Raw genomic sequence first — 57,671 nt, forward strand, 5'->3', positions numbered from 1 at the left:
AATCGTCGAAGGACAAGAAGTTATCCGGGTTATTGCAACTCCGGTGCCAAAAGGAAACCAGCTCACCCACAAGTGTTATGTAGAGTGCGGGATGTTGGCCGACGCGGTGAATTTGGGCGGGAATCGTGATTTGGATCGACACTTCAAGTGCCCACTGAACTCAGGCGGCACGAGCGTCTCGCTCCGGATGATGCCGGCAGCGGCTCCCTGTGGAAGAACAGGGACCCGCTGCCTCTCATCAATTGCTCATAAAGCGCCAGACAGCCTCAATTAGCCGCTGATCATCGCGATCGTGGCCTCAGATACCTGCTGGAAGGTGGTGATGGTCTTGGCATTGGCCGAATACGCCTGCTGTGCCTCGATCATCTTGGAGAATTCAGCGGCGACATCCACGTTCGAGGCCTCGACCGAGCCACCCGTTATCGTGCCGCGGCCGCCGGTTCCAGCGACGCCGATCGAAGCAGCTCCCGAGCCCGGAGTTGCCTGGTAATCGTTGCCGCCAACCCGCGCCAGACCTTGGTTATTGGCGAAGGTCGCCAGCGCAATCTGACCGAGCGCGTTGGTTTGGCCATTCGAGTAAGTACCCTCAATGGTGCCATCGGACTGGATCGCGTAGCTCGTCAGGGTTCCGCTGCCCTGTCCATTCTGGGTCGCGGCGGTCGTGTTGGCAAGGTCGGTCTGCGTGATGGTCCCATTGCCATTCTTGTCCGTCAGATCCCAGGTCAAAGTGCTCCCGGCTCCACCGTCAGCGAACTGAGGGACATTGATGGAGATGCTCTGCACGTAGGTTGCTGGCGTCGTTGCAGGAGTGACGGGCTGAAGCTCGAGGTTACCGGAAGAGTCGAAGTTGAAAGTGCCCTGGGCGACAGTCCCATCGGCCACGGCCTCCGCTGCGGTTGTGGGTGTGGAGGGAGTGATGGTGGCCGAAGTGGTTGTATCGGTGACCGTACCGCCCAGCGCGAGAGTTCCACCCGCTCCGCTCGCAGGCCCTGACAGGGTGATCACGCCCCCACTCAAACTGGCTGTGACGCCCTCAGACTGCAACGTCGAGTTTGCATTGATAGCGGCGGCGAACTGCGTGACCGTAAGGCCGGCCGCGGAGACGGTGACGGGCGAACCGGACCCGAGCGCGATCGTCGCACTGCCACCGAGCGTATCCGTAGCAGCGCCGAAGGTATAAGTGGAAGTGGATTGGCTTGCCGGGGTCGCATTATTGGAGGATAGGTCTGCTCCAGGCAATGCTGCGCTGTAGCTCCAGGAGTTCGAAGCCGTCTTGGTATAGGTGACAGTAAGGACATGCTGAGCACCCAAAGAGTCATAAACGGGTGTTGTGCTGGAGAACGTTGATCCAACAGCGGCAGCGGAGTTCAGATTTGCCGTGATCTGAAACTGTGATGTGGCCGTGGCCGGGATGACGGAGCCAAGAGCGACCTTCAGCGGCTGAAGCGCACCCGTTGTCGAAACCACACCATTCGTCGCTCCATACCCAAGCACCTGCTCTCCGGAGGGCGAGGTCAGGAAGCCATCAGCATTCGCGGTGAAGTCTCCAGCCCGCGTGTAGGTCGGAGCTCCATTGGTTCCCTGGACCACGAAGAATCCATTGCCCGAGAGCGCCGCGTTCGACGCGATGCCCGTCGATGAGATCCCGCCGTCGGTAAAGTCCGAGTTGGTCTGCGAGGCGGTCACGCCCAGCCCGGTGCTGATCGGGTCGTTGCTTTGATTCACGAGGCTGCTCTGCGCGAACAGGTCACTGAAGGAGACGGTCTGGTCCTTGAAGCCGACCGTATCCAGGTTGGCGAGGTTGTTTGAGACCGACGTAAGCTGGTCCTGGCTGGCGATAAGACCTGAGAGAGGAACACCGAAGAATGCCATTGTTATTTCGCTCCATTTGCAAAGTTGAGGGTTGAGAGATCTAAAGCCTTGGTGGGATCAAGCGAGTTCTGCGTCGCGTTCTGGATAGCGTTCGTGCTCTGCGTGGAGTTCAACAACTGGTTCCGAGCCTCCACTTGAGCGGCGGAGCCGCTCGCCGTGCTTCCGGTCGCGCTGGTGCTGTCCCCAGTCGCTGCTACGCTCTTTCCTGTGGCCGTGCTCGAAGAGCTGGTCGCGGTCGAAAGCGTCTGGTTGATGCTGATGAGCTGGTCAAGCGAGTTCAGAGAGATCATCTGTCCCACCATCGCCGTCGAATCCACCGGCGCGGTCGGGTCCTGGTTCTGCAACTCCTTGACCAGCAAGTTGAGGAACGTTGAGCTTGTGCTCGAGCCGCCAAGAGCCGAGCTTGAACTGGTCGAAGAGGTTGTGGAACTGGTGGCCTTCGCCGTTGCCTTGTTCGTGGTGGACTGGGCGGTATTGACGATCGACGCCAGACTGATTGGAGATGTAGACATGTTGCCTCCGTAAGAACTGCGTTAGATTCGAATGTCCAGCCGCGACGTGCCTGCGGCCATGGATGTGGATGAAGACGTGAAATTTGAACTTGTCAGGGCGCTGATCGAACCCTGGATGGCGGCCGGCGATGTCCCCGTGCTCCCGCCCTGCGAGCGGCGATCTCCGCTCGACTGGTTGCCGCTAGAATCGCTCGTCGTAGAGTTAGCCCCGGTATCCCGAAGCTCGACCTTGGCCTGCAACCCGTACGCGCTGCCAAGCTTCTCTTCAATCGCAGGCAGATGCATCGCCAGCGCACTTCCGAGCGCAGAGTGCTCCATCGAAATCTGCGCCGAGAGGGTCTGATGGCTGATCGACGTATTGATCGAGATGTTCCCGAACTCAGCCGACTGCATACCAAGCCGCATCTCCGAGCCATGCACCGACTGGATAAGCTGCGCGCTGTTCAAAGCATGGGCCGCCTGCGCGGTCTCGACAGAGGTCGCCGGAGCAGGCAGAGCGGAACCGGCGGTAACGCTGGAATCCTGAGCCGCCGGGAGAGGAGTGCTGGGAGTCGCGGCTGGAGTCGCCTGTCCTGAACTCTGGGCACTTTGTGCGTTCTGTGTCAGCACCGCAGTCTCCAGCGCTCCCTTGACGTTGCCTACAACCTCTTTGGAGACAACCTCGGTTCCAGCAACTCGCGTCGCGATCGTTCCGTTGGTCTCGACCGCCGAGGAGGAGCTATCGTCACTCGTCACGCCGCTACGATTGATCCGCCAGTCAGAGGCTGTGCCCTTACCCTTGGAAGTGCCTGCGATCTGATTCGACGCACCCACCATCCCGCTCTTCCCTGCTGTCGCATTGAACGCCGCGGCGCTGGACGGTACGGTCGCTGCATCAGCGCTCTGTAAAACAACCTGCTGCGGAACCGCCATCGCGATCGTCTCCGCCCGCTGTGTCGCAGCCGTAACGGACGCCTCAGCTGGCTGAGGCGTGCTTACCGAGCTCGAATCGCTCGGAGTCGAAGTTTGAGGCTGGGCACTGGCAGCCCGTGACGCCGCGTTGACCGTATCGCCGCTCTGAATCGGGGCAGCACTCGCCGGCTCTGAGTTAGGCTTCGGAGCTGGCGTGGCAACCGCTGCGTTCACAGGAAGGGCTGAACTCACGTTCGCGCTCGTCTGCTTCACACTGGCGCTGTCATTGGAACCGCTCTTGGGTGTGATCGTGACACTGTTCGTGCTCTGCCTGACAGGGGCGTTGGCTGTCACCGAAGGAGCCACCATCGCTTGAACCGGAATCGATGAAGCCGTCTGTACCTGTGCCGGGATCGAAGAAGTTGCCTGCGCCGATGCCGGGATCGAAGAAGTTGTCTGAACCGGTGCTGGGGTCGAAGAAGTTGTCTGAACCGGTGCCGGGGTCGAAGAAGTTGTCTGCGTTTGCACAGGAGTTGCGACGGTCGCATCGGCCGGCGCAGGAGTCGCAACGGCCGCTTTTTCCTGAAGAGGCGCCACAGAGACTGGCTGCGCATGAGCAGGAATCGCCTGCGGCAACGTCACCATATCCCTCACAGCCGCCACATCGGAGCTGACCGGAACACCAGTCTTCTCGTTGTTAGCCACCGGTGTAACCGTGCTTGCCGGGGTCGCATCGACAAGGTTGTTCTTCGTCGCGCTGGAAACGCTAACCCTTCCGGCGACGGCGTCATCAAAACTTGCGGTGCTGATAGCCGGAGCGGCGGCCTTCGATTCACCGGTAACGACTGCCTTTGCTGGGACGCTCTCAACAGACGCGGTGTGGATCACGGGCGTCGCTGCAGTGGTTATGGGTGTTCCTGTGATTACGGATGTGGGCGTGGCTACGGATGCGGGTGTGGCTACGGGTGTAGGTGTCGTTACGGATGCGGGTGTGGGTATGGATGCGGAGTTGCTCTGCGCTGCGCGGTTGCTCACCGCGCTGCTGGCAGAGTCTGCTACGTTGCTTGATCCCGCGATCTTCGGCAGTGTGACCGGAGCTGCTGGCTTCGTCACGACCACCGAACCCGCTGCGCCGAACAAGGACACTGCCTTGGCGACAGACGACTTCAGGTCGGAGGCTGTAGTCGAGGGATCCACGCTGTCCTTCGCCGAAGAACCACTCTCCTGCGGAACTACAACCTGCGGAATTATCGGGACGACCTGTACTGCTGCACTCACCGGAACACTCTCGCGTACCGAGGGCGTTGCTACAGAAGGATCAACGCTGTTCGATGAAGCATTCTTCTTTTCGCTCTCCGGGCTCGATGTCTTCTTTGTCTCGACATTCTGTGCCTTTACGAGTCTTGCATCCCCATTGCCTGCTGCAGCGGCTACCGTGGCTCCAATTACGGCAGAGAAGCTGCTCTGGAGACTGCCCTCGCTGACGTCGGCCGCACTCTGCTTGCCGGTCGCTTCGGGCACTGCGCTCATCAATTGGCTTAGTATCTTCACGTTTATTGTTATTGCAACGCTATGGCCAAACTAAAAAATCTTGTACCACTTATCTAAGTGCTTGATTTTTTGATGACTTACTATCTATGTCACTTCTATCACTTCATTTATTTCCAGAATATCTAGGCAACGTTGCCTACTTTGCCGGGTAACACTAGGCAAACCTTGCCTACTTGAAAGCCCGGCGCGAAGAAAAGTTATCGTCCATCACGCCTTGTTCCTTCTTCGCCAGCTCTTTGTAGAACAATTCCTTCTGATCGCCGCGCATCTCCGTAAGCACCTCGGCTTTACGGTGCGCGTCCTGGTAGATCTTCATCTGTTGATCGCGCAGCGTCTCCAGCTTCGCAAGCTGTGCGCGGCCGCTCTCTTCGAGACGCTCCACCACACGCACCTGCTCATAGGAATTGAGCAAGTCAACGGCTGAAGTGGATTGTTGAAGTGCTTCTTCGCGCATGCGAAAGAGCCCCTCACGCCGCGCCGCCAGATCAGCGAGCGACTGGCGCGACTGGACAATCTGTCCCTGGATCTGGCCCAGCAAACGCTCTTCACGCTGCTCGGCGATCTCTCTCAGCTTCAGCAAAGTCGCGAGTGAGAATCGAAAGGCCATGTCAGTTCGGGACGCTCATCAGTTGCTGCAGCATCTCCGCAAATCCCGGAGTTTCAGTCGAACTCTGGTTGAGGAAGCGGTTCACCTGCGGCAGCACCTCGACCGCGCGATCAAGCACCGCATCAAACCCCTTCTGGTAGGCACCGATGCGAATAAGATCTTCCGACTTCGCATACGAAGCTAGCAGAACACGCAGAGCGCGGCTCTTCGTCATATGCTCGGGCGATGTAATCGACGGCTGCAGACGGCTCAAACTATCAAGCACCGATATCGGCGGATAGTGGTTCTGCAACGCCAGGTTACGGTCGAGAATGATATGACCATCGAGCAGCGACCGCACCGTATCCACCACCGGGTCCTGTTGATCGTCACCTTCCATCAACACTGTGTAGAAGGCCGTTATGCTTCCCTTGTTGAAGTTTCCCGCCCGCTCTACAAGACGTGCCAGCACATTGATCACCGAGGGCGTATATCCCTTGCTCGTCGGCGGCTCCCCCGCCGCCAGGCCAACCTCGCGTTGCGCCATGGCAAATCGCGTCAACGAATCGACCACCAGCAGCACGTTCTTTCCCTCCGCCGCAAAGTGCTCCGCAATCGCAGTAGCAGCGAGCGCCGCGCGCATCTTCAATAGCGGCGACTGGTCCGATGTCGATACAACCAGAATGGCGCGGCTGCGTCCTTCTTCGCCAATCACTTCGAGAAACTCCTGAACTTCGCGGCCACGTTCGCCGATCAGCGCCATCACCGTCATGTCCGCCTCGGTCCCGCGAGCCATCATCCCCAGTAGAGTGCTCTTACCCACGCCGCTGCCGCCGAAGATGCCCAGCCGTTGACCTCTGCCGCAAGTGATGAAAGCATCGATGGCTCGAACACCGCAACCGAGGGGGCTGCGAATCGGCGTGCGGTCCAACGGCAACGGAGCGCTTCCATCCACCGGCATCGATCGCCGTGCCGTGTAGTTCCCAAGCGAGTCGAGAGGCTCGCCTGTGCCATCAATCACGCGGCCAAGGAGCTCTGGTCCCACCCGGATCGATGGCCGCCCGCCGGTCGCAACAATCTTGTCTCCATAGCGAATCCCTCGCGGCAACTGGAGCGTCATCGTCAACATCACCGGCCCGCGAAAGCCAACGACTTCGCCCGTATAAACACGGCCGTCTAGCGTTGTGATCTCGCACTCGTCGCCGACCGAGCAGAAGGGTCCTTCGGACTCGACAAGATTCCCAACCACCTGCAGCACGCGACCGCTCCAGCGCAGGCTGCCTGTCTGCTCCAGTTGATTGAAGTAGGGCGAAAGGGGTGTCGGCATAGGGTCTAGGGCTTCTGCGCAAGGACGTCGAAGAACCCGCGCTCGACTTCCTTTAGCTGCGCATCAAGGCTGAAGTTCACCGTGCCAAGCTCAGTCTCAAGCACACAGTCCCCGCGCTCTAGGTCGGCATCCTCAACCACTCGTGTCTCGAGGTTGATCGCGAGCGACGCAACATGGGAGCGCCACTGGTTCGCCTGCTCTGGCCGTACACGGATCGTCGCGGTCGAACCTTCCTTAAGCTGACCCAGAGCAAGATGAACGATAGCCGAAAGAAGCATCGGATCGACCTGTGCCTCGCGATGAAGGATCTTCCCCGCGATGGCCAGCGCCAGTTGCACGACCTCGGCTTCAACCCGGGAGAAATAGACCTTTTGAGACTTCTCAAAGTCGGCAATCGCTTTCATCACGCGCTGATGTTCGGCGTCTAACCTCTGGTCGAAATCAAGCTGCATCGCAGCCTGGGCCGCGGCATATCCTGCTGCTCTCTCAGAGGCCAGCCGATCGTTCAGACTCCGCTCAGTGAGACGGACCTCGGGCTCGGTAGATGCTTCCTGTCCTTCAAACTCAGCTGCCTCGGGACTCGGGTCATCCGTCGAACGATAGAGGAAGCTGGACACATTGACCGCAGAGGCTGCCGGAATTACCGGGACCTTAGAGAACATATTCATCTGCTCCCTCGCTCTTCAAAATCATCTTGCCTTCAGCCTCAAGCCTGCGGGCGACAGCGACCACTTCCATCTGCGCCTTAGCTACGTCCTTGCTGCGAACGGGGCCCATCTGGTCGGCCTCTTCCTTCAACATCTCGATCGCGCGAGAGGACATCGTGGAGAAGAAGTGTTCCTTCAGAGTCTCCGAAGCGCTCTTCAATGCCAGGGTCAAGGTCTTCTTATCGACGGCGCCAGTGAGTGACCGCAGTTGAACCTCTGAGACCTCGAGGAAGTCCTCGAAGGTAAACATGAGATCGCGGATGCTCGACGCGAGAGTCGCCTCTTCGCGCTCGATCGCCTCTAGGATCTCTCCGGAGGTCGTCGCATCGATGTTGTTCATCAAGTCCGCGACGCTCTGGAAGCCCGAGTACGTCTTCTTCTTCTGGTCGCCGACGGAACGCAACCGGCGGTTCAATACGATGGCAACCTTCTCCGCCATTGCCGGAGAGAACTGCCGCAGATTCGCCAGACGCCGCACCGACTCCGCGCGTACCGGATGTGGAAGGCACATCAGAAGCGCCGACGCCTGCTTCGTCTCAAGATGGCCGAGGATCAGCGCAATAGTCTGCGGATGCTCGCCTTCAAGGAACCGCGCCAACTGCTTGGGATCGACCCGCTGAAGTGACTCAACGCGTGAAGAACTTGTCTCCTGCGCCCGCACCAGCCGCTGCACCATCGTCTGCGCGCCGTTCTCGCCGAATGCCTTGACCAGCATGCGCGTCGCCACTTCACGGCCACCAGACGAGATATGTTCGGACGCGATGGCCATCTGCTGAAACTCCTGCAGAATTTGCAACGATACCTCTTTCGGTATCGAGCCCAGCCGTGCGATCTCGTGCGTCAGTCCCTGCAGATCCTCCTCAGTGAGGTGGTGGAAGATCGACGCCGCAGCTTCTTCGCTCAACATGGTCATCAGGATGGCCGCCTTACGCGTTCCTGACAGGTTGTGAATGTTGACGTCTGGGCTCACTTGATCTCCTCCCTGAGCCACGCTTGCAGCAGGCGCGCGCTCTTGGCCGGCTCTGCTTCTACCTGCGCCCCAAGCTGTTCACGCAGTTGTCGCGCAGCGCTCACGCTGGTTGGTAGAGCTGGAACGGGTGACTCGGCTGCAGCCAACACAGGCTGCGTTGGCATCTGGACGACTTGTTCAAGAACCTTCTTCTGCATAGGTCGGATCATCAGGACATAGGCCATCAGGAAGAGGATCGCCAGCATCGCGTAGCGGACGATCGAGGAGTAATCCGATAGCCCCTTGCGCGCCTGCTCGAAGACGGTGGCCGGCGTGCGCTCGTCGGGAGCGGCAGAGGCGAAGGAAAGATTCTGTACCGTGATCGCGTCGCCGCGAGCCGTGTCGAGCCCGATCGCATTCGTGGCCAGCGTCTGAATCTGTTCCAGCTCCTGCGGCGTGCGCTTCGTGCGCACTTCAGTCCACTTGCCGTTCTTCTCCAGCTTGCGCGTTACCGCGTCATCCACCAGCAGCGCCGCGGTGATGCGCTTGATTCTGCCCGCCGGCTGCATTGAGTGCCGGCTGATCTTGTTCACGCCGTACGTCGCGCTTTCGGTCTTCGATACCTGGGCGTTGCTGTCGTCTCCGTTCGTCACGGGAACATTGGGCAGCTTCTGCGGAACATTGCTGGTCGTTCCCGGAACGCCACCCACGGCGACCTTACCTCCGCCTGAAGACTCATCCGAGCGCTGAATCTGCAGCGTCGCACTGACACTGGGATCGTACTTCTCCAGGTTCTCTTCCATCGTGCTCGGGTCGTACTCCACATTCACACTTGCGCGAATGTGGTCCGCACCCACAACCGGGCCCAGCGTTGCGATCAGGCGCTGCGACAACTGCCGCTCTGCTCCATCGTCGCCACCCGCGTCTCCGCCAGTATTCAAAGCCAGGTTGGAGTCGGCATCGATGATCGAGACATCGCTCGGCTTCAGACCCTCCACAGCGCCTGAAACCATGCGTTGAATCGACGCGGTCTCGTCATGCGTCAGACCGCCTCTCGCCAGCTTCAGCGTGACCGAGGCCTTGGCTCCGCGCTCCCGGTCCACGAATACCGAATCAGTAGCCATCACCAGGTGGACTCGCGCGCTCTTCACGTTCGCAAGCGTCGTAATGGTGCGTTCCAGTTCGCCTTCGAGCGCCCGCTGATAGTTCACCTTCTCATCAAACTCGGTCTGTCCCCAAGAGACCTTGTCGAAGATCTCAAAGCCCATGCGGCCAGAGTGGGTGGGGCTGCTTGAAGAAATATCCAAACGCGCCGCGTCGAGCTGATCAGAAGGTACACTGATGCTCTTCCCATCCGCGCTCAGTTGATAGGGAATGTTCTTCGACTTCAGCTCGGCTGAAATCGTCTGCGCGTCAGCCGTCTCTAGTCCGCTCATTAGCGGCTTGTAGTCCGGGGTGGACATCAGATTTGCGAACAGCCCCACAAGGCCCACCGTGGCAACGGCCCCCGCGCCCAGCATCAGCCGCTGCTTCGGGGTCCGTGTCATCCAGAACTGCTTAAGCTGGGCGAAAATTTGACTCGTCTCTGCCATATGTTTTCTTAGGTGTCCCGGTTGCTAAAGGCGATCAGCTAAAACTGCATCTTCTCGATGTCCTGGTAGGCGGTCACGATCTTGTTCCGCACCTGCATCATCAGTTGGAAGGCGACATCAGCCTTCTCGACCGACACCATCACCTTGCTCATGTCGGCGTTGCCGCCCTGCAGCAGCGTACCCACTTGGTTGTCTGCAGTGCTTTGAAGATTGCTCACCTGGTTGATCGCGCCCTTCAGCACATCGCCAAAGCTGCCGCTGTCGCTGCTGGAATCGAGGCCACCGGCCAGAGAGTTGAGACTTGAGGGCAACGAGGTCAAAGGACCCACACCCATTGGCATTCCGATGCTCATCTTGATAGCTCCTGAAAATTCAAAACTGCTTCTTCAAACTGGGTTGATTGAAACTAACTCTTGAGAATGTCGATAGACTGTTGGATCATTTGCTTCGCCGCAGCAACCGCGGAAGCGTTCAGTTGGTAAGCACGCGTAGAACCCATGAGGTCCACCATCTCCTGCACCGGGTTGATGGCCGGATAAGCGACGAAGCCGTCCTTATCAGCATCCGGATGACCAGGCTCATAGCGCATGACCGGAGGCGTCGGGTCATCAATTACTTGCGAGACGCGCACCGTTCCACCCGTCTTGGTCAAGCCGCCGGCGCTGGCAAAGGCGGTCTGAAACGAGCTGTTGCCCTGCGAAGCGAAGACAACTTCCTTGCGGCGGAAAGGTCCTCCGTCATCGGTGTGTGTCGTCTCGGCGTTCGCCATGTTCGTGGCGATCACTTCAGAACGCTGGCGCTCCGCCGAAAGCGCGGACGCACTGATCTTCAGCATGTCAAAAGGACCCATCGCTAGTTACCTCCGTTGATGGCTTGCAGGATCTGGTGAAACTGTGACTTCACCATCTGTGTGCCCATCTGAAACTGCAGCTGTGTCTGAGCGAGCAGCGTGCTCTCGCGGTCCAGGTTGACGTTGTTCCCGTCAGGACGCTCGAGCAGGCCACTGACCTCGTTGACTACCGGCGAAAGCTGAAGCCCACTACCATCGCTCGCCTGCGCCAGCGCCTGCTTGAAGTTGATGTCCTTGGTCTTGTAACCAGGGGTATCGACGTTCGCCATGTTCGCTGCGATCGTCTGCTCGCGGTCTGTCGTTACCTCCAGAAACCGTTCGAGCGAAGTGGGAAGAAAACCGGTGTCTGCCATTACGCATATCTCCTTGGGGGAAGTCCATACTCACGAATTCGGTTGCGCATCGTGCGGATGCTGATGCCCAGCATCTCCGCGGCCTGCGTGCGATTACCGCGTGTCATCTCAAGCGTGCTCTCCAGGTGCGCCCGCTCCAGCTCGCGGATCGGAACACCGGGTGTTGCGACAGCCACAGGAGCCGCTGGCGCGATGGCCGAAACCGCCGGCTTCGCGCGCATCTGGAACTCCTGGTCAAACCTCGTCGCATCAAGCACCACGCCGGGATGCAGCGAACACATCCGCCGCATGAAGTTCCCCAGTTCACGAACGTTGCCCGGCCAGTTGTGCGCCTTCAACCGCTCGATGAAATCGGGGCTCAACACCTGAGCCTGGCCACGCATCCGCGCCGCGAACTTCTCCGCGAAGTAGCGGGCGAGCAACTCGATGTCCTCAGGCCGGTCGCGCAGCGGAGGAAGATCCAGCGGGATCACATTCAGGCGATAGTAGAGATCGCTGCGGAACTTGCCTTCATCCACCATCGACGCCAGGTCGACATTCGTCGTCGCAATTACGCGGATATCGACCTTCGTCGACCGCGTCTCGCCCAGCCGCTCGAACTCGCGCTCCTGCAGGGCGCGCAGCAGTTTTGGCTGCAAATTCAGCGGCATCTCGCCAATCTCATCCAGCAGCAGCGTCCCGCCATGCGCCATCTCAAACTTGCCCGCCTTCGCTGTCGTCGCTCCTGTAAACGCGCCGCGAGCGTGACCGAACAACTCGCTCTCCAGCAGATGTTCCGGGACCGCCGCGCAATTCACGGCGACGAACGGCTTCTTACTCCGCGGGCTCGCATCGTGGATGAACCGCGCTAGCAGCTCCTTGCCGGTGCCACTCTCAGCTTCCACAAGCACATCGGTGTCCGTATTCGCCGCCGCCCGCGCTCTCTGCAAAGACCGCAGCAAACGAGGCGAACGTCCTACCATCGCGCAAGCGTCCATCACTTCGCCTTGCACCACCGGGGAACTCTGCTGCATCACGCGTGCGGCTGCCTCTTCAATCTGGTCGAAGGCGATCGGCTTGGTCAGGTAATCAAACGCTCCGTTGCGCATCGCTTCAACCGCATCGGGAACGTTGCCAAACGCTGTCAGCAGGATCACCGCCGTAGATGAGGAAGCAGCACGCGCAGCTCGCATCACCTCAAGCCCGTCGCCATCCGGCATCCGCATGTCGCTCACGACAAGCTGGAACTCTCTGTTCTCCAGCAGCCGCGAAGCCTCGCGCACGCCGCTAGCGGTCTCCACGTCCCAGCCGTTGCGAGAGAAGTTCACCCGCAGCGCGGTACGAATGCCCGCTTCGTCATCCACAATCAGCACCGACGAGGAGTTGTTGATCATAGCGCTGGGATCTCCACAAAAAAGGTCGTTCCAATTCCACGAAGGCTGGTGACCCGGATCGTGCCGCCATGCTGCTTCACGATCTGGCTGCACACCGCAAGTCCAAGCCCCGAAGAGCTCCCGCCGATGCTGAAGCCGGCCGTGAAGATCTCCTGCAGATGTTCAGCAGCGATGCCACATCCGGTGTCGGAGAACTCAATGATGGCGATGTCGCCACTGCCCTTCGCCGGATCGCGATGCCGGCGGACCGTGACCCACACGCTGCCGCCCATCTGCGTATGCCGCAGCGAGTTGCACACCATGTTCAGCACCACCTGCTGCAGCGCGCTCGAGTTGCCGTGTATCCAAAGCCCCGCATCCTCCGCGTCAAACGCCAGCGAGATACCCACCTGCTGCGCAATCGGTCGCGCGAACTCCACGCTGCTGCGGATCGAAGCATTCAAATCCAGCGGCGAAAGTGAAGGGACCTCGCGGCCATGAAAGCTCAACACATTACTTACAGTCGCAGCCAGCGAGCGAATGCCCGCATGCAGGTGCGAGATCCACTCCGAAGCATCTTCCCCGCCCGCCTCAATCAAACCGGTAAACAGTTCAAGGCTCGCCAGCGGATTTCTAATTTCATGAGCGAGCGTCGTCGCTACCTCAGCAAGGGCCGTCGCCTTGCGTGAGCGCTCGCGCTCTTCTTCAGCCTGCTTCTGCAGCGTGACATCGCGAAGAATAAGGATCGCCTGCCGCTGGGCGCGATAGCTTCCTTCGCTGCCGTGAAGCAGATGACGCTCACGAACTGCCAGCCATCTCCTCGAGTTCAACGTCGTCTTGCAGAACTCGCGTTCCTCATCCACGCTCACCTGTTCACTGAGAAATCCGGATAGATCAATCCCTGAGGCGGTCGAGATGGCGTCGAGATGCTTCGGGGTCGTCTGCGGAAGATCGAGCAGTCTCCGGCCTTCAGGATTGATCATCGAGACCGAGCCATCCTCTTCGACCACCAGCACGCCGCACGGCATCGAATCCACGATCTGTTGCAGAGCGCCATGGACGCGTTCATTCTCCGCCAGGCTCGCCTTCAACGCCGAGTTGCGATCGGCCAGCTCGCGGCTCAGGAAGGTCACCTCAAGCTGCAACTGGCCGTAGGAGCTCTCGAGCCGCGCCGACGCCGCGATGAACTTCGTAAATGCCTCTGCCAGCAGACCCGCGTCAGGGTGCGTCGCGAGAGTCGAACTATTTATTGGCAGTAAATGAGAGAGGGTTTCCATCTACAACTATGAAATGCAACCCAAGGGCCAAACCGGGAAACTAGAGAAAAATATCCTTGGCCTTGATCTCATGCGAAGAGCCAGCCATGATACTGGCGCGCTCAATCACGTTCCGAAGCTCACGAACATTGCCCGGCCACTTATGCCGGCACAGCGCATCGATCGCCTCATCGGTCAGCGTGATACCAGGGCAGAACTTCTCCACGAAAAACTGCGCCAGCTTGGGCACGTCGTTGTCGCGATCACGCAGTGGCGCAAGCTTGATCGGAAAGATCGCAAGCCGGTAATAAAGGTCTTCGCGAAATAGCTTCTGCTTCACGAGACCCTGCAAGTCCGCATTGGTCGCCGCAACCACACGCACATCTACGCGCATGTTGTCGTTGCTTCCCAGCCGCTGCACTTCTCCCTGCTCGACAAATCTCAGGATCTTGCTCTGCAGCGTCAGCGGCATGTCGCCAATCTCGTCGAGGAAAAGCGTTCCACCCTGCGCTGCATGAATACGCCCAATCCGCGACTGCATTGCTCCTGTAAATGCGCCCTTGGCATACCCAAAGAGCTCCGACTCAAGCAGCGCTTCAGGAATCGCCGCGCAGTTGACCACAATGAAAGGAGCCTGCCTGCGCGGGCTGATCTGATGGATCGCCTGCGCGATAAGGTCCTTACCGGTCCCGCTCTCGCCTGTGATCAACACCGTCGTCTCACGCGCAGCGACCATATGCGTCATCGCGTAAACCTGCATCATCGCGGGCGACTCGCCCACAACTCCACGCAGCCGCGGCGAATCCTTCGCGTACCGCAGATACTCCACCGGCTTAGCGGCGGCTTCGACATCCGGCGTCTTAGCCTCCGGATTTAGCGCCGCAGCCAGCCGGCTCGCAAACGGGGAACCTGCGCTGTTCGGGAGCACGTGGCACGTCGCCGTGTCCATCATCAGGATCTTGAGTTGGGGAAAGCTCTGCTCGACGATCCCGCAAAACTCTGTAGGTAGCAGGTCCGGAAGCGCCGGATCAAGCAGCAGGACTTCAGACCCTGGCTGCGTGTGCAGAGACTCCAGAGCTTCAGCGCCACTGGTCGCTTCGTGCAGACTCCAGCGCATGGGCGCGAGTCGACCGCGAAGCCGGTCTCGAAAATTTGGGTCGCCGCTAACTAGCAGGACCTGCACGGCGCGGCTATCTGGTTGCCACGTGGGAGTCGAGAGATTGATACGGTTGCTCTCTTCCAGGGTATAGGGCGCGCGTAGGTCTATTTCGCGAGTGCTTACTTCGGCGCCATGCTCTTCTTTGACGGATAGTAAAACCAGTCTATCGAGCGATCGGTATCAATTCCGAATTAAAAATAATGGCTCTAAGTGAGAAAAAATAATCTGGTCGAGAGATAGATCGACAATACAAATCAGGCGTGGGTCTGGTACACGTAGCCCAGACCACGGATGGTGCGTATCATTTTTATATCATAATCGCCGTCCAGCTTATCCCGCAGATACTTCACGTAGACATCGACGATATTGGTGTTTCCCTCCGCGGACATGTTCCACACTTCCTGCGTCAGGCAAGCTCGTGAGAGCGTCTTGCCCTCATGCTGCATCATGTACTCCAGCAGCGTAAACTCGCGCGGCGTCAGGCCGATGACCCGCCCATCGCGCTCGACGGAGCACTGGTCATGGTGCAGCACAATCTGGCTCTTCTTCGGCTCAACCGCCACGGGAGCTGCCTGTGACCGCCGGCGCAAAGCGCGAACGCGGGCCATCATCTCGAGCAACGAAAACGGCTTGGGCAGATAATCATCCGCACCGTGATCGAAGGCATTGACCAGATCCACAGCCCCGGCCTTGCCGCCCAACGCGAGGATGCCGATGTTCGGCCTCTTCGCCCGCAGCTCGCGGAGCATCGCGAAGGCATCCACATCGGTCAGGTCGAGATCGAGGATCACCAGATCGCAGGGCCCCTTTTCCAACTGTTGGAGAGCCGACATACGCTCGTGCGTAACGCCAACCGAGATCGCATCCTCGGAAAGTCCCGTTGCCAGCAACCGCGCCAGCGGCAGGCTGCTCTCGACGATCAGTACGCGATACTTCGCAGCACATGCGCCTTCGGTTTGCTCCTCCGCAAGGCTCGACGTTCTGCTGAATGTCGGCAGAAAACGTGCCAACATCCCGTACTGTTCTGCGATTGCTGCGTGCATGGGGTGCGTCTCCTGGGTGGTCAAAAGCGCCTCCTGTCGGTGGCCTGAACTTCTTATAGCAGTCGCTCGAACCAAACGGAAGAGAACAACATGACACTTTGGTGTCACTACCCATGCTACGAAACTGTGTCACGATAATGAGGCAGCAATTGGCCAGCAGTACCCGCCCTGCATCCAAGCCTTTAGGATTACGTCTTGACTATCAATCGGATTCGAAGCTTCCTCTATCGCTATCCCCGCTTCAACGTCGACTGCCGCATGGACTTCATCCGTGAGGACTCGATCGTTCTCGGCACCTGCTTTGATCTCAGCCAGTCCGGTCTCCGCGGCACCTTCGTCCAGACGGTCGCGCCAGGGGCAAAAGGAATCGTCACTCTCTACCTCGGAGAACGCCGCCTCGAAGTCCAGGCGACGGTCTCTTCAATTCGCGACGATGAGACGCGCATGCGCTTTCAGTTTGACTCCGAAAAGGAACGCGTCGCCCTGCGCGACATCCTGAACGATCTGGCCCCCCCTGTTCGCAAGTAGCTCTTCGTTACTTGTGCGAGAACAACCCCTTCGCCTTAGCCAGCAATCCTCCATCGGTCTTCTGCGGCGCGGCGGGCTCCGCCGCACTCGGCTTGGCCGCTGCAGCCGGAGCGGCAGTTGCCGCAGCAGATTTCGGATCTGCAACTTTCTCCTTATCGGCGGCCTTATCCCCAGCCTTCGGCAAGTTCTGCACCAGCAAAGAGACCCTGCGATTCGCCGCATCGAACGGCTTGTCCGGAACATGCAGCTTCTGATCGGCGAACCCACGTACCTGTGAAACCTGGTCGTCGCGAATTCCATTCTCCTGCATCACACGGCGAGCAGTATTGGCACGGTCCGCTGAAAGCTCCCAGTTCCCGTAAGACTTCCCATTCGCATACGGCTGAGCATCGGTGTAGCCCTCAATGGAGAGCTTATTCGGCAGAACGCTCAACTGGCTCGCAAGCACCTTCAGGATGTCCGCCAGCATCGGCGTCGCCACGGCGCTTCCCGATTCAAAGAACGTCCCCTTCTCATCTTCCACTAACTCAATCCGTAACCCTTCTTCCGTTACCGTCATCTCGATCTGCTTCTTGACCTTGTTCAGGATGGTCATCTGGTCGATCGCCTTGGTCAGATCGGACTTCAGCGCCTTCATGTCATCTTTCTTCTCTTGGCTCTCCGGCTTCGGCTCAGGCTTGCCCTCCGACCCCTTCTTGCTCGCCGTGCCCTTCGGATCTCGGAAGTAGCCCGCGATCTCTTCCTGCGTCTTCTTGGGAGTGGAGTTCATCAGCCACAGCACGATGAACAGCGACATCATGGCGGTCACAAAGTCGGCATAGGCCACCTTCCAGGCGCCGCCGTGGTGTCCGCCATGGCCACCCTTCTTCTTAATGATGATTATCGGCTGCTCGTCAGTCATCGTCGTCTCCCAGTTAGCGTCAGGTCAGTGTCAGGCTTAGGCGGCTATCGCGGTCGGCGCGGCGGTCTTCGCACGGCACGCCTTCTCGACTTCCTGGAAGCTCGGGCGTATATGGGCAGGAATGGCGCGGCGTGCAAGCTCCACCGCAAGGATCGGGCTTGTTCCCTTGATGAAGGCAAGCATGACGACGCGGAGGATGCTGTAGTAGGCGTGCTCTTCATCGTTGATCTTCGTCATCGCCGAGGCCAGCGGGCCAAACACGCCGTAGCACAACAGGATTCCCAGGAACGTCCCTACAAGGGCCGCGGCAACCTTATGTCCAATCTCTTCCGGCGGCCCGCCAAGCGCTCCCATGGTGATCACAATACCCAGAACGGCCGCAACGATGCCGAGTCCCGGCAGCGCATCAGCTACCGTATTCAAAGCGTTCGTCGGCATGCCACTGGTCTGGTGATGCACCTCCATGTCCAGCTCCATCATCTGGTCGACATCAAAAGGCAGTACACCGCCCGTGATCGCCATACGCATCGTGTCGCAGACGAAGTCCTTTACATGGTGGTCCTTCAGAAACTTGGGGTGCGCCTTGAAGATCGGGCTCTTGTCCGCGCCTTCGATGTCGCCCTCGATCGCAACCAGGCCCTCTTTCCGCGCCTTGGTAAAAAGGTCGAACATCATCTTCAGCGTCTCAAGATAACGCTGCTTGTTGTAGGGCGATCCCTTAAGTATCCCGGTCAGCCCTCCAATCAATCCCTTGATGACATGCATGGGATTCGCGGCGAGCAACGTTCCGAGCGCCGCGCCGACAATGGTCACAACCTCCGCAGGCTGGATCAGAACGGCGAGCTGTCCCTTCTCCATCAGGAACCCGCCAATGACGGCACCGAAAACTATAACTATTCCAACAATCGATATCATGCTGATACGTCTCCCATCGTGCGCATTGGCATATGCCTGATGAAGTGCATCCGCTCTATCGACACATGATTGGAATGCTTTCAATTCTCTTCGCGGCTTATAAGCCTGCTGAAAGACTCAGTTTTGCTTAAGGGCGCGGCTTTAGCCGAGCCCTTAAGCGAGTGATTTGCGATGCGGCTTTAGCCGCGGAGGTACGGCTTGCGTTCTGGCTCTTCGATGAGCCTCCAACCGGCTCCCACGAAAGCCGCTCAGGCTATGTGTGGTTCACCACATATCAAGGCCAATCTTTCGATAGGAGAGCCGGACTCCCATGGAAGCTAACGGCCGCTGCGACTAAAGTGCCATAACGCAGCCTATCGCCGACTACGTCCCTGTATTACTCTCGAAATGTCGGCGAAGGAAACCTCCCCGCGTAAGCCCCCTATGCCCATGACACCGCTTTCACCTTCGCCCGCTTCCGTTTCTGGTCCTCCCATGCACTTTCTGGGCAGGCAGCCGATCCTCGACGCGGAATTGAACCTCTACGGGCACGAGTTGCTGTATCGCTCCGGTCTCGCAAATCAATTCAGCGGCGAGCCTGAACACGCAACGCGCAGTGTCATTGACGACTCGCTGCTGCTGGCGACTCCGGCCAACGGCGAAAAGCTCTTCTTCAACTGCACCCGTCACGCACTCGTCTCCGGTATTGTGACGCTCTTGCCCCCCGCCGACACGGTCCTTGAGATTCTTGAGAATATAGAGCCCGACGAGGAGCTGATGGCATCCTGCCGTACCCTCAGGGAAGCGGGCTACTCCTTTGCTCTGGACGACTTCGTTCCGGATGGATCAAAGACGCCATTTCTAGAAATAGCCGACTTTATAAAAATTGACTTCCTGGCGTCCGATAAGGCAGAAAGATATGCCATACGTTCCCTGGCTGCCGACAGGCCAATTAAATTTATTGCCGAAAAGATAGAGACGGAGCCTGATGTCGAAGAAGCCTGGAAGGAAGGTTGCACCTTCTTCCAGGGGTACTTTTTCTGCAAACCGGTCATGATCGCTCCGCGGGTTATTCCGCAAAATCAGATGGTCTACATGAGGCTCCTCGCCGAACTTAGTCGCGAGCCCGCAAACATCATGGAGATCGAGCAACTGACGAAATCGGAACCCTCCATCTGCTATCGCCTGCTCCGGCTTGTCAACTCGGCGCTGTACGCTCTGCCCAGCCCCATCTCGTCGATTCGCAGCGCGGTCATGATGATCGGTGACGACGAGTTTCGTAAGCTTGTCTCCGTGGCGCTCGCCAACATCGCCGGCTCCTCACGCTCGAAGTCTGTGACCCGCGTGGCGCTTGCGCGCGCCAAGTTCTGCGAGCTTCTCGCCCCGGTACTCAATGAATCCGCCTCAACCCTCTACCTGCTCGGCATGCTCTCTCTCATGGATGTCATCCTCACCATGCCCATGCATCAGGTCGTCGAGATGCTCCCGCTTCACCACAAGATGAAGGCAGCCCTGCTCGGCAAGAAGTCTTCGCTCACCGTCGCTCTCGATCTGGTTCGCGCGCGCGAGTCCGGCGGATGGCTGGAGACAACAAGCATTCAAGAGAGTCTCAATCTGCGTGGAGACATCGCCTCGCGGCTCTACTCCGATGCGATCAAATGGGCCGATACGGTCAACCAGATCGCATAATCCTTTGCTTCCCATCATGAGATCGGACTAGATTCCATATACTAGACAACCTCTAACTACAGCACAGCATCCCACGAAACTTCGCTTCAAATAATCAAGCCCTGTCAAGTAGTGCGGAGCTAATTCCGCTGCTTGACATGCTTATTTATGGGGAGCATATTGCCCAAAGTGAAACGAAGAGTTGCATCAGCATAGATTCGCGTAAAGCGGCTTGATGCGCATCACATCGTTTACGGAGGCAATATGCAAAGTCCTACTCCCCAGGATCAGCGTAGCCATTCGAGCTACGCATTTCTGGAATCCTCAAAAAGCAAAATCTTACTTCGTTACGCCGTCATCGTGATGGCCCTCGCATGTGCAGCTACGTCACCACTGCGAGCGCAGTTCCGCACCTCCGTGCAGGGCACCGTCACGGATCCTCAGGGCGCGGTCATACCCGGCGCCACAGTAACGCTAAGAGACGTCGCGAACAACGCCCAGACCGTTCGCACCAGCGACGGTGCTGGCCTCTTCAACTTCGGCGCGCTCCCACCTGACAACTTCACGCTAACCGTCGAAGCCACCGGCTTTCAGAAGAAGGTGCTCACCAACATCAAGTTCATCCCCGAGCAACCCAACTCCCTGAACGTCGCGCTTACCCTGGGTGCCAGCGATCTCACCATTGAGGTCAACGCCTCCAGCACGCCCACCCTCGACACTGAGACCGCAAACACGGGCGGTACCATCTCTGCCAACGACATCCAGCACATCCCCTCCTTCAACCGCGACGTCTTCACCCTAAGCCAACTCGCGCCCGGCGCCATCTCGACGGGCGCGCAATCATCTGGCGGTGGCGTCGCCACCAACCCAGGAAACCAGGGCCCTGGCGGCTCGGGCAACGGCGGCTCCGCTCCCACCGAAAACGGTCCGCAGGTCAACTCCAACGGCCAACAGTACGGCAACAACGGCATCTCGCTTGACGGCATCAGCACCGTCTCCGCTGTATGGGGAGGCACCAGCATCATCACGCCCAGCCCGGAGGCCGTCGACAACGTCCGCATCGTCACCAACGGCTACGACGCAGAGAACGGCCGCTTCTCCGGTGCCGAGACCATGGTCACCACCAAGAGCGGCACCAACCAGATCCACGGCAGCCTCTTCCTCGACGCCCATCGGCCCGGCCTCAACGCCGCCAACCGGCCAGTTCGCGACTCCAGCGGCAACATCATCGGCGCTTCAGTCAAGGATACGGACCGCTACAACCAGTACGGCGGCAGCGTCGGCGGGCCCTATGGAAGGACAAGCTCTTCGCCTTCTTCGCCTATGAAACTTCACCAGACGATACGCTGGCAACGTCGACCGGCTGGTTCGAGACTCCTTCGCTCCGCGGCTCTGCCCCGGCCTCAAGCATCGCCTCGCAGTTCGTGAACTTCAAGGGCAACGCTCCCACCGGCACCATCGTCACCTCGGGTGAGACCTGCGCCGTCGTCGGTCTGAAAGAAGGCGTCAACTGTGCCACCATCGCCGGGCAAGGTCTGGACGTCGGCTCTCCGCTCACCAACGGGCTGGGCAAGCAGGACCCCACCGCCAGTGGAACAACCTCTAACCCCGGTGTTGGAAATGGCCTTGATGGCACAGCCGATGTGGCCTTCTACTCCATCGCTTCTCCAGTCTCCACCACCTATACGCAGTATGCCGGCCGCGTCGATGCGCAGGTATCGAAGAACGACCACGTCAGCTTCACCATGTTCTGGGTGCCTCAGACCAAGACCAGCTACAACGGCAGTCCACGCGCTTATAACCTCTTCCACCACGATCAGATCAACCAGGCTACAGCGGTCATCTGGAACCACACCTTCTCCCCGACCTTCTTGAACGAGGCCCGAGCCAACGCCGCCGCATTCCGCTGGAATGAGCTCGCCACCAATCCGCAGCAGCCCCTCGGCCTGCCTCAGGACACCGTCAACTTCGCCCCCGCCGTCTCCAATGGCGACCTTGGCACCTTCGGCAGCCCCGCAGGCAGCGACCTGAATCAGTGGACCTTCAGCTACAAGGACGTCGCCACCAAGATTCTCGGCAGCCACACCGTCAAGTTCGGCGGCGAGTACACCGCCTTACACTATTTGCAGAACCCCTCCGGCCAACCAAACTTCCAGTTCTATAACATCTGGACCTTCCTGAACGACGCGCCTTACTACGAGCAAGGCAGCTTCAATGCAGCCACCGGCATTCCCGGCAGCGTTCGCTCCGACCAGCGCCAAAATCTCTTCGGCGGCTTCGTGCAGGATGACTGGAAGGCAAAGCCGAATCTTACCCTTCATGCAGGCATTCGCTACAACTACTTCGGGGCCCTCTACTCGAATCAGAACAACATCCCAAATGTGACCTTGGGTCAGGGAACGGCTGCCTATACAGGCTTGACGGTCGGCGCGACCAAGGGCGGCATCTGGAATCCCCAAAAGCTCAACTTCGGCCCCCAGTTCAGCTTCAACTGGAGTCCGCAGTATTTAGGCGGCCACACCGTCATCCGTGGCGGCTACGGCATGGCCTTCAACCAGAACGAGATCGCCATCACCGCGAACGCCAGCTACAACCCGCCTATCTCGAACTCTTACACCTTCCAATTCAATAGCCCCACCAATCCCGGCACCAATGGCGGAAAGATCCTCTACGGTATTTCGAGCGACATCACCTCGCTCAACGGTTATCCCAGCAACCCCAACACCATCACCACCTATAACGCGGCAGGTCTTCCCGTCGCCGGCAGCGCCAGTGTCATCATTGCTGGCGATGGCCACGGCAACGTGCCCACCACGTACTTCCATCACTTCTCGCTCGATATTCAGCAGGAGCTCAGCAAGTGGGCCGTCTTCACCCTCGGCTACCAGGGCAGCCTTGGCCGTCACATCATCAACCACCAGACTCCTAACGCTCCCGCCGTCGTCGAAGGCGCAGCCCTCAACCAGTTGGTCACAGGCGGCGACTTCTGGATCAACGCAGGCAGCAGCAGGAACCACGCATTGCTGGCCAGCGTAAGCCATCCGATGTCCCACGGCTTCTCTGCCCAGGCACAGTTCATGTGGGCAAAGTCGCAGGACACTGACGGCTCCGGCCCCTACTCCGAAGACCCCTACTACCCACTCAGCCACAAACTCACGTACGGACTCTCCGACTACAACGTCGGCAAGAGCCTGAAGATCTTCGGCACCTGGCAGCCAGTCCTCTTCCACGGCAACAACTTCGCAGAGAAGATCGCCGGCGGCTGGAACCTCTCCGGCATCTTCAGCGTTCACACCGGCTTCCCCTACTCCGCTCTGTATAACCTGCCGAGCTCCCTGTACTGCAACAACTGCGGTTACACCCAGCTTCGCGCAAGCTATTTAGGCGGCGCGAAGGGCGAACACAGCAACTCCGCCTTCATCAACAACACCAACTTCGCGGGCCAGTCCAACGGAGAAGTGAAGACACCCGGCACCGTCAACGGCAACGCAAACACCACGGTCGCATACAGCAACCGCTACTTCGCAGTAGCCAACTACCAGAACTCCATCCAGCTGCAGAGCACGGCCAACGTCAACAATCCCACCGTCACGCTGCCGAATCTTCCCGGCTCCCAGCGCAACATCTTCGATGGCCCCAACTATCACAATGTCGACGCCTCGCTTTCGAAGGCCTTCGGTCTTCCCAAAATGCCTGTGCTCGGCGAAAGCGCTCACTTTGAGTTCCGCGCCAGCGCGCTGAATCTCTTCAACATCCTCAACCTCGATCCCAGCAAAGTAAGCAACATTGTTGACAGCGGAAACTTTGGTCAGGACGTCATTCCATTAGGAGGACGCATCGTGACGCTCTCGGCGCGCTTCGAGTTCTAGATTATTTCCTCGTTGGTCTAGGAGACTGCTGAGAACCAACGACTCGTAGTCGCGGAGCGCGATTCGTTGGGCAACACGTGTTAGCGGTACAACAGCATTGAATAAGTTGTCGAATATTACAAGTGATTAGAAATGCTTTCTGCCTTTTGTAAACTTACTCTTTTATTTCTCAAAGCTGAGACTCTGGTCGACCTTAGACGTCTCTCTTGAAGGGGATTTCCCTCTCACCAATGCAAGACTAATTGATCACAAGGAGCACCTATGAGACTAAGATTTCACATTTCGATCGCTGCGCTTATACACTAGCTATCTTTTTAGTACCCCCACCAGCTCACGCTCAACTCGCAACAAGCAACGTGATAGGTTTTAAAGAGGGTTCTTTTGGCCCAGTGGTTTCGATGACCATGTATGGTTTTAACCCTTCGATCCCGTATACCAACAGCCACTTTACGATTTTTTACATGAATACCGCAAACGGCTATAACTCCCCCTTCTATGTGGCCTGCCAAGGCAGCATACCGAATGGCGGCACCGGATCGTGTTCTTGGAATATTGATCCTCCTGGCCAATATTTAGTCTACGGGGTTCTGTCGCCGTCCTTTAACAGTAGCGGTCAAGAAGTCTATGCAGGGTCACAATCGTCCACTTGTCGAATCGTTGGCGGATACGACTACGTTTCAGTAGCTAACTGCTAAATAACAATTCTCCAGCGGTTCCTGCTGAGGTATACGCTGTTGTCAAACTCGGAAATCCCCTAATCACTCATCTGAGATAATTGCTACTTCTTGGAATATGAGGTTGTTCGAATCTTGGCACAAGCCTGAGGTGCTCATCGGGCGCGGTGGGCACTTCTACTACTGTTTATCCTCCATATTCAGGAAAATAAAGCATGTCACGACGCGCACTGCGGCAACTTCTAGTCTCCACTCTCGCCTCAGCGCTATGCTATCCGATCACAACTGAAGCTCAGCAGCACATCCGCATCGATCCCACCGCCCCCACCACTCCCTTCCCGCACTTCTGGGAAGAGATGTTCGGCTCCGGCCGCGCCATCCTCTCCCTGCGTGAAAACTATCGCGAAGACCTCCGCGCCGTAAAACAAGCCACCGACTTCCACTACATCCGCTTCCACGCCATCCTTCACGACGAGGTCGGTGTTTACAACGAAGACGAGCACGGCAACCCCGTCTACAACTTCACCTACGTCGACGAGATCTACGATGGCCTGCTCAAGAACGGCGTCAAGCCCGTCGTCGAGATCAGCTTCATGCCCAAGAAGCTGGCCTTCAACCCCGACGCGCTCCATCCCTTCTGGTACAAGCAGAACGTCTCCCCACCCAAGAGCATGGAACGCTGGGACGACCTCATCTCGCACTTCGCCCAGCACCTAGTCGAACGTTACGGCATCGACGAAGTCGCCTCCTGGTACTTCGAAGTCTGGAACGAACCCAACATCGACTTCTGGGGCGGCATCCCGCGCATGGAGTCCTACTTCGACCTTTACGCCCACACCGCCAACGACCTGAAGCACGTCAGCTCGCGCCTCCGCGTCGGTGGCCCCGCAACCGCCGCAGCCGCATGGATACCGGAGTTCCTCAAGTTCACCTCCGCCAACCACGTCCCCGTAGACTTCGTCTCCACCCACGGCTACGACGATGAACCCGTCGAGCGTCTCTTAGGCTCCGACCAGCCTCTCCGCGACAAAGACATGCCCGAAGAAGACCGTATCTGCGCCGCCGCCAACCACGTCCGCAAGCAGATCGACGCCTCCGCCTATCCGCATCTCCCCCTGCTCTGGACCGAATGGAACGTCCCCGGCCGCGACCGCCTCCGCGACACCCCCTACGTAGGGCCCGCGCTCGCTGAAGCCGTCCGCACCTGCCACGACGTCCAGGCGCTCTCCTTCTGGACCTTCTCCGATGTCTTCGAAGAGGGAGGCCCCGCCCAGCACGCCTTCGACGGCCAGTTCGGCCTCCGCGCCACTGGCGGGATCAACAAGCCCAGCTACTACGACTTCGCTCTCCTCCACAAACTCGGCACCCAGCGCATCGCCAGCGACGCCGACGACATCATCGTCACCAAACTAGCCGACGGCTCACTCGCCATCGCCCTCTGGAACCTCGCACCCCCCGGCCAATCGCCAGCCCCGAAATCCGTCACCCTCGACCTCACCGGCATAGCGAAGGACGCGAAGATCAGCATGCAACGCGTAGATGACAACCACAGCAACGTGATGAAACCCTACGCTGCCATGGGCAGCCCCTCGTATCCGAAACCCGCACAGGTCGAACAACTCAATCGCGAGACGGCCCTGCCCACCCCGGAGACCCTTTCGCTAAACCACGGAAGCCTTACGCTTACGCTCGACACCAACGCTCTCGTGCTGCTCCACATCTCACATTGACGTGAACGTAGCCACCCACCAAACCCGTCATCTCGACCGGAGCATCGCAGCTCTATCGCGATGCGGAGTGGAGAGACCCCCGCATTTTTTCTTTGGCTCCTAACCGCTACCCCGCAGCCGATACATCGTCTGACTCAACGGCTCCAGCCTGTCGTGCATCCACGGAATCTGCTCCGAATTCCCAATAAACAGATATCCCCCGGGCCGCAGCATCCCTGTCATCCTGCGCAAGAACCTCTCCTGCACGTCCTGTTGGAAGTAGATCAGAGCGTTACGAAAGAAGATGACATCGAACGGCCCGTCAGCAGCCCAGCGCTCATCCATCAGGTTAACGCGGCGCAGCTCGACCATGCGCGTGACCTCGGCCTTCAGCTTCACCTGGCCGGCCCTGCTGTCCTTGCCTTGCAGGAAGTACCGCTGACGCTGCAACTCGTCGATGCTCTCCAGGCACTCCGCCGGATAAATTGCGCGCTGAGCCGTCTCCAGCACCCCCGTATCGATGTCCGACCCTACTACCTCCAGCCACCAGCCCGGCTCGGCCACGGCATCAAGCAGCGTCAGCGCAATCGAGTACACCTCCTCGCCCGTCGAGCACGCAGCACTCCACACCCTGATCTGCTTCCTTCCCCCGCGCATCGAAGCAGCCTTGATCTCCGGCACGATCTTCTGCGCGAGATAGTCGAAGTGATGCCTCTCCCGAAAGAAGGACGTCTTGTTTGTGGTAATCGCATTCACAAACTCGACAAACTCCGGGCTGTCCTCCGCGCTTTCACGAAGCAAGGCATAGTAGCTCTGGAAGCCCGGCAGCCCGAGCCGCCTCACTGGCTTGGCCAGCCGCGCGGCAAGCATCGTGCGCTTCCCGTCCTGCAGCCAGATGCCCGTATGCTCTTGCACCAGCTCGCGAAGAAGCCTGAACTCGCGCTCCTTCATCGGCGTCAGCGAATCGTGCTCTGCAATTCCACGTTCACTGAGTGGCATGGACTCTCCAAATCAGCATCTCGTACACGACCTCTCGAAAGCCGCACTTTCGTCGTTCATCGGCGGCGGAGTAAGGGCCTTTACCGGCAAATCCTTTCAGTGATTGAAATTTTCTTCCCGCCCTACCGATAGAGAGGCCTGCACGCCCGGCCAACCATCAGTACGGCGCGCAGCGTGCAGGGAGCTTGAATGATCAGTCCGAACGCTCAGGCACTCTCTAAGACCCTCACGACGCTCACCGGACTTCCCGTGACCTGCGCCCGCAAGCCGCGCTTTACGCCTTCGCGGTCGCGCCGCGTCTACGGCATCTACAACGAGCTGCCGGCGCACGACACCATCCTGCTTCGCGCGGATCTCTCCTTGCTTGCCTCCCTGGGAGGCTGCGTCGCTGGCCTGACAGACTCGCTCGCCGCCGATCGCGCGAAGATTTCTCCACTCGACGAGGCCCTCCGCAGCGGAATCCACGACGTCCTGAACGTCCTCTCGACGCTGCTTAGCGGCCCGGAACGCGTCGTCTTCAGATCCCTGTGTCTGGATGTCGCCTACCTCACTGGCCCAGCCCGCTCCGTCCTCAACTCCCAGGCCCCCGCCCAGACCTTCGAGGTCACCATCAAGGGCTACACCGGCGGAGAGCTCACCATCTTCTCCGAAGAGTCGTAGTCCACCCGACCACAGCAAACCCACGCAGACTCGTCATCTCGACCGAAGCATTGCAGCTTCATCGCAACGCGCAGTGGAGAGACCCCCGCATTTCGCCTTGGCTCTTGCCTTTGCTGGCCTCTTCAGCATGAAACAAGCAAACCTCGCGGTGATGCAACAGGTTCTCAGAACCTGCGAACCCATCCCTCTCTCGCCCGGCGCCGTCCAGGACGAGCCGCGTCTCACTCTACCGCACTCAGGTAAAGACAAGGAGAATCGAGCCTCCAGCCGGATAAATATATTGACAATAGAACAGGAATGCGTGAACATTCACAACAATACGTAAACAAATGAAAATCCATGGAAGCTGAAGGGAAGCCCGTATGCACATGCGAAGGAATCTGAAGCTGCATCTCTTTCTTGCACTTGCTCTCTTTTCGGTCATCGCGCCTACCCGCAGCCTGCATGCGCAGATCGACACCGCAACCGTCGCTGGCCGCGTCACCGATAAGTCCGGCGCAACCGTCGCCAACGCCGACATCACCGTCACCAGCACCGAGACCAACTTCGCCTATCACGCCAAAAGCGCCTCCAACGGCGAGTGGACCATCAGCCCCGTCCACATCGGCACCTATAAGCTCATCGTCAAAGCAGACGGCTTCAACGAGTCCGTCGTCGGTCCCTTCACTCTCAGCGTCCAGCAGCGCCCGCAGTTCGATACCGCCCTCCAGCCCGGCGCGACCACCGTCGTCGAAGTCACCGACTCTGCTCCCGTCCTCGAAACCGCCACCTCCGAGCGCAGCCAGCTCATCGACAGCCGCACCATGCAGACCCTCCCGCTCAACGGTCGCAACCCCGTCCAGCTCGCCCAGCTCTCAGCCGGCGTCACTGTGAGTGAACCCGGTGCCCGCGACGAGCAAGGCTACGGCTTCAGCGCCAACGGCGCTCGCTCCCTCCAGAACAACTTCCTCCTCGACGGCGTAGACAACAACTCCAACCTCCCCGACGACCTCAACGAGGCCAACTACGTCGTCATGCCCTCCGTCGACGCCCTCCAGGAGTTCCGCTTCGAGACCGACTCCTACTCCGCCGAGTTCGGCCGCGCCACCGGTGCCGTCGTCAACGCCACCACCAAGAGCGGCACCAATCACTATCACGGCGTCATCTACGAGTTCCTCCGCAACCAGGCCTTCGACGCCCGCAACTACTTCGACCAGATCCAGCCCGCCTACCACCAGAACCAGTTCGGCGCGACCCTCGGCATGCCCATCCTGCGCGACAAGCTCTTCCTCTTCATGGACTACGAAGGCCTTCGCCTCTCGCAGGGCCAGACCAACACCGCCATCGTTCCTACCGCCGCCCAGGCCAGCGGCGACTTCACCAGCCAGCTCGACCTCACCACCTCCACCGGGGTCTTAGACTGCAACGGCAACGCCACCTACGCCGGAGAGCTCTTCAACACCAAGCTCACCCAGGCCTCCGCCGCAAGCCCAACGGGCTACTGCGGCGTCCCCTTCGGCTACAACGCCGACGGCACCCCATCGAACATCATCCCCGCCGGCAGCATCGACCCCCTCGGTGCCAAGCTGGCTGCCCTCTATCCCGCGCCCAACGCCAGCGGCAACGGCTACAACTACGTCTCCAACCCCAAGCTGACCCGCAACAATAACCAGGGCGACGTCCGCGTCGACCAGGTCCTCACCCACAGCGACAACATCTTCTACCGCTTCTCCATCGCCCGCCAGCCCTCCATCATCCCGGCCGTCTTCCCTGGCCTAGCAGACGGCGGCGGCTTCTTCTCGGGCGTCGGCGACAACCGCGCCTACTCCATCGCCATCAGCGAAACCCACGTCTTCACCCCCACCAAGGTCAACGAGATCCGCCTAGGCTACAACCGCCTCCACACCAACCGCTTCCAGTTCAACTCCAACACCGACGTCTCCGGCCAGATCGGCTTCCCCGGCGTCCCTTACCAGGCTGGCACCGACAACGGCGGCCTTCCCCAGATGTTCTTCAACGACGTCGCCACCCTCGGCAGCCCCACCTATCTCCCATCAAACGAGATCCAGAACACCTACTCCATCTCCGACACCTTCACCCTCATCCATAACAACCACAGCATCAAGTTCGGGGGCGAGTACCGCCCCGAAGAGTTCACCATCTTCCAGCCCGCCGCTCCGCGCGGAACCCTCAACTTCGGCCCCCAGTTCACCGACAACCCAGCCGCGCAAGGCAGCGGCGGCAGCGGCCTAGCCACACTCCTTACCGGCCAACCCGACGGCGGCGGCATCAACAACATCAACAACGTCGACTACAACCGTAAGGTCTACGGCGTCTTCCTCCAGGATGACTGGCGCGCCACCCCCACCCTCACCATCAACGCCGGCATCCGTTACGACTTCTTCTCCGCCATCCTCGAGCGCCACAACGCCCAGGCAAACTTCAACCCCGTCACCGGCGCCCTGGACATCCCCGCCAGCAGCAACGTCACCCTCACCCCGACCTTCGCCTCCGAGATCACCGCCAACCACACCGCGACCAACGGCCTCATCCCGCCCATCTACACCGACTTCTCCCCACGCCTCGGCCTCGCCTGGCAGTTCCACAAGGGCTGGGTCGCCCGCGCCGCCAGCGGCCTCTTCTTCAACGGCGAAGAGTCCGGCCCCTACTCGAACCCCAGCCCCGGCTTCAACCCGCCCTACTTCGCCTCGCAGAACTTCGTCGCCCCTTGCAGTCTTCCCTCCTACGCCGCAGGCTCAAGCTGCGCCGTCCCTGGCCTTAGCGTCCTCGCCGACGGCTTCCCCAGCAACGCCCTGGTCGATCCCAACACCCCCAACCTCTTCGGCGAAGACAAGCTGAAAACCCCATACGTAGCGCAATGGCACGTGACCGTGCAGCATGAACTCACACCGCACACCACCGTCGAAGCCGCCTTCGTCGGCTCCAAGGGAACGCACCTCTACACCTTCGGCAATCTGAACCAGGCCGCACCCACCGCCGACTCCTCCGCCCCATCCGCGCCCCGCCGCCCCTTCCCATCCCTCGACACCTCCATCGGCTGGCTCCGCTCCAACGGCTTCTCCAACTACAACTCGGCCCAGTTCAAGCTGGAGCAGCACCTCAGCCACGGCGTCGCCGCTATCGTGAACTACACCTACAGCCACGCTCTCGGAAACTCCTCGAACGCCAACCTCGGTGCCCAGAACAACGACGGCTTCCGTGACGAGCGCCTCCTAGGCGAGTACGGCAACCTCGACTTCGACAACCGCCATCGCTTCACCACCGGCTACTCCTGGGATCTCCCCATCGGCAAAGGCCAGTGGCTCGCCGGAGCCGTCAGCACCCCGGTCAACTACCTCATCGGCGACTGGCAGCTCTCCGGCATCGCAACGCTCTCCTCGGGCACCTGGTTCACCGTCACCGACGCCAACGCCAACTTCGCCAACTCCGACGGCCAGCAGCGTCCCGACGCCGTCGCCGGACAGAAGCCCAACGGCAAGCCCTGCGTCGCCGGAACCTCCTTCAACACCTGCGCCTTCCAGGACCCTGCCGCCGGCTCCTTCGGCGATGTGCCTCTCAACACCGTCAACGGCCCCGGCGACAAGAACTGGGACATCTCCATCCTGAAGACCATCGCCCTCTCCGAAGCCCGCCGCTTCGAACTTCGCGGCGAGTTCTACAACGCCCTCAACCACCCCAACTTCCTCTTCGCCGCCCCCGGCCCACAGAACTCCAACAACGCCACCACCTTCGGTTCCACCAACTTCGGCATCGTCACCGCCGCCCGCGACCCACGCCTCATCCAGATCGGCCTCAAGTTCTACTACTGATCCACTCTCCCAATCTGCAAAGAGAGGAAGGCCGCAGCGGCATACCGCTGCGGCCTTTTTCTTATTTTGTCTCTTTCCTATTTTCCTTGTTTGTCATTCCCGAAGGGAATCTGCTTCTCGTCCACCATAAGACCCGTCATGTCGACCGAAGCATTGCAGCTTCATCGCAATGCGCAGTGGAGAGCCCCCCGCATTTCGCCTTTGCCGTGCTTGGTTCATTTTGCTTGTCATTCCCGAAGGGAATCTGCCTTTGGACTGTCAGCACTTCTTCGGAATTACCTAGGACCAGCCTATTATTGGCAGGAGCTGGTGCGATCACTTCCGCAACGCCGACTTATCAGGGCCAATCCAGCGAAGTACCGAGGGAACTAATGTCCGTCAGTGAAGAGAGACAGATAGCTAAGCAAGACTAGCGCCGTGCTGCTGAGAATGAGACGCCCGCGCCACCGATAGGCAAAGGTAGAAAACAGAAGTGCTAATACCGAGGCGCATAGCGCAGCACTGACCGCGGAGAAATTCCACGAGTTTGAATATCCTCCGTTACCGTCTGAGATGAGCGGAAACGGGTTTACCAAAGCCAACATGGCTGCCGGTAAGGCAAGGGCCATTGTCGCGAGGGAGAGCCAAAAACACCAAACTCTAAATCTTGAGAGCAGCACCTGATCCTCCACAACTGCCAGGTTATTGATTTCGGCGTTCTTGTTTATATCCGTCCCAACGAACGCGCTTATCCGAGTTGCGCCGTTGAATACGGGAGGGAAGCCGACTTATCGGGAGTACTTCTCCTCTTGAAGTGAAGACACCTACGGAGGCCAGCGGGGTTAGGTGGCCCTGTTTTCTTGCTTCTCAGATGATGGCAATCACGCCATCGTGGTCTGGCGAGATTGCAGACTGGAAGGTATACTGCAAGGCGTCACGCAGGGCAAATGAAGTTTTTTCATCAGGAATGCTGCCGATCTTCTTTCCCATCCCGTCATACACTTCCACCAGAACGTGGCCGTCCGTCACTTTCATCAGCAGCGAAGTAGCCCCAATCGGCAATTCCGCGCGATGAAGCATTCCGATCGCTTGAAGCAGAGCAGACAACCGGGTATATTCCGTTTGTTGCTCTGGCGACGGAACGATCTTTATGCCAGCCTTTACGAACTCAGCTTGCCATGCCGCCACCGCCCTGAGACATATAGATTCAAGGTCTCCAAGCGTGTTGTCGTCTTTATCAACCACGGTGGCTGCGATTCGCACATTGGCATCACCGTGAGCTGTGACAGGTCCGCCGAAGACTGGAATCGTGATTAGCGGTGTTTCAGCCGACGTGCTTATCTTGAACTCCAAAGTGGTATGCGCCGCCTGTATCCTAGGCGAGAGTCCCGATCTAGAGGGACGGCTTAGCTCCGCGTGCTTGTCCAAGTTCCAAAGATCATGAACGATCGCAACGTCACGATTACTATTGATCAACAGGTCGCCGGTCTCAGGCTTTCCGTTCCTTCTGCACCAGGCGTGTAGGTGATCCTTTAGAGAAGCAATGTTGTTGACGAGCGTCGAAAGTCTGTTCGCTACCGTAGCAGGCTTCTCGATTTTAGTGAAATCAAACGTAACTGCGAATGGCCCGCCAGAATCTCGTCTTGCAGGCTTCATCGATGCCAGTTTCTCAGTGATTCGCATTTCAGCAAGAGATGCGTACAGTTGTTCTAATTTCTGCTCGATAGTGGGACCAGACAACTGTGTTTTACCTCCGGCTCCGCTGGCTGTCCGTGCCTAGCCAGATGATGTTACTCCTGATAAACGCTCTTCGCGGAATCTGATGAGTTGATTTCAGACATTCAGCGAACATCCCAGGGATTCAATACCGGCACACCCGTAACTTCAAAGTCCGCAACGTTCCGCGTCACGACGGTCATGCTGTGCACCAGAGCCGTCGCCGCAATCAGAGCGTCACGCTCAGCTCGTGGATCCGGCACATGCAGCGACGCACAGCGAAGCGCAACCGCAGCATCGACGGGCAGCACCCGGTCCAGAAACTCAGGCAAGACGTGATGCGTCATCCACGCCCTCAGCCGAGTGCCTTGGGCGGCATCGCGCCGCTCGATCTGGAGGATGCCAAGCTCGATTTCCATCAAGGTCATCGCGGAGAGATAGAGCGTTGCAGCATCCACGCTCTCTACCCAGGCAATGACGTTCGCATCGGCCTTGCCATCGCCAACCTTACGCAGTTCGGAGAGGACATTGGTGTAGAGAAGGAACATCAGGAAAGATCCGCTGGACGCACGGAGATTTGCAGCTTAGGTGGGTCAAATTCAATGCCAGCAAGGCCCGGCATGGACAGAACGTCGACAATACTCCGTCTCTGGCCGGAGAGCCGCTGATAGTCCTCGATGCTAAGCAGCACATGGGCAGGCTTGCCCCGGTCGGTGATAAACACCGGCCCTTTGTTAGCCGCCTTCTTCGCCCGGCCTGTGTCCTGATTGAACTCTCGGCTGGAAAGAGTTGTGATCGCCATCGGTCACCTCCAAAGCCAATTGTAGAAAAGTTACTACATTACATCGCAGTGATCCTATCCGCCGTCATTCTGAGCCGAAGGCGAAGAATCCCCGCATTTCGCTCGGAGCGGCTTAGCTTATTCCAAGCGGCAAAGTGATCCGGCAATCGCTGCAGGCAAGCCGATAGCCAAACTATGTGGAAATGTTCCACGTGGAACATTTTAGGTAAATATCCAGTAAGCCGTTTAGAATCAGAAAATACTCGCGGAAACCCGCCAATGTTCCACGTGGAACATTGTTGAAAACCCGCTCACACCAGAATCAACTTGCACCCAAACGACTTGATCCGTTCCTGTAACTCCGGCAACAAACTCTCATCGCTGATCACAATATCCACCTCGGAGAACGAAGCAATCAGCGACATGCTCCGCTTGCTGAACTTGCTCGCATCCGCCACAACGATAATCTCGCGCGCCGCCCGCAGCATGGCCCGGTTCGCCATCGTCTCTTCAAGGTTCGTCCCGCTCACCCCAAAATCAGGATCGCATCCGGCTCCGCAAAGAAACAGCTTGTCGGCCGAGAACTGTTCCAGCATGTCCTCTGTCTGCCGGCCCACGATCGAAGCCGAATCGTTCCGAACCGTCCCGCCCATCATGATGATCTGCGTGTTGCGCGAATTCAGCAGCTCCGCCGCGATATTCACGCCATTCGTGATGACCTGCACATTCTGGATATTCTTCAGGTTGCGCGCGACTTCGAGCGCCGTCGTACCCGAGTCGAGAATGATCGTCTCGCCCTCGCGCACCAGCGTCGCCGCCATCGCTCCAATGCGCTGCTTCTCCTTCGACTGACTCTTGATGCGCTCATGGACCGGCGACTCGCGGAAGACGGTATCGTGAATTACCGCTCCTCCATGCGACCGCTGCACCAGGCCGCGCTGGTCTAACTCATTCAAATCGCTGCGGATCGTCACAGCGGAGGTATTGAACCTCCGGACCAGCTCGTTGACCTTGGCCCGGCCCTCTGCTCGCAGAATCTGCAGGATCTGCATGCGGCGTTCTTCCGCCATCATGCCTTCCTGCAAGGGCTCTTCAAGTCGTATGCCGTTTGTAGAGTGCTCGACGGCTTCTTTTTTCATCTCTCCCAATCAGTGCTCCTCAAATGCGAAGGAAGATCTTGTTGCGGAACATCCAATGCAGTATAAGCCAGTACACCGCAAGCGTTAGCGCACCGATGAAGACCGGCTCCAGCGCCGTGCCGAAGACGTTCAGTACCCGCATACCGAGATGGATGCGGAAGCTGCTTAAGATGAAGTCCTCGAAGAGATGGGCCATCAGATAGGCGGCGATCGAGTTCATTCCGACGACCACCAGCGGAAACGCCAGCTTCGTGTTCTTCTTCACGTCCACAATCCACGAGAAGGCCGCGAGAAACAGGAAGCAACAGCCGCCACTCCACAGCGTCCACGCAGGCGTCCAGATGCGCTTCACAATCGGGTTGATTCCAGTGAAGTGCAGCAGCAGGCCGCTCGCCATCAGGATGCCCGCAGCGATCAGGAACTTGCGGATAGGAATGACCAGCGGGCTCTCAATGAACCAGCGCCCTGCTGCAAGCCCAAGCAGCATCGTGCCGAGGGTCGGAATAAAGCTCAGGGTCAGATAGCCGCCATCGTTGAACAGGAACCGGCTGGGCCTCGGAAAGAGGTTGAGGAACCAAACATCGAACGCCTGCCCGAGATTGCTGTTCTTGTTCCAGTGCGCCGCAAACCCATGCAGCAGGTGCGAGTGCCAGTCATCCGGGACGCCCACGGCGTTCCAATCAAAGTTCGGTCCCGGAGCGGGATAGAGCGCCCACGCGAGCCAATATCCGAAGAGAATGACGCCGAAGGCCGTCCACTGCCAGCGCGGCTTCAGGAACGTCAGCAGCACCGCAAACGTGTATCCCATGCCGATCTGCGTCAGCGTGTCCTCGAACGTAAAGTTCGTCATCGGGCTATGAATCGACCGCAGAAAAAATCCCAGGCACATCAACAAGACGCTGCGCCAGATGGTGTGTCCGAGAATCTGCGGGAAGGTCTGCCCCTTCTTCTGGCGGCTGCGCAAGGAGTACGGCAGCGCCACGCCCACAAGAAACGTGAACGACGGCTGGATCATGTCGTGCAGCCCCATCCCCGTCCACTCCACGTGCGTCTGGTTGTAGCCGAGGATGTGCCAAAGCGTACTATTTGGGAAGGATTTTGCGACCTCGCCAAACTGCATGACTTCGGCCATCATCAGCAGCATGACCAGGCCGCGATAGGCATCGACAGCAACGTTGCGTTGCGGTGCATTGGCAACAGACGGAAAGGGGGGTGCAGCCTCAGAAGAGAGAACGGATACGGATGCGGCCATCGAGACCTCCACGGGAAGTTCAGGTGCGCGAATCGTGCTGGGACAAGTGGAGCGATTCTAGCACGATGCGACCTTCGGTCGCTTTCATTTTCCTTCGATCAGCTTAGATATTTGCTTTGACAGTCGATGACCAATGAAATACCCTCATCCGAAAGATAGATAGGTTGCGATTGCTTGCGATTCTCAGCCTCTAGCCGTTCCAAGGAGATTTCATTGAATCTGAGCCCCGAAGATGTCAGCGCAACGGTACGTGGATTCTGGAGCCGGAGACGATTTGTGCAGATGAGCGCAGCCACCGCAGTCGCAACAAACCTCGCCGGCCTCGCCCAGTCCGAGACCTCGACCGGCACGACCATGATCGATGTTCCCTTTGCCAAGCGGAACCCGAAGATAGCCATGATCGGCACCGGCGGACGCGGTACGAATCTGCTTGAGAACCTGATCGCCGCCGACGCGCAGATCATCGCGCTCTGCGACGTCGTCAAAGAGAAGGCCGAACATGCGGCGTCGCTCGTCACTGCAGCTGGCGCAAAGAAGCCCGACCTCTACACCGATGGCCCGCATGACTTCGAAAAGATGCTCGCTCGCTCCGACATTGACTTCGTCATCATCGCGACGCCGTGGCTGTGGCACGCACCGATGGCGATCTATGGCATGGAGCATGGCAAGGATGTCGCTGTGGAAGTGCCTGCCGTCACAACGCTCGATGACTGCTGGAAGATCGTCAACACCTCCGAGAAGACGCGCAAGCATTGCATGATGCTGGAGAACTGCTGCTACGGCTATAACGAGACGCTGATCCTGCGCATGATTCTTGCCGGCAAGTTCGGCGAGCTGCTCTATGGTGAAGGCGCCTACCTGCATGACCTGCGCGAAGAGCTGTTCTCCGATAAGGGTGAAGGCCTGTGGCGGCGCGATGAGCATACCAAGCGCAACGGCAATCCTTATCCCACACACGGCCTTGGGCCTGTCGCGAACTACATGGGCATCCAGCGCGGCGACCGGTTCGCGCATCTGGTCAGCATGAGCACGCCGCAGCGCGGCCTCGATGCGTATCGGAAAGAGCATTTGAAGGCCGACGATCCGCGTATGAAGGAAAAGTACGTGGAGGGCGACATGAACACGTCGCTGATCAAGACCGCGAACGGCCTGACGATCTGCGTGAAGCACACGACATCGACGCCGCATCCGTATGACCGCGTCAACCAGATTGCGGGCACCAAGGGCGTGTTTTACGACTATCCGCCGCGCATCTATCTGGATGGCCAGAACGCCGATGAGGAGTTCGAATCGATCGACAAGTGGAAGGAGTTCCAGCACCCGCTGTGGAAGTCCGAGGGCGAGATCGCGAAGAAGCTTGGCGGACACGGCGGCATGGACTACATCATGCTCTATCGCCTGCTGCAGTGTGTGCGCGAGGGCATCGCGCCGGACATGGATGTCTACGACGCGGCGGCATGGTCTTCAGTGACGCCGTTGAGCGAGGCCTCGGTGGCGCATGGGTCCGCGCCGCAGGAGTTCCCGGACTTTACGCGTGGCAAGTGGATGGTAAGGAAGGCTTCAGCGATTGGAACGCAGAGCTAGGATTAGTGCCGACAAGCCGACTTATGAGGAGCAAACGAAGTTGCGGAGGAGAGCCGTGGGAATCGCTGCTGATCGATACGCGTCTATGGGGCGACCACTCGAAACCAGTCTCGCATCACCTGCTTGACGCGTTCATGCTCTTCCGGGGTAACCGTGCTCATGTGGCAGATGGTGTTCCGGGTGTGGACAATAAGTCGCGTCTGCTGTAACAAACCTTTGTCACCGACGAGTGCTTCAAAATGCTTTTTCCAATTGCTTGGATCATCCACGATGCTGATGAGTTGGCCGAGGGTGGTCATCGCAAGCTTGCCTCGCGAATCAAGGTTCATCCATTTCTTCTTGTCTTCGGTCTCTTCAAGTTTTGAGACGTCGTCCCGGACGTTTTGCGGAACTGAGTTCCACCAGTTTTCATTGTCGGCCTCCGAAAGAACTGTCAGAACGAAATCCCTTAGATAACTTTCTAAAACGAAGAACAATTTGAATGTATTCGCTGCACCATCGGCCTCGCGACATTCGTCCGGCAACACTTCTGCAACGTTGAAGGTATCTGAGATCATTAGGGCTGAACGGGGCACAGTGCCAGGCAAAGTGAGTACATGCCGCTGTGCTGATCGGCCAATCATTAAAAAATTTGCGAGTTTGGCGGAGTTCATCCCAAAGACTTCCTCAATGCGTTGAAGATCGCCAAGTATGTTTCCTCGGTGCCGTTAGATGGGAGGTGAATCTCAATGTTGAATCTGAAATCCGGGTTGAATCCCGACTGCCGAACATCAAGTTCCCGCCGGGCCGTTACAGTGAAATCTTCCCTTTGCTTTTCGTCTTTTGGGGCGCTTTCCTCGGACGATTCATCAGCAGCTTGGACCTGGCTGAAATCGGCAGCTTTGACAAGTGCATTGAAAGTGTAAGTGATGAGCTTAGTCATCGCTTCATCGGCACCACTAACCTGCGCAACGAGGCCCTTAAGCTGCTCATTTTGCAAAGAATACGCAGCCTCGTTTGCCTCAAAAAGCGGGGCGTAAGCTTTGCGAATACCTTCTGCGATAGCCGACCTTGCGGTTGCAGTGTTTTTTAAGCGGCCATACTCCACCGACGGCTTTCCCGCGTTATCGAGAAACCCAAGCTTCTTCAGAAGCGATATAAGCTGGCGGTCATTTGATCCCTTTAGGCCAATAGTATCGGCCAAGAACTTCATTGTGAATGCGTCGGGAATCTTCGCCTTCGCGATCTTCTCGAATAGCGTAGGAACATTCTTATTGGTAGCAAGATAGGGAAGGTCTTTCGCCACTCGGTTGCTCCGTTCAGGATCGGTCAAATTGAGTCATTTAAGCGTTCCAATTCTATATTCAGTTAAGGTATCGATAAACGCTCTTATCGGAATCTTCGATAACGCCAGAGGCGCGAGTGCACTGATGGCATGTTGATGGGCCTTCGGCGCGCAAACTTCATTCCCGTGCTGAGACATCCCCGTACTGCCGCCAGACATCGCACCGAGGAGGAGATAAGAATAATGTCTGATCCGACTCGCGAGATGGGAATTGAACCAACTGACTTTGACGCACTGCAGACGCTGGATGAAGAGATTCCGAAGGCACCGCACGATCCGGAACATATTAACCCGAAGCTGGCTTCGGACGTGCGTTACTGGTCCGCGCAGTTGGGCGTGACTGGCCAGGTATTGCATGAGGCGGTGCGGGTGCATGGTACTTCCGTTGCCAAGGTACGAGCGGCCGTTGAGAAGCACCGCGTGAATATGAACGACCCCAGCATCCACATTCCGGCGTAGCAGGCGGGATTCGTGGCAGTCCCACTCATCGCGTAAGACAAAGGCGCGATGAATGGGGCACAAATCAGTGGTGTTCGTGGTGAGGATCGCGGCATGCGGCGTATCTCCGCTTCGGTCGAGATTGACGAGTTCAGGTGGACCTATGAGTTGGAGCCAGCAGCGTAGATGCGCAGAACATCTTTCACCTTGTCCACGATGAGCGAAGCTGGATCTTCTGCGATCTTCCCAGCTCGCGCACGCTCGTACTGCGTGGGAAGATAGAGGCTCAGGACGCTCTCGGGAATCTTTACAGCATCGAGGTTCGCTACGAGCTGCTTTACCGCGTTCGCGATCTCTGGGTAGTGCCAGTAGTACCGGACGCGATCGCTGTAGCTGAAGCGGCGCAGCAACGCCTGCTGCGCCGCGTCACCCGCGTAGTAGGGCCGCCAGGAGTCAGGATGCGCGAGCATCGTCTCGTCGATCACCGCGAGAAGATTTGATTGCTTGGTGGCCGTGACCAAAAGCGTCTCGATGGAAGCCAACGCATCGAACGCTTCGCGAAGCGCGAACGTCAGCGCGGGGCCGACCTTCAGAATCGCAAAGCCGTCTTGAACCAGTTCTCCATAGGCGCTCGCAAACTGGTAGTCAGTCGAGTGCGCTTCGAAGACGATCGATGGAGCCTGGTCGCGACGCCATGCGATCAGGGCTTCGGCCTTCGAGTGCTTGTAGTGAACGACGCTATCGTGATCGAACTCCACTCCCGGCTGCACCACCATCGCGATCACGCGGTGCCATGCGGCATTGAGGCCTTTTTCAGCGAAGGCCGCGCGATGCACCTCAAGCGTATGTGCCGCAGCTTCGGGCGGCGTGATCTGTAGACCATCAAGCGAGCGCGTCGCTCCCCCTGGTGTTGGCACTTCGGTGCCGATCACGTAGACGGGCTTGTCTTGGCCAGCGGGAGCAGAGGCCTCCGCAGCGGCGCATAGCTTGACGCTACGGCTTGCGACCTCTTCGTCGCTGAGCGGCACGGGATCGCTCGCGCACGACATGCTCGCGTCGAGATGGATCTTGGTGAAGCCTGCGGCGGCGTATGCGGAGACCATGGCGACGGCGTGCCCCATCGCTTCGACTACGGGCAGGCTTTTCCATGGATTGGGGCCGAGGTGATCGCCGCCAAGAATGAGCTTGCTGAGATTAAGCCCGGCCTTGGTCACGATCTCTTCCGCGAAGATGCGGAAGTCCGCGGGCTTCATCCCCGTGTATCCGCCAAACTGGTTGACCTGGTTGCTGGTCGCTTCAATCAGCAGCAGAGTTCCCTGCTCTGCGGCAAGCTCAGCGGCAGCTCGCAGGACCAGCGGGTGTGCTGAGCAGACCGACGTGATGCCTGCCTGCTTGCCATCGGTTCCCTGCTTCAGGTGCTCCTGCAGTAGCGTCGACATACTCTCAACGATAGATCGTGAAGTCGCTCACGACGCGGTTGATCACTCCTGCTGGACTTGGTGCGTCCGGACGAAGGCCGAAGGAGATGGACGAGTAAAGCCCGAGCAACTGGCCGAAGATCACATCGACGGGAGGACGGTAGGCATCGGGGAACGAGCCATCGATGCCGTTATAAATGTCGCAGAACGGCAACGCTTCAGCCTCGTTCGCATGGAGGCCAACGACCAAGCAAGTCGCAGTGATCTTCTTCTCGCGGATCTCACGGAGCAGGTCGATCTCATAGCGAAGTCGCGTGCGTTCGGACGAGAGAAAACAGATGAAGTCGGTGTCGGGATCAAGGGCTGCCATGGGGCCGTGGCGCAGGCCGAGTGAGGTCTGCCACATGGTCTTGATCTTGCCACCCGACATCTCGAGGACCTTGAGCGATGCCTCCTGCGCTACAGCGGCGAGCGAGCCTGAGCCGATCATGCAGATGCGACGGCTCCCGCCGTTTGCGAGCTTCTTTGCGAGTTCGGCGGAATCCGCGAGGAATTTGTTCGCAGCCGCGATCATTCCTGCGAGGATGGGCTTGTACTCGGCGAAGGTCCACGCATGGGCGAGGCACTGGCCGAAGAGCACCATGTTGGTGAAGGAGCTGGTCATGGCGAGGCTGCGGTCGTTCACGGCGTCGTCGAGCACAGCGGTGAAGGCGTTGACGCGGTTCGCCGCAAGACCCGCCATGCGCGAGTTTGCGTTGCACGTGACGACGAGGTGCGAGATCTCCGGGTAGACCTCGAGCGCCTGTTCGAGCACATTGACGCCTTCGGGCGAATCGCCAGAGCGAGAGAACGAGATCCAGAGATAGCGCCGACCGGGGATGACATACTCAGACATGGTCGGCAGCAGGCTGGTGCTGGCGACGGCGGAGGTCTCACAGCCCCAGCGCTGACGCAGGAGCAGAGCGAGCGATTCGCCGATGTAGTCCGACGTTCCGGCGCCGATGAGCATCACGACCGGGCGAGCTTCGAGCGGACTGTTTACCCCGGCGTGCTCGAGAAATGCGATGATCTCACTGTGCCGAGACTCGAAGAGGGCTGCAGTTTTGGCCCAGGTCGCGGGCTGCTGGGCAATCTCTCGCGGCGTAAAAGCTAGTCCCCGTGACTCCTGCTCGGCAATCGGCAGTTCCAGCAAACTGGTCAGGGCACTGGTTTGGGCACTCACGCGATGCAACCTCCAAAACACTCAAATAGAAAAGTAAATGAAACAAAACACAAAAAATAGTAACATGAAATCCGATTATGAAAGCACAAACAACGCCTGAAGTTTCTCAGTCCGGTCGCCGGTTCGATGTCACCATTGCGGGCGAGATCAACCTCGACCTGATCCTCTACGGCCTGCCGCAGGAGATGCCGGTGGAGCGCGAACTGCTTGCGTCGAAGTTCCAGGTGACACTGGGAAGCTCCTCGGCGATTGTCGCGCACAATCTCGCGGCGCTCGGCATGAAGGTGGGCTTCGTGACACGCATTGGCCCGGATGATTTCGGCAAGCTCGCGCTGGAGCGGCTGGCGGAGAGCGGCGTCGACCTCTCGCATGTGCAATCCGGAGTCGGAACTTCAGGGACTGGCGTGACGATTCTGCTGCCGCATGAACGCGAGCGGCATATGTTCACGTATCTGGGTACGATTGCGGAGCTGACGACGGAGTCGCTGCCGCTCGAATATCTGGAAGACTCGCGGCACTTCCATCTCTCGTCGCTGTATCTGCAGCGTGGCTTGCAGCCGGGGCTGGTGGCGCTGCTGCGGCATTTGAAGGCTGCGGGAATGACGATCTCGCTGGATACGAACGACGATCCGGATGGGACTTGGGGCGGCATCCTCAACGATATTCTGGAGTTGGTCGACGTGCTTCTGCCCAGTGAAGGCGAGCTGATGCGGATGACGGAGACTTCGAGCCTCGATGAGGCTCTCGATGTGATGGGCAAGCGGGTTCCGCTGATCGTGGTGAAGTGCGGGGCACGTGGGGCGCTTGTCTACCAGAACGGCGAGAGCCATGTGGTGCCGGGGCTTTCGGTCGTTCCGGTCGATACTATCGGCGCGGGGGACAGCTTCAACGCGGGCTTCCTCAGCGCGTATCTTCGCGGCGCAACGCCGGTGGAGGCTGCGCGGATGGGGAATGTGACCGGCGCGCTTTCGACGCAGGGTGCGGGTGGGACCGAGGCGTTTCGAAATGCCGGGTTGCGGGAGGGGTTTCTGAGGAAGTATCGAGGGTAAGGGGCCAGCTCGAGGATGTTAGAGAATTCGCTGGATCGTTGTTTAGCGGGCGGATTGATGAAGAGAGGGCGACTTCCCGGCGTAATGAGCGGGCTATAAGCGCCCACATAACTTCGGACTTTCAGTCATGGAATCAGGAGTCTCTGGTATGGGCTGATTTTTTCCTGGGGCCTACCTTTGAGTTTGAAGGACATCGCGAAGATGCCTACAAACAAAGGGGTTCCAAGAAAGATGAAACTGTTTATCGCTGCTCTCGCCTCATCTATGCTCGCTTGTGGCCCAAATGCCAGGGCTGCACAAAAGCCGACCATAGTGCTCGTCCACGGTGCTTTCGAAGATTCGCAGATTTGGGGTCACGTGTCGGCGAAGCTGGAATCGGACGGCTACAAGGTCGTGGCTGTCAATCTGCCGGGACGTCCGGGCAACCCGATGGCTCCTGACAAGGTCAGTCTCGATCTGTATCGGGACACCGTCGTTAAGGCGCTTGGGACCACAAAAGGCCCTGCGGTGGTTGTAGGCCATAGCTTCGGCGGCATTGTTATCTCAGCTGTTGCTGAACAAGCGCCGAAGAAGGTCAAGACGCTGGTCTACCTGGCCGCTTACCTGCCGCAAGATGGGGATTCGTTGGTTTCGATGGCACAGAAAGATGCCGATGCCAAGATCGGTCCGCATCTGCAGATTCAGAAGGAAAAAGGAATCGCCTCCATTGAGTATTCTGCACGCGCTGACCTTTTTGCGAACGGCGGTCCCGAGGAGCTGCGCAAGGCAATTCCCGACCTGATTCTGGATGAGCCCCTGGCACCGCTGGCTACGCCTGTGAAGGTCACGGCCGCGAGGTTTGGCAAAGTGGACAAGGTCTATATCCACACAGCTCTCGATCAGGTGATCAGCCCCGCGTTTCAGGCGCAGATGGTGACCGCCACTCCGGTACGGGCGGAGTACACCCTCCAGACGGGGCACACCCCCTTCCTCACCGATCCTGATGGCCTGGCTGAAGATATCGAGAAGGCCGCCCAGTAACAAGGCCTGTCGATCAAACGCGGACTAGGAGAATCACGGCAGGTGGCGTTTTCATAGCGCTGCCTGCCGTTTTTTTGCTTCGCTTGGGGCATACCCGAAGTTCGCTTTAAATGCCCGGCTGAATGCCGCGTCCGAAGCATACCCGCATCTGTATGCGACTTCCGTCACCTTCAAGTTGCTGCTGCGGAGCAGGTCGACTGCCAGAGTGAGACGCCATTGAGCCAGATATCGGAGTGGCGATTTTCCGACGGCCTTTGTGAAACGTTCCGCAAAGATAGAGCGTGACATGCCTGCGATTTTGGCGAAGGCTCCAACGGTCCAGCGGCGGAAGGGATCGGCGTGCATGGCGTTCAGGACGCGCCCGATGCTCTCTTCCCCCAAGCCTCCGAGCCATCCCATACGATTTACTTCGGTAGCTGCCCAGCTGCGTAGAGTGCGAATCACCAACAGGTCAATCAGGCGGGAGATCATCAGGGACGAGCCCGGGTCCGGTTGTTGTGCCTCTGAAACAAGGAAATTCGAGATTGCTTCGAGCCAGCGGGGAGAGCCGGCGTCCCCACACGGGATATGGATGATGGGCGGCAGAGCCGACATGACTGCGGGCAGAGGGCTGCCTTCAAAAGTAAAAAAGCCACTGATTGTTTGGGTAACGTTGCTATCTCCGCCGTGGCTTAAGACAAGCTTCTCGCGATCGAAGTACTTCGCGGCGACGACTTCGATCTTTTCAGCAGGTGAGCCCAGGACGTCAGTAAGGACATGGCCTCTTCCTAGAGGTAATAGGACTAAATCCCCTTCAGAGACTCGTGTCGGCTTTCCATCGGTCGGAACCACCCACGCACTCCCTTTCCTGACGAAGTGAAAGTGGGCCGCTCCGGGCTGGAATTCGAGACCCCATGGCTCGCCGAGGAATGCGGTATACACCAACTCCCCGCGTAGACGAATCAGGGTTAGCACCTCTGAGAGCACGTCAATGCGTGCTGCCGACATGCCGAAATCCTGCGCCTTTCCGGAGGAGACAGTCATAGTCTGTAATCCAGATTTTATCCTTGGGTGGCGTGTCCCTATCGGGCGGTAAGGCCACCTGATACGGGCACCCGGTTTGGGCTGATAGTCCTGTCCTTACCGCAGTCTGGGCAGGAGCTTTAGGGCGTTGTCGCGATAGACCTTCTTCAGGACGTCGTCTGGCAGGAAGAGGCCGTAGATGTTCCAGCGGCCCTGGCGAGAGGCGTGGGAAGGGTATTCGAAGTACTCGTCGTCGGTTTCGAGGAAGCGGTAGTAGAGGCGGTACATTTCCACATCAGGCAGCAGATCGGTTCCGAAGAGGATGCGGTCGGCGTACTTCAGGAAGAGCTTGCGTGCGGTATAGGGCTGGCGACCGAGTTCGGGTGTGCGGGCGCTGAAGTCGATGAGCAGGTTCGGCATCGCGTCAAGTTGCTCTTCTAAATAGCCAAGATCTTCACCGGATTCCGCGCAGTGCGCGCCGACGAAGGTTGTGGAGGGATGCCGCGCGATGACGCGGTTCCGCTGTTCAAGGAGCTCGCGCTTGGTGACAGGGACATCGCTGAAGCCCCAGTCGGGGTGCGCGGCCAGTTCTTCGTAGCGCTCGTTGAACTGGTCGATCGGCGAGAAGAAGGCAGTTGGGTCGGAGGTGTGGAACATCACGGGCAAGTTCCATTTACCGCAGGCCTCGAAGATGGGGGCGAAGCGTTCGTCGTCGATGCGCAGCAGGGCTCCGTCGGTGCCGCGCAGGGTGAGACCGAGGTCTTTCCAGAACTTGATGCCGACGATGCCGTGGTCGATCTGGCGCTGCAAGCGGTCGAGTGTGACCTGGACGAAGTCCGGGCGATCCACGCCGCTCCAGTCCATCCAGCCGATGGTCGAAAATCGCTCCGGCGAGGCGCTATGATACTTGTCGATCATCGCCAGCGCTTTTTCTCCAACCTGCATGGTTATGTTCACCAGATGCTCAATTCCGCACGCATCCATGATCGCGAGGACGTCCTTGGGCTCCATGGAATCGAGGTGATTGTGATAGTCGATTACCGGGAACTTTGGCCGTTCCACGATCTGCGGCTTGCGCTGTAGAGTGGAACGAGGGTGGAAGTCGCTGAGGCGCAGGTCGACCTCGGCGGTGGCGCTCACCATGTCTACAAACTTGTCAGATTTAGCCGGTGAAGCGTCCTGTAAAGCCATGCAGCCACCTCGAATCGATTGATATCTTTTGGTTACGTTTACTTTCGCTTTACACTACAGCCGCTCGGCGGTTCGCGTCAAAGCAGTAGCATCCCACTTCAGCTTCTCAAGGATTCCATGACCGAAGGCAAGTCCGCTCTCTCCACTCCCGCTTTCTACAGCAAGTTTCTGCTCTGTATCGCCGGATTGGGCGGTCTGCTCTATGGCATCGACGTGGGCATCAGCTCTGCGGCGCTGCTCTACCTGAGCAAGACGGTGGATCTTACCGTCAGCCAGACTTCGATCATCGTTGCGGCCGTATTTGGCGGCAGCACCATCTCTTCGCTCATCGCGGGCTTCTTCGCGGACTGGGTAGGCCGTAAGAAGATGGTCATCATCAGCGGTCTGCTCTTTGTACTCAGTGTCGCGATCATCGTCTCTTCGCATGGCTTTGCCACATTGCTGATTGGCCGCTTGCTGCAAGGGCTTAGTGGCGGCGTGATCGCGGTTGTGGTGCCTCTGTACCTTGCCGAGTGCCTTAGCGCGGGATCGCGTGGCAAGGGCTCAGGCATCTTCCAGTTCATGCTGACGTTCGGAATCGTAGCTGCGTCGTTGACTGGCTTGTACTACATTCACCAGGCGGAGGCAGCGATTGCGTTGGCGGGTGGAAACGCCGCATTGATTCGTGCGGCCCAAGACCACGCCTGGCGGAGTATGTTCCTTGCCGTCGTCTATCCTGGCGCAGCGTTTTTCCTTGGCGCATTCTTCCTGAGCGAGACGCCGCGCTGGCTGTTCCGTAAAGGACGCTTGGACGAGGCGAGTGCTGCGCTGCGGCGTGCCGTCTCCGCCGACGAGGCCGACCGTGAGATGCGCGAGATGCAGGAGCTCGCCCTCGAGGACAAGCAGCATGCCGTGGCGACATCGGGTTCAGGCTCGCTGCTGCAACGCAAGTATGTCTATCCGTTTCTGCTGGCGTGCGTCATCCTTACGCTGAACCAGACTACGGGCATCAACTCCGTCCTTGGCTACCTGCTGGTCATCCTGAAACAGGCGGGCATGACAGCGACCCACGCGGCGCAGGGCGATCTCACCGTGAAGGTGCTGAACTGCCTCATGACGATCGTTGGCGTCGCGCTGGTCGACCGCAAGGGCCGCAAGTTTCTGCTCAGTCTGGGCACAGGCGGCATCGTGGTGGCGGTGCTTGGCGCGGCGTTCTTCTTCTATGCATTTGAGTCCCATCGCGTCGATATCAGCCAGCAGTTAAACACACGCATCCAGGGCAACACGTTGAACCTGAGCGCGAGCGATGTCAAAGCCTGGTCACCACAGGGTTCTGGCGCTATGGGCTTGAGCATCCTCTACTCCTACGGCAGCGGCGACAAGCTCGCGACGCTGGTCAGCACCGACCTGGCACCGCTCGCCGTAGCGCCCGAGGCCGAGGCCGCAACCAAGCCGCTCATCATCCGTCACGCCTTTCTCAGCCGCATCCCCCCCGAGCGCACCGGATGGTTCGTCACCGCCTTCCTCGCGCTGTTTATTGCGAGCTACGCGGCTGGCCCCGGCGTTGTGGTGTGGCTTGCGCTCTCGGAGCTGATGCCTACTCGCATACGCTCCGCTGGCATGGGAATCGCGTTGCTGCTGAATCAGGGCGCATCCACGTTGATCGCGGGCGTCTTCCTGCCTGCGGTCGCAAACTTTGGCTACTTCTCCATGTTCCTGTTCTGGGGTGGCTGCACGATGCTCTACTTCTGCACTGCCGTCTTCTTCCTGCCGGAGACCAAGGGCAAGACGCTTGAAGAGATTGAACGGACCTTTGACCCGGCGCGTGCTTGATTGGGGCGTGATTTCGAATTTTGAACTGACGTGACAGGAAAAATTCTCGAACGTATGGCACGCTGATCTGTACGCGGCGAATCGACCATGTTGCGCCAACAGATGCGGAGGCCAGAGATGGATAGCGGCAGGCATGCCATGCGAGTGATCGGCATCTCGCTGATGCTCTTTTTGCAGCGTCAGGCGGTCGCGCAGGTGGGCTCGGGATCGCCGGATGCGTCGGCGCATGTCCAGGTAAGGACCAAAGCTGGAGACTTCACTGAGTCGCCCAAAGAGTCCTTCCCCGGTCAGGCGCTGGATCAGGATGCGGCGGTGTTATCGCGAGTTCCATCTGACCCGCTGCTGCATGACGATCCCTTCCGCACTCTCCTGGTGCCGTTTGACCGGAGCATGAACGAGCTTCGCAAGGAGCGGAGACTCAGCCTCGCCGCAACGTACACCGTCGTCGATCAATATGCCACGGAGACGCCTGCCGGAGTGCGCCACAACTGGGCGACGGGACGGTACGATCTTGTGGGCGGATGGAAGGCCTATGACCACGGAGGCAATGCGGGTTCGTTCAGCCTGCTGGTGCGCTCGGGGACGAACATCGGTGTGAGCGAACAGTTCAATCTAAGCGACCAGCTTGGATCGGGGCTGGTGTTGAACTGCCTTCCTGGCGGTGGGCCGCAACGTCCCATCACGCTAAATGTTTTGTACTACCGGCAGGATTTCTACAAGAAGAAGCTGGCCTTCTACATCGGCAAGATCCATCCCAACGAGTTCATCAGCCTTAGCCTCTACAACAATGATGAACGCAGCCAGTTCCTCAACGCCGAGAACGATGGCAACCTGACCATTCCTTCGGATGGCATCTACGCCGGCGGAGCCGCGCTGGAGTACCAGGCTACCGAGCACATCTACGTCCATGCCGTTACCGTCGACACAGAAGGCGGCCAGGAGAGGAATCTTAAGACCCTGGCTGAAAAGAAGTACCTGAATGCAATCGAGTTCGGCTGGAAGAAAGGAAGCCCGACCCAGCAACAGCATATCTTTCGTTTTGGTCTGTGGAGAGACGACACCGCGGACCAGGGCAGCGGCGCCGGCGTTGGGTTCGGTTCGGATTACGAGCTCAAGAGCGGCTGGGTCCCGTTTGGGAGACTTGGCATCGGTACCGACCGGGGCACTTCTATCAAGCGGGTCTTCGATGCGGGGCTCGCGAACATACGGCCGTTTGGACGGCGCGGCGATATGTTCGGAGCGTCGTTCACCATCAACGATCCCAGCCATGGTGCTCTGCATCATGAGAGCCTCTTCGAGACGTTCTACCGGCTGAGGCTGACGCAGAGCCTCGATCTCGGCCCGGACCTAGAGGTATCGATCCATCCGACCAATAGCAAACCGGCCTATACGACCGCGTTGCTTGGATTCAGGTTGCGGCTGATCCTTTGATGTAGAACTGAGACTTACCCGATCTTGCAAGCAAGGAGACTTAGCACCCTATGAGCTACATCCTGGCCGATGGCTGGCTGATTACGATGAACGCGAAGCGCGAGGTGCTGGAGAGCGCGAGCGTGTGCGTGGCTGGGGACCGCGTCGCGGCGATTGGTACGCGGACGCAGATGGTCGAGCGCTATCCCGAGGCGGAGGTGATCGACTGCGCGGGCAAGATCGTGATGCCGGGGATGGTGAACACACATACGCATCTCTTCCAGACGCTGCTGAAGGGCCTGGGCGACGACATGGTGCTGAAGAGGTGGTTCACCTGCATGACCGGGCCGAGCGCGATTCATTTGACCGCCGACGATGCGCGCGCCGCGGCGATGCATGGCTGCGTGGAGTCGATACGCGGCGGCGTGACGACCGTGCTGGACTTCATGTACGCGCATCCGAAGCCGGGGATGATCGCCGCCGTTGTAGGTGCGTTTGAGGAGACCGGCGTTCGAGGATTTGTATGCCGTGGCTTTGCTTCGATGGGCGAAGAGTACGGCACGCCGCCGGAGTTGATCGAGACTCCTGAGAAGGCGATGGGCGATGCGCGAGAACAGATTCGGCGATTCAACAAGCCGGGTGGGCGCGTGCAAGTGGGCGTCGCTTGCAACATGATCTGGACGGTCGACGAAGAGGGCTATCGGCAGACGCGCAAGCTGGCGGATGAAGAGAAGGTGCTGGTCACGACGCATATTGGCGAGACCGTCTTCGAGCTTGAGACCTCTGCTGCGAAGTATGGGAAGACCGACACGGAGTTTCTGTCGGACATCGGATTTCTTGGGCCGGATGTGGTGGCCGCACATTGTGTCCATTGCACGACGGACGACATCCGGCTGCTGCTGAAGCACGATGTGAAGGTGTCGAACAACCCTTGCAGCAACCAGTACCTTGCATCGGGATGCGCGCCGATTCCCGAGATGCTTAAGGCCGGATTGACGGTGGGACTGGCCAGCGATGGGCCAGCAAGCAGCAACAACCACAGCATGATCCAGGCGATGAAGTTCGCCGCGTTGCAGCAGAAGGGCGTGCATCAGGATGCGGAGATCATCACGGCGGAGACGGTGCTGGAGATGGCGACGATTGGTGGGGCACGAGCAGTTGGGCTTGAGGGCGAGATCGGGTCGATCGAGGTGGGAAAGAAGGCGGACATCGCGGTCGTCGACTACGACAACGCTTGGATGACGCCGATCCATCATCCGGTATCGGCTCTCGTCTATTCTGCGCTGGGGCATGAGGTGGTGACTGTCTTGATCGATGGCGAGATAGTGATGCGTGACGGAGTGGTGAGGAGCGTCGAGGAACGTGCGGTGCGGCGGAGCGCGCAGCTTCATGCGGACGCGTTGACGGCTCGCGCAGGAACAGATGCGTTCAAGCGCAGAGCGTGGCGGTCGGCGACGGTTTAGCTTGCGCTACGCGTCCTTCAGGTAAGGCACAGTAAGCGCGGCGGGCCGTGCGTCGCGGCCTCCGAAGATGCCCGAGATGGCTAGGATCGTGACGACGTAGGGAATGGAGAGCAGTAGATCTTCGGGGAGGTGCGTGCCCAGCAGTTGCAGCGAGAGTTGGAGGGCGTCGCAGGTGCCGAAGACCATCGCGGCGAGCGCGGCCTTCCATGGACTCCAACGGCCGAAGATGACGATGCCGAGCGCGATGAATCCCTGGCCCGCGACGATGGAGTCGCGGAAGAGGCCGATCTGCGCGAGCACCAGATAGCCTCCTGCAAGCCCGGCGGCGGCACCGGAGAGGAGCGTGCCAAAGTATCGCATTCGCGGTACGGAGACGCCTGCGGCATCGGCTGCGCGAGGGTTCTCGCCTGCAGCCCGGAGGCCCACGCCAAAGCGGGTGTGGAAGAGTGCGAAGTGAGCGACGGCAACGAGGACGAGAGTGAGGTAGAGTGGAAGCGTCTGGCTGAAGATCGTTGGGCCGAGGATCGGCAGGTCGCTGAGCCATGGGATATGAACTGCCTGAAACATCGCGATGGGGCCGGCCGATGCGTGAGCAAGCGTGCGCCGATACACCGTCGCGGCGATGCCGAGCGCGAGCACGTTGAAGACGAGGCCGACGACCACCTGCGACGCCCGAACGGTGACATACATCCACGCGAGAAAGAGGCTGGCCGCAAGGCCGCTCGCCATGGCCGCGAGCAGAGGCAGCCACAAGCTGCCGGTGTGGATCGACGTCAGGTAGCTGGCTAGCGCGCCGAGCAGAAGGATGCCTTCGATGCCAAGGTTCAGAATGCCGGAGCGTTCGGCGAAGGTCTCACCCAGAGCGGCGAGAAGTACTGGGCCGCCGAGGCGGATGCCTGCGGTAAGCCAGGTAACGAGGAAGGCCTGACTGAAGGCGCTCATGCCTGCGTTGCCTCCTTCTTCGAGCGCAGGGCCCCGAGATTGAGGCGATAGGAACGAAGCATCGAGCTTGCGAGCACGAGAAGGACGATCAGCGATTGCAGGATAAAGGTGATGGAGCTGGGGATGCCTGCGCGGCGCTGCATCGCGTCTGCTCCGACGGTCATTCCGCCGTAGAGCAGCGCCGTGGGTATAACGGCGATCGGGTTTAGCTCCGCAAGTAGCGCGACGATGACGCCGGTAAAGCCGACGCCTCCGCTGATGCCATCCATGAGGCGGTGCTGCACGCCAAGGATCTCCGTGAGGCCGGCCAGCGCACCAAGGCCGCCGGAGATGGCCGCGGCGAACAAGGTGCGGCGTGGCACGTCGATGCCCGCGTAGCGCCCGGCGGCAGGATTCATGCCGCTCACCACAAGCTCGAAGCCAAGAGGAAGTTTGCGAAGCAGCATCCACACGAGCAACGCGGCGGCGATCGCGAGCAGGATGCCCGCATGCGCACGCGTGCCGGGGAGGATGAAGGCCAGCCAAGTCGCGTGGGGGAGTTGATCGGTCTCCGGCAGCGAGCCTGGGGCGCGCATCGGCCCGGCGACGAGGTACTTCACGATGAGGATCGCGACATAGTTCGACATCAGTGAGATGAGGACTTCGTTGCCGCCGAAGCGCGCTCGAAGGACGCCGGTAAGGCCCGACCAGAAAGCTCCCACGAAGAAGCTGAGGAGGATCGCGGCGGGAAAGAAGACGAAGGGCGACAGCGATGCGGCCCACTGTCCCGGCGCCGTTGCCAGAGCCAGCCATGCGGAGGCCGCTGCTCCGAGGGTGAAGCAGCCTTCAAAGCCAAGGTAGGTGAATCCGGAGCGCCACGCAACGATGGTGCCGAGAGCGATGAGTATGAGCGGCGTTGCTTTGACGATTGCGTAGCCGAAGCCACGCAGTGTAGCGAACGGCTCGTGGAAGAGCGCGTAGTATGCGGCGAAGGGATTCGCGCCGAAGTCGAGGAATAGAAACGATGCGATGAGCATTGCCGCTAGGACTGCAGCGAGCATGGTTGCCGCGATCGCAGTGGGCGAGTTGTTTGGAGTGAGACGGCGCTCGATGAGCTTCACGCGGACGCTCCCGCAAGTTCGAGCGGAGTGCCTGCCATCATCATGCCGAGCTGTTCGGCGGTCGCGCCTGCAGGATCGACGATGCCGACAATGCGGCCTTCGTACATCACCGCGATTCGGTCGGCGAGATTCAGCAGCTCTTCAAGCTCGGCTGAAATCAGCAGGATGGCCGTGCCTTTGGCGCGCTCGCGCAGAAGCTCTGCCCAGACCGATTCGATGGCTCCGACATCGAGTCCGCGCGTAGGCTGTTCGACGATGAGGACCTTTGGAGCGGCCATGATCTCGCGACCTAGTATGACCTTCTGCAGATTGCCTCCAGACAACTTGGAAGCGTGAGTTTCAGTGCTCGCACCGCGAACGCCGAAGCGGGTGATGATGCTTTGGGCCTTCGCGCGGATCGCGGCCTTGGCCAAGAATCCATAGCGGGTGTTGGCGCGTGGATGCGTCAGCATCGCGTTGTCCGCAATGGACAGATCAGCCACCGATCCAACGCCGCGGCGGTCCGCCGGTACATACGCAAGTCCGAGGGCGCGACGCTTTGCAACAGAGGATCTTGTGATGTCTTCGCCGTTGAGGGTGATGCTGCCGCTCTCAATGGGCCGGAGATTTAGCAGCGCCTGTGCAAGCTCGGACTGGCCGTTACCATCCACGCCGGCGATGCCAAGGATCTCGTGGGGATGCAGCTCCAGCGAGACGCTGTTGACCTTCTGCTGGCCTGCCTGGTCACGGACTGACAGGCCGTTGACGCTGAGCACGTATGGTCCCGGGGTGAGCCTCTGCTTACTCGCAGTGAGGTTGACGTCGCGGCCCACCATCAGTCGCGCAAGCTCCGGCCCGGTGGTGTCTTCGATCGCGACGCTGGCGACGTTGCGCCCATCGCGCATCACGGTCACGTGGTCGGCAAGCTCCATGATCTCGTGAAGCTTGTGCGTGACGATGAGGATGGATCGGCCCTCGGCGCGCAGTCCGCGGAGAACGGTGAAGAGGCGGTCCTTCTCGGGTGCAGTGAGTACGGCAGTCGGTTCGTCGAGGATAAGCACGCGGGCATCGCGATAGAGGAGCTTTAGTATCTCGACACGCTGCTGTACCCCGACAGGAAGAGTGCCAGTGACGGCGTCGGGATCGACCGCGAGATGGTGCTTCGCGCTGAGATCGCGAATTCGTGCGGCTGCTCGCTTGAGGTTGAGCATGGGGCCGCGGCCTTCGGTCAGGCCGAGGATGGTGTTCTCGGTGACGGTGAAGGTCGGCACAAGCATGAAGTCCTGATGCACCATGCCGATGCCAAGCGCGATGGCGTCCGCAGGCGAGGTGATCGAAACACGCTGGCCATCGAGCTTGATCTCGCCCGAATCCATGGAGTGGAAGCCGTAGAGGATCTGCATCAGCGTGCTCTTGCCTGCACCGTTTTCGCCGAGCAGAGCGTGTATCTCGCCTGACCGCACGGTGAGGTCGACAGCATCATTCGCGACGATGCCGGGGAATCGCTTCGTGATTTGGCTGAGCTGAATCATGGTTAAAGCGTTGCGACTGCTGCTGAGACGTCGATCCTACCCTGGGCAAGCCCCGACCATATCTGTTGAAACGTGGACCACGCCTGCGCGGAGACGAGAGATGGGTTGTATTCGCCGTGGGTGCCGGCGCGAAGGAGCCACATCCTGTCGACGCTCGGACGCCACTCTGTGCCGCCCGTGAAGGTGTGGCTCGCCACTGCGTTGGCGGTGGTGGTGACCATGCCGGCGAGGTTCATCTCGAAGCTGGTGGCGATGTGGTTGGGGGCAAGCGAGGTCTGGTCGGAGTAGCAACCCATGACCTTCACATGCGCCGACGGGGCGGACTGCGCGACGCCTTGAAGGACGCCGAGGCCGGTGACATCGGCGGCGTGCCAGATGACGTCGCAGCCACTGCCGATCAATGTGCTTGCGGCTTCGCGGCCTTTCGCTGCGTTGTCGTAATCGCCGGTGATGATGCCCAGGCCGCGGATTCCGGGCACGGTACGTTGCGCGCCCGCGATGAACGCAAGCTTCATGCGTTGCTGGTTGGGGTCGTCGGCACCGCCGACAAAGCCGACGGCCTGCCGCTTGTTGGAGATGAGCGCGGCCAACGCTCCCGCGCCATAGGCCGCATCGAAGTAGCCCATGTTGACGAACATCACATTGCGTGGAACCGGATGGTTGGGGATGAAGCTCGTAACAAAGTAATCGAGGTGAGGATAGTCGGGCGCGACATCGAGCAGGGCGCTGGAGAACTCAAAGCCATGGCCCAGAATGAGGTCGAAGCCATCGTCGGAGTAGCCGCGCGCCACCTGCTGGACCTGCGCGAGTGTAATGTCTTCAGCGTAAGTGGCATAAAAACGCGGGTCGGCGCGCAGCCGCTCGATGCCTTCATAGGCCAACTGTCCCCAGCCGCCATCGTTGATCACACCAGTGAGCAGGAGGACGACCTTTGTGGGGCGAGCCAGTGCCAGAGCGCGAGGCATGATGCCGCCGAGTGCAAGTGTGCTCGTCGAGTTAAGAAAGCTGCGCCGCGAGATTCGCAACGTCGGAGGCCTCTTATAGGATGGGGTGCGTTGCAGTGATTGTAGCGGCTGCGGAGTGCCGGCCCGAGCCAACTCCTCTAAATCGCTCTCGGGCGGGTAATCCGAGCGGTACCTTGTCACGATCGGTCATCCTCTCGCGACACGAATGTGAGAGCCTGTTGCAGGGCCGCAAGGGAGGTTAATTTATGCCAGCTTTGGAATGGAATCACTCGTACTGGGGTAAAGACTACGGTTGGAGCGAGGGTGGCGACGAGTGGAGCGTCACCTGGGGCGGCAGCGAAGCCCAGTGGTTTGGTTCGCTCTATCCACGTCTCCATCGAATGCTTCCGGCACGCCGCATCCTTGAGATCGCGCCGGGTCGGGGAAGATGGACGCAGTACCTCATCCCCATGTCTTCAGCCTTCATCGGCGTGGACCTCGCGGAATCCTGCGTGGTCGAGTGCAGCAAGCGATTCGCAAACGTCCCTCATGCGGGCTTCATTCAGAATGACGGCGTATCCCTCGCGGCAGTCCCCGATGGAAGCTTCGAGTTCATCTTTTCCTTCGACAGCCTGGTCCACGCTGAGTTGGATGTCATGCAGCGTTACATCCCGCAGATCGTCGCAAAGCTTGCGCCCGGCGGAAAGGCATTCCTGCATCACTCAAACTTCGCAGTATGCGACGATGGCGGAGAGCAGCCACCACACGGACGCGCCGCCTCGGTCTCAGGCGAGATCGTCGCGGACCTGGTCAAGCAGAGTGGCGGAAGGATGCTGGTAAGCGAGCTGATCAACTGGGGATCGATCGACACCATAGACTGCCTGAGCACGTTTGCGCGAGGCGACGAGCCGGGGCCGGAACATGTGCGCCTGACGAATCCGCGGTACATGGAAGAGGCTACGCTCATCCATGACTTTCAGAGTCCCTACTCCAGGCTCACTTAGTTTCCAAGCCTCAAATTAGTTAGCAGATTCAACCTGCGCGTTGACTTGCTCACTGTTGTCCATAAGAGCGCGCAAGCTCGATGCGACGCGGGCGAAGACCGGTGTCCAGCCTTCCTGGTTGAACTGGCGGAATAGCCTGGCGGTTGGGTACCATGGCGACTCTTCCCCTTCGAGTCCCCAGCGCCAATCGACCGGATCGTAGAGCAGAATCCAGACGGGCTTACCCATTGTGCCGGCAAGGTGAGCGACTGCTGTATCGACCGTAATGACGAGGTCGAGACCTGCGATGATCGCTGCTGTGTCGGCGAAGTCCTTGACGCTGTCGCAGTCTGCGATGAAGGTGAAGCCGCTGCTTTCCTCGTTCGCCTGTTGGGACGGCTCGCCGGTCTGAAGCGAGGTAAACTCGATTCCTTCTATCGCCTCAAGCTCGGCCCACTGCAACAGAGATGTGGAACGAAGGCGATCGCGCTTGTCCTTCTTGTTGCCTGCCCACACGATACCGACTTGCAACGTTGGCCTCGATTCAGACGGCAGCGAAAAGCGTTCTGCAAGAACGCTCGAAGGCGGCGGAATGGTGCCGGCGTTCGTGTCGAAGATGTACGGGAGGCTCATCAGCGGAGCGTACGTAGCGAACTCCGGCAACGCGTCCCCCTGTGCGA

47 protein-coding genes and 1 pseudogene (1 of these 48 only partly in view) are annotated in these 57,671 nt (G+C 59.1%); 14 read left to right on the forward strand and 34 right to left on the reverse strand.

The window, feature by feature from the left end:
• Window positions 1-270: 270 nt before the first annotated feature.
• The 15 genes from OHL18_RS00675 to OHL18_RS00745 all read right to left on the reverse strand — a co-directional run bounded on the left by OHL18_RS00675 (window position 271) and on the right by OHL18_RS00745 (window position 16,000).
• Complete coding sequence (locus OHL18_RS00675) at window positions 271-1,872, reverse strand: flagellar hook-basal body complex protein (RefSeq protein WP_263372906.1); 1,602 nt, start codon at window positions 1,870-1,872, stop codon at window positions 271-273.
• Window positions 1,873-1,874: 2 nt separating this feature from the next.
• Complete coding sequence (locus OHL18_RS00680) at window positions 1,875-2,384, reverse strand: flagellar hook capping FlgD N-terminal domain-containing protein (RefSeq protein ID WP_263372907.1); 510 nt, start codon at window positions 2,382-2,384, stop codon at window positions 1,875-1,877.
• Between the two features lie 21 nt (window positions 2,385-2,405).
• Window positions 2,406-4,805 carry a hypothetical protein gene (locus OHL18_RS00685; protein WP_263372908.1) on the reverse strand — a complete coding sequence of 800 codons (2,400 nt, stop codon included), beginning with the start codon at window positions 4,803-4,805 and terminating at the stop codon, window positions 2,406-2,408.
• A 190-nt stretch (window positions 4,806-4,995) separates the two neighbouring features.
• Window positions 4,996-5,433 (reverse strand): flagellar export protein FliJ, encoded by a 438-nt coding sequence (locus tag OHL18_RS00690; protein WP_263372909.1) that lies wholly within the window; start codon window positions 5,431-5,433, stop codon window positions 4,996-4,998.
• Window position 5,434: 1 nt separating this feature from the next.
• Window positions 5,435-6,739 carry a FliI/YscN family ATPase gene (locus tag OHL18_RS00695; RefSeq protein WP_263372910.1) on the reverse strand — a complete coding sequence of 435 codons (1,305 nt, stop codon included), beginning with the start codon at window positions 6,737-6,739 and terminating at the stop codon, window positions 5,435-5,437.
• 5 nt (window positions 6,740-6,744) lie between these two features.
• Entirely contained in the window at window positions 6,745-7,401 is a 657-nt protein-coding gene (locus OHL18_RS00700) for a FliH/SctL family protein (RefSeq protein ID WP_263372911.1), read from the reverse strand.
• Window positions 7,391-8,416: a flagellar motor switch protein FliG gene (gene fliG, locus OHL18_RS00705; protein WP_263372912.1), complete on the reverse strand. Its 1,026-nt coding sequence runs from the start codon at window positions 8,414-8,416 to the stop codon at window positions 7,391-7,393. The genes OHL18_RS00700 and fliG overlap by 11 nt, the downstream gene beginning before the upstream one ends.
• Window positions 8,413-9,987 (reverse strand): flagellar basal-body MS-ring/collar protein FliF, encoded by a 1,575-nt coding sequence (gene fliF, locus OHL18_RS00710; RefSeq protein WP_263372913.1) that lies wholly within the window; start codon window positions 9,985-9,987, stop codon window positions 8,413-8,415. Before fliF ends, fliG begins: the two co-directional genes overlap by 4 nt.
• Window positions 9,988-10,025: 38 nt before the next feature.
• A complete protein-coding gene (gene fliE, locus OHL18_RS00715; RefSeq protein WP_263372914.1) occupies window positions 10,026-10,340 on the reverse strand; it encodes a flagellar hook-basal body complex protein FliE in 315 nt (104 codons plus the stop codon).
• A gap of 53 nt (window positions 10,341-10,393) precedes the next feature.
• Entirely contained in the window at window positions 10,394-10,837 is a 444-nt protein-coding gene (gene flgC, locus OHL18_RS00720; RefSeq protein ID WP_263372915.1) for a flagellar basal body rod protein FlgC, read from the reverse strand.
• A 2-nt stretch (window positions 10,838-10,839) separates the two neighbouring features.
• Window positions 10,840-11,190, reverse strand: a complete 351-nt coding sequence (locus OHL18_RS00725) for a flagellar basal body rod protein FlgB (RefSeq protein ID WP_263372916.1) — start codon at window positions 11,188-11,190, stop codon at window positions 10,840-10,842.
• A complete protein-coding gene (locus OHL18_RS00730) occupies window positions 11,190-12,563 on the reverse strand; it encodes a sigma-54-dependent transcriptional regulator (protein ID WP_263372917.1) in 1,374 nt (457 codons plus the stop codon). Before OHL18_RS00730 ends, OHL18_RS00725 begins: the two co-directional genes overlap by 1 nt.
• The gene (locus tag OHL18_RS00735) at window positions 12,560-13,819 is read right to left on the reverse strand and encodes a sensor histidine kinase (RefSeq protein WP_263372918.1); all 1,260 of its coding nucleotides are present in this window, start codon (window positions 13,817-13,819) and stop codon (window positions 12,560-12,562) included. The genes OHL18_RS00730 and OHL18_RS00735 overlap by 4 nt, the downstream gene beginning before the upstream one ends.
• A gap of 40 nt (window positions 13,820-13,859) precedes the next feature.
• The gene (locus OHL18_RS00740; protein WP_263372919.1) at window positions 13,860-14,915 is read right to left on the reverse strand and encodes a sigma-54 interaction domain-containing protein; all 1,056 of its coding nucleotides are present in this window, start codon (window positions 14,913-14,915) and stop codon (window positions 13,860-13,862) included.
• A gap of 296 nt (window positions 14,916-15,211) precedes the next feature.
• Window positions 15,212-16,000 (reverse strand): response regulator transcription factor, encoded by a 789-nt coding sequence (locus OHL18_RS00745; RefSeq protein WP_263372920.1) that lies wholly within the window; start codon window positions 15,998-16,000, stop codon window positions 15,212-15,214.
• A gap of 195 nt (window positions 16,001-16,195) precedes the next feature.
• On the opposite strand from OHL18_RS00745, the gene OHL18_RS00750 reads away from it, so the two are divergent.
• Window positions 16,196-16,528 (forward strand): PilZ domain-containing protein, encoded by a 333-nt coding sequence (locus OHL18_RS00750; RefSeq protein ID WP_263372921.1) that lies wholly within the window; start codon window positions 16,196-16,198, stop codon window positions 16,526-16,528.
• Between the two features lie 7 nt (window positions 16,529-16,535).
• On the opposite strand, the gene OHL18_RS00755 is transcribed toward OHL18_RS00750, so the two are convergent.
• Window positions 16,536-17,429, reverse strand: coding sequence for a flagellar motor protein MotB (locus tag OHL18_RS00755; RefSeq protein ID WP_263372922.1), 894 nt, complete (start codon window positions 17,427-17,429; stop codon window positions 16,536-16,538).
• 36 nt (window positions 17,430-17,465) lie between these two features.
• The gene (motA, locus tag OHL18_RS00760) at window positions 17,466-18,344 is read right to left on the reverse strand and encodes a flagellar motor stator protein MotA (protein WP_263372923.1); all 879 of its coding nucleotides are present in this window, start codon (window positions 18,342-18,344) and stop codon (window positions 17,466-17,468) included.
• A 474-nt stretch (window positions 18,345-18,818) separates the two neighbouring features.
• Here motA and OHL18_RS00765 point away from each other — a divergent pair, with 474 nt between their 5' ends.
• From OHL18_RS00765 to OHL18_RS00780, 3 genes and pseudogenes are all read left to right on the forward strand, one after another.
• Window positions 18,819-20,012, forward strand: a complete 1,194-nt coding sequence (locus tag OHL18_RS00765; RefSeq protein ID WP_263372924.1) for an EAL and HDOD domain-containing protein — start codon at window positions 18,819-18,821, stop codon at window positions 20,010-20,012.
• 342 nt (window positions 20,013-20,354) lie between these two features.
• Window positions 20,355-23,860, forward strand: a pseudogene (locus OHL18_RS00775) (carboxypeptidase regulatory-like domain-containing protein).
• A gap of 889 nt (window positions 23,861-24,749) precedes the next feature.
• On the forward strand, window positions 24,750-26,264 hold the full coding sequence (locus OHL18_RS00780; protein WP_263372927.1) for a GH39 family glycosyl hydrolase: 1,515 nt from the start codon (window positions 24,750-24,752) through the stop codon (window positions 26,262-26,264).
• A 99-nt stretch (window positions 26,265-26,363) separates the two neighbouring features.
• Here the strand turns inward: OHL18_RS00780 and OHL18_RS00785 are convergent, their stop codons facing one another.
• A complete protein-coding gene (locus OHL18_RS00785; protein WP_263372928.1) occupies window positions 26,364-27,242 on the reverse strand; it encodes a CheR family methyltransferase in 879 nt (292 codons plus the stop codon).
• 189 nt (window positions 27,243-27,431) lie between these two features.
• Between OHL18_RS00785 and OHL18_RS00790 the strand changes: the two genes are divergently transcribed.
• Together OHL18_RS00790 and OHL18_RS00795 are read left to right on the forward strand one after the other, a co-directional pair.
• Entirely contained in the window at window positions 27,432-27,902 is a 471-nt protein-coding gene (locus OHL18_RS00790) for a hypothetical protein (RefSeq protein ID WP_263372929.1), read from the forward strand.
• A gap of 368 nt (window positions 27,903-28,270) precedes the next feature.
• Window positions 28,271-31,711 (forward strand): TonB-dependent receptor, encoded by a 3,441-nt coding sequence (locus OHL18_RS00795; RefSeq protein ID WP_263372930.1) that lies wholly within the window; start codon window positions 28,271-28,273, stop codon window positions 31,709-31,711.
• 846 nt (window positions 31,712-32,557) lie between these two features.
• Here OHL18_RS00795 and OHL18_RS00800 read toward each other — a convergent pair.
• From OHL18_RS00800 to OHL18_RS00820, 5 genes are all read right to left on the reverse strand, one after another.
• On the reverse strand, window positions 32,558-33,430 hold the full coding sequence (locus OHL18_RS00800; RefSeq protein ID WP_263372931.1) for a hypothetical protein: 873 nt from the start codon (window positions 33,428-33,430) through the stop codon (window positions 32,558-32,560).
• A 101-nt stretch (window positions 33,431-33,531) separates the two neighbouring features.
• A complete protein-coding gene (locus OHL18_RS00805) occupies window positions 33,532-33,954 on the reverse strand; it encodes a type II toxin-antitoxin system VapC family toxin (protein ID WP_263372932.1) in 423 nt (140 codons plus the stop codon).
• Complete coding sequence (locus OHL18_RS00810) at window positions 33,954-34,208, reverse strand: type II toxin-antitoxin system Phd/YefM family antitoxin (RefSeq protein ID WP_263372933.1); 255 nt, start codon at window positions 34,206-34,208, stop codon at window positions 33,954-33,956. The genes OHL18_RS00805 and OHL18_RS00810 overlap by 1 nt, the downstream gene beginning before the upstream one ends.
• A gap of 290 nt (window positions 34,209-34,498) precedes the next feature.
• The gene (locus OHL18_RS00815) at window positions 34,499-35,326 is read right to left on the reverse strand and encodes a DeoR/GlpR family DNA-binding transcription regulator (RefSeq protein ID WP_263372934.1); all 828 of its coding nucleotides are present in this window, start codon (window positions 35,324-35,326) and stop codon (window positions 34,499-34,501) included.
• A gap of 19 nt (window positions 35,327-35,345) precedes the next feature.
• On the reverse strand, window positions 35,346-36,578 hold the full coding sequence (locus OHL18_RS00820; RefSeq protein WP_263372935.1) for an acyltransferase family protein: 1,233 nt from the start codon (window positions 36,576-36,578) through the stop codon (window positions 35,346-35,348).
• Between the two features lie 213 nt (window positions 36,579-36,791).
• Between OHL18_RS00820 and OHL18_RS00825 the strand changes: the two genes are divergently transcribed.
• Window positions 36,792-38,162 carry a Gfo/Idh/MocA family protein gene (locus tag OHL18_RS00825; protein ID WP_263372936.1) on the forward strand — a complete coding sequence of 457 codons (1,371 nt, stop codon included), beginning with the start codon at window positions 36,792-36,794 and terminating at the stop codon, window positions 38,160-38,162.
• A gap of 83 nt (window positions 38,163-38,245) precedes the next feature.
• On the opposite strand, the gene OHL18_RS00830 is transcribed toward OHL18_RS00825, so the two are convergent.
• Together OHL18_RS00830 and OHL18_RS00835 are read right to left on the reverse strand one after the other, a co-directional pair.
• Complete coding sequence (locus OHL18_RS00830) at window positions 38,246-38,815, reverse strand: Swt1 family HEPN domain-containing protein (RefSeq protein WP_263372937.1); 570 nt, start codon at window positions 38,813-38,815, stop codon at window positions 38,246-38,248.
• The gene (locus OHL18_RS00835) at window positions 38,812-39,447 is read right to left on the reverse strand and encodes a DUF5343 domain-containing protein (protein WP_263372938.1); all 636 of its coding nucleotides are present in this window, start codon (window positions 39,445-39,447) and stop codon (window positions 38,812-38,814) included. Before OHL18_RS00835 ends, OHL18_RS00830 begins: the two co-directional genes overlap by 4 nt.
• Window positions 39,448-39,669: 222 nt before the next feature.
• Here OHL18_RS00835 and OHL18_RS00840 point away from each other — a divergent pair, with 222 nt between their 5' ends.
• Window positions 39,670-39,945 carry a DUF3606 domain-containing protein gene (locus OHL18_RS00840; RefSeq protein WP_263372939.1) on the forward strand — a complete coding sequence of 92 codons (276 nt, stop codon included), beginning with the start codon at window positions 39,670-39,672 and terminating at the stop codon, window positions 39,943-39,945.
• 140 nt (window positions 39,946-40,085) lie between these two features.
• Here OHL18_RS00840 and OHL18_RS00845 read toward each other — a convergent pair whose 3' ends face one another.
• Both OHL18_RS00845 and OHL18_RS00850 read right to left on the reverse strand, forming a co-directional pair.
• Entirely contained in the window at window positions 40,086-41,363 is a 1,278-nt protein-coding gene (locus OHL18_RS00845; RefSeq protein WP_263372940.1) for a D-tagatose-bisphosphate aldolase, class II, non-catalytic subunit, read from the reverse strand.
• Window positions 41,364-41,367: 4 nt separating this feature from the next.
• Window positions 41,368-42,564: an SIS domain-containing protein gene (locus tag OHL18_RS00850; RefSeq protein WP_263372941.1), complete on the reverse strand. Its 1,197-nt coding sequence runs from the start codon at window positions 42,562-42,564 to the stop codon at window positions 41,368-41,370.
• A 77-nt stretch (window positions 42,565-42,641) separates the two neighbouring features.
• Between OHL18_RS00850 and OHL18_RS00855 the strand changes: the two genes are divergently transcribed.
• Together OHL18_RS00855 and OHL18_RS00860 are read left to right on the forward strand one after the other, a co-directional pair.
• On the forward strand, window positions 42,642-43,613 hold the full coding sequence (locus OHL18_RS00855; RefSeq protein WP_263372942.1) for a carbohydrate kinase family protein: 972 nt from the start codon (window positions 42,642-42,644) through the stop codon (window positions 43,611-43,613).
• Between the two features lie 231 nt (window positions 43,614-43,844).
• On the forward strand, window positions 43,845-44,633 hold the full coding sequence (locus OHL18_RS00860; protein WP_263372943.1) for an alpha/beta fold hydrolase: 789 nt from the start codon (window positions 43,845-43,847) through the stop codon (window positions 44,631-44,633).
• Between the two features lie 51 nt (window positions 44,634-44,684).
• On the opposite strand, the gene OHL18_RS00865 is transcribed toward OHL18_RS00860, so the two are convergent.
• Together OHL18_RS00865 and OHL18_RS00870 are read right to left on the reverse strand one after the other, a co-directional pair.
• Window positions 44,685-45,656, reverse strand: coding sequence for an AraC family transcriptional regulator (locus tag OHL18_RS00865; RefSeq protein ID WP_263372944.1), 972 nt, complete (start codon window positions 45,654-45,656; stop codon window positions 44,685-44,687).
• 96 nt (window positions 45,657-45,752) lie between these two features.
• On the reverse strand, window positions 45,753-46,826 hold the full coding sequence (locus tag OHL18_RS00870) for an amidohydrolase family protein (RefSeq protein ID WP_263372945.1): 1,074 nt from the start codon (window positions 46,824-46,826) through the stop codon (window positions 45,753-45,755).
• A gap of 117 nt (window positions 46,827-46,943) precedes the next feature.
• Between OHL18_RS00870 and OHL18_RS00875 the strand changes: the two genes are divergently transcribed.
• From OHL18_RS00875 to OHL18_RS00885, 3 genes are all read left to right on the forward strand, one after another.
• A complete protein-coding gene (locus OHL18_RS00875; protein ID WP_263372946.1) occupies window positions 46,944-48,638 on the forward strand; it encodes a sugar porter family MFS transporter in 1,695 nt (564 codons plus the stop codon).
• Between the two features lie 117 nt (window positions 48,639-48,755).
• A complete protein-coding gene (locus tag OHL18_RS00880) occupies window positions 48,756-50,069 on the forward strand; it encodes a carbohydrate porin (protein ID WP_263372947.1) in 1,314 nt (437 codons plus the stop codon).
• Between the two features lie 50 nt (window positions 50,070-50,119).
• Entirely contained in the window at window positions 50,120-51,511 is a 1,392-nt protein-coding gene (locus tag OHL18_RS00885) for an amidohydrolase family protein (RefSeq protein WP_263372948.1), read from the forward strand.
• A gap of 6 nt (window positions 51,512-51,517) precedes the next feature.
• On the opposite strand, the gene OHL18_RS00890 is transcribed toward OHL18_RS00885, so the two are convergent.
• From OHL18_RS00890 to OHL18_RS00905, 4 genes are read right to left on the reverse strand one after another with little or no spacing between them, the layout of a single operon-like run.
• Window positions 51,518-52,453, reverse strand: a complete 936-nt coding sequence (locus OHL18_RS00890) for an ABC transporter permease (RefSeq protein ID WP_263372949.1) — start codon at window positions 52,451-52,453, stop codon at window positions 51,518-51,520.
• Complete coding sequence (locus tag OHL18_RS00895; RefSeq protein WP_263372950.1) at window positions 52,450-53,553, reverse strand: ABC transporter permease; 1,104 nt, start codon at window positions 53,551-53,553, stop codon at window positions 52,450-52,452. Before OHL18_RS00895 ends, OHL18_RS00890 begins: the two co-directional genes overlap by 4 nt.
• On the reverse strand, window positions 53,550-55,064 hold the full coding sequence (locus OHL18_RS00900) for an ABC transporter ATP-binding protein (RefSeq protein ID WP_263372951.1): 1,515 nt from the start codon (window positions 55,062-55,064) through the stop codon (window positions 53,550-53,552). The genes OHL18_RS00895 and OHL18_RS00900 overlap by 4 nt, the downstream gene beginning before the upstream one ends.
• 2 nt (window positions 55,065-55,066) lie before the next feature.
• A complete protein-coding gene (locus OHL18_RS00905; protein ID WP_263372952.1) occupies window positions 55,067-56,209 on the reverse strand; it encodes a BMP family protein in 1,143 nt (380 codons plus the stop codon).
• A gap of 65 nt (window positions 56,210-56,274) precedes the next feature.
• Between OHL18_RS00905 and OHL18_RS00910 the strand changes: the two genes are divergently transcribed.
• The gene (locus OHL18_RS00910; protein ID WP_263372953.1) at window positions 56,275-57,012 is read left to right on the forward strand and encodes a class I SAM-dependent methyltransferase; all 738 of its coding nucleotides are present in this window, start codon (window positions 56,275-56,277) and stop codon (window positions 57,010-57,012) included.
• Between the two features lie 15 nt (window positions 57,013-57,027).
• On the opposite strand, the gene OHL18_RS00915 is transcribed toward OHL18_RS00910, so the two are convergent.
• Window positions 57,028-57,671, reverse strand: the final stretch of a protein-coding gene (locus tag OHL18_RS00915) for a tetratricopeptide repeat protein (RefSeq protein WP_263372954.1). Its footprint extends 1,762 nt past the window's final position; 644 of the gene's 2,406 nt are visible here — the last part of the coding sequence; the start codon falls outside the window, past its right edge; it ends in the stop codon at window positions 57,028-57,030.

This window comes from Granulicella aggregans (assembly GCF_025685565.1).
In the GTDB taxonomy this organism is placed as follows: Bacteria; Acidobacteriota; Terriglobia; order Terriglobales; family Acidobacteriaceae; genus Edaphobacter; species Edaphobacter aggregans_B.

Bases quoted from the DNA above. Each gene is read 5' to 3' on its own strand.
- OHL18_RS00675 (WP_263372906.1), bottom strand. From the start codon at position 1,872: ATGGCATTCTTCGGTGTTCCTCTCTCAGGTCTTATCGCCAGCCAGGAC.
- OHL18_RS00680 (WP_263372907.1), bottom strand. From the start codon at position 2,384: ATGTCTACATCTCCAATCAGTCTGGCGTCGATCGTCAATACCGCCCAG.
- OHL18_RS00685 (WP_263372908.1), bottom strand. From the start codon at position 4,805: ATGAGCGCAGTGCCCGAAGCGACCGGCAAGCAGAGTGCGGCCGACGTC.
- OHL18_RS00690 (WP_263372909.1), bottom strand. From the start codon at position 5,433: ATGGCCTTTCGATTCTCACTCGCGACTTTGCTGAAGCTGAGAGAGATC.
- OHL18_RS00695 (WP_263372910.1), bottom strand. From the start codon at position 6,739: ATGCCGACACCCCTTTCGCCCTACTTCAATCAACTGGAGCAGACAGGC.
- OHL18_RS00700 (WP_263372911.1), bottom strand. From the start codon at position 7,401: ATGTTCTCTAAGGTCCCGGTAATTCCGGCAGCCTCTGCGGTCAATGTG.
- fliF (WP_263372913.1), bottom strand. From the start codon at position 9,987: ATGGCAGAGACGAGTCAAATTTTCGCCCAGCTTAAGCAGTTCTGGATG.
- fliE (WP_263372914.1), bottom strand. From the start codon at position 10,340: ATGAGCATCGGAATGCCAATGGGTGTGGGTCCTTTGACCTCGTTGCCC.
- flgC (WP_263372915.1), bottom strand. From the start codon at position 10,837: ATGGGTCCTTTTGACATGCTGAAGATCAGTGCGTCCGCGCTTTCGGCG.
- OHL18_RS00725 (WP_263372916.1), bottom strand. From the start codon at position 11,190: ATGGCAGACACCGGTTTTCTTCCCACTTCGCTCGAACGGTTTCTGGAG.
- OHL18_RS00730 (WP_263372917.1), bottom strand. From the start codon at position 12,563: ATGATCAACAACTCCTCGTCGGTGCTGATTGTGGATGACGAAGCGGGC.
- OHL18_RS00735 (WP_263372918.1), bottom strand. From the start codon at position 13,819: ATGGAAACCCTCTCTCATTTACTGCCAATAAATAGTTCGACTCTCGCG.
- OHL18_RS00740 (WP_263372919.1), bottom strand. From the start codon at position 14,915: ATGCGCTGGAGTCTGCACGAAGCGACCAGTGGCGCTGAAGCTCTGGAG.
- OHL18_RS00745 (WP_263372920.1), bottom strand. From the start codon at position 16,000: ATGCACGCAGCAATCGCAGAACAGTACGGGATGTTGGCACGTTTTCTG.
- OHL18_RS00755 (WP_263372922.1), bottom strand. From the start codon at position 17,429: ATGACTGACGAGCAGCCGATAATCATCATTAAGAAGAAGGGTGGCCAT.
- motA (WP_263372923.1), bottom strand. From the start codon at position 18,344: ATGATATCGATTGTTGGAATAGTTATAGTTTTCGGTGCCGTCATTGGC.
- OHL18_RS00765 (WP_263372924.1), top strand. From the start codon at position 18,819: ATGCACTTTCTGGGCAGGCAGCCGATCCTCGACGCGGAATTGAACCTC.
- OHL18_RS00780 (WP_263372927.1), top strand. From the start codon at position 24,750: ATGTCACGACGCGCACTGCGGCAACTTCTAGTCTCCACTCTCGCCTCA.
- OHL18_RS00785 (WP_263372928.1), bottom strand. From the start codon at position 27,242: ATGCCACTCAGTGAACGTGGAATTGCAGAGCACGATTCGCTGACGCCG.
- OHL18_RS00790 (WP_263372929.1), top strand. From the start codon at position 27,432: ATGATCAGTCCGAACGCTCAGGCACTCTCTAAGACCCTCACGACGCTC.
- OHL18_RS00795 (WP_263372930.1), top strand. From the start codon at position 28,271: ATGCGAAGGAATCTGAAGCTGCATCTCTTTCTTGCACTTGCTCTCTTT.
- OHL18_RS00805 (WP_263372932.1), bottom strand. From the start codon at position 33,954: ATGTTCCTTCTCTACACCAATGTCCTCTCCGAACTGCGTAAGGTTGGC.
- OHL18_RS00810 (WP_263372933.1), bottom strand. From the start codon at position 34,208: ATGGCGATCACAACTCTTTCCAGCCGAGAGTTCAATCAGGACACAGGC.
- OHL18_RS00815 (WP_263372934.1), bottom strand. From the start codon at position 35,326: ATGAAAAAAGAAGCCGTCGAGCACTCTACAAACGGCATACGACTTGAA.
- OHL18_RS00820 (WP_263372935.1), bottom strand. From the start codon at position 36,578: ATGGCCGCATCCGTATCCGTTCTCTCTTCTGAGGCTGCACCCCCCTTT.
- OHL18_RS00830 (WP_263372937.1), bottom strand. From the start codon at position 38,815: ATGAACTCCGCCAAACTCGCAAATTTTTTAATGATTGGCCGATCAGCA.
- OHL18_RS00840 (WP_263372939.1), top strand. From the start codon at position 39,670: ATGTCTGATCCGACTCGCGAGATGGGAATTGAACCAACTGACTTTGAC.
- OHL18_RS00845 (WP_263372940.1), bottom strand. From the start codon at position 41,363: ATGTCGACGCTACTGCAGGAGCACCTGAAGCAGGGAACCGATGGCAAG.
- OHL18_RS00855 (WP_263372942.1), top strand. From the start codon at position 42,642: ATGAAAGCACAAACAACGCCTGAAGTTTCTCAGTCCGGTCGCCGGTTC.
- OHL18_RS00860 (WP_263372943.1), top strand. From the start codon at position 43,845: ATGAAACTGTTTATCGCTGCTCTCGCCTCATCTATGCTCGCTTGTGGC.
- OHL18_RS00865 (WP_263372944.1), bottom strand. From the start codon at position 45,656: ATGACTGTCTCCTCCGGAAAGGCGCAGGATTTCGGCATGTCGGCAGCA.
- OHL18_RS00870 (WP_263372945.1), bottom strand. From the start codon at position 46,826: ATGGCTTTACAGGACGCTTCACCGGCTAAATCTGACAAGTTTGTAGAC.
- OHL18_RS00875 (WP_263372946.1), top strand. From the start codon at position 46,944: ATGACCGAAGGCAAGTCCGCTCTCTCCACTCCCGCTTTCTACAGCAAG.
- OHL18_RS00880 (WP_263372947.1), top strand. From the start codon at position 48,756: ATGGATAGCGGCAGGCATGCCATGCGAGTGATCGGCATCTCGCTGATG.
- OHL18_RS00885 (WP_263372948.1), top strand. From the start codon at position 50,120: ATGAGCTACATCCTGGCCGATGGCTGGCTGATTACGATGAACGCGAAG.
- OHL18_RS00890 (WP_263372949.1), bottom strand. From the start codon at position 52,453: ATGAGCGCCTTCAGTCAGGCCTTCCTCGTTACCTGGCTTACCGCAGGC.
- OHL18_RS00900 (WP_263372951.1), bottom strand. From the start codon at position 55,064: ATGATTCAGCTCAGCCAAATCACGAAGCGATTCCCCGGCATCGTCGCG.
- OHL18_RS00910 (WP_263372953.1), top strand. From the start codon at position 56,275: ATGCCAGCTTTGGAATGGAATCACTCGTACTGGGGTAAAGACTACGGT.